Genomic DNA, 55,823 nt, shown 5'->3' with positions numbered 1-55,823 from the left:
TTCATATACTCTTGCTTGCTGTCCGGCACTTTGAACTGGAATGAATCCTAATCTTCCCGTATCCCATAATAATTCTCTTGCTTCATCACCACCATTAGGATGTTCATTTGCACTTTTCAATGCCTGTATTGCATATGAGTATTCTTCTGGCTTCATCGTTGCGATTCTTTTTGCAACTAAACTTCTTGAGGCATCATTTCCGTCTGAAATTTGACGAATATAATTTAGAACAATAAAATATCTGCGCAGTTGTGTTGGATCTTTTGGCGGTAGTTCATATGGCTCAAGGAATTCTTTTCCTACAACTTTCTCATACTTGTCACATTGTCTCTCCAGCGTTTCCATCATTGCTCTGTATTTTGGCTTTTCTAGTTTTGCGAAGCCATCTATTGCAGCAGCTTTTTGTTCGTTTGTTCCTTCAGCCCACAAAGAAAGTATGTCTTCGAGAATTAGTTTGCGATTTGCAACAATATCGTTAAGAGATTGTTGTCCTACCATATCTATAAGCGACCCTCGAGATTTGATTGGTATGCTGGTCTTAAATTTAAATCTACTATTATAACTCCTCTATCTGGTGGAAGTTTACTTCTCTCATATTCTCTTCGTTGTTCAGCCCATGGATCAACTGGGACATAAACCTCTGTGCGTGGTTGTCGATCGTCAATTTGTTCTCTTCTTCTTTCTTCTTCTCTTTTTCTCCAATCAATAATATACGCATCGAGCATTGTTTACACCTGTATAGAGTTTTCACACCTACTGTTTCTTTTTACCTTGTAGGAGGCTTTTTTATTTAATCCTTATGACAAAAATGATGCTTTTTCGAAAAATCTGTTTTATTTGGTCCTCTTTTGACGTATTTGTTGGCTTATATTTTATATAAACTTTAAAAAGAATGGGTTGTTTTCTTCTGTTTATGATAAGAGATTCCCAATCTATTGACGCTGTCGTTGACGATCCTTTTGAACATTATAGCTCTGCTCACGATGCTTTATATCGTCAACTCTTTTGCGCAACGAATTGGGTAGCGGTTCTTTCTGATCGTAACCCTTTCTCTGGCAACGTTCAACCACTCAATGCTAAAAGGACAGTCTTCTCTATTTCTTCTCCTCCTGGTTCGCTTGTTGTCAAATATCTTCCGCTCACTAAATTCGGGCATAGCGAACTTCATTACACTCGTGTTTTCTCAGGAGAACTTGGGCCACGATTACTCGATGTTTCTGTTCTTGAACGTGGTGTTGAGATGGTTATGGAACAAGCAGATATGCCTCTCTCAAAACTTCTTATTGAAGATTCGGATCACCTTCTCGCACTCGCGCGCGATCTTGCATTTCTCTGTTATGAACTTGAGCTTCGCGGTTTAGGGCATTATGATCTTAAAGCAGATAACGTTCTTTGTTATATGCAAAATAGAGATAGAGAAATTCTTCGCCTTGCTGATTTTGGTGTTACAATGCCCATTCGCAGATTTGAAGAACACCATCTTGGTCTTCCAATAGGCACACCAGGATATATTCCTCCTGAAGCATATCGAGATGATCCAGAGGAGTTGGATATTCTTTATACTTCTTCTGAAACGTCTCCCTGTTCTCGCGCAGACATTTTTGCGTATGGCGTTCTTCTCTCCCACTTGCTTCAAAGAAAAAATTTGGCAAGAGACATTGATCCCGATCAACTTAAAGAACGAATGCTTTCTGGCGCGTATAGAATGGATCTCCTGCATTTTCTCTTTAGTGACGCAACTCCGGAAATTTCTGAAATTATTTATTCCTGCACGCATCCTGACCCTCGCGCGCGTCCGGAGTCTTTTGGAGACATTCTCTGCATTTTAGGTGACCCTTAATGCCTGCATATGATCCTATAGCAGCAGTGGAACAATGGAGAAATATTTCTCTTGACCGTCAGGTTCGCTGGCTTCGTCATATTTCAGGGCTTGTTCAGAAAAGATATAATGGCGCTTCTCGTCCACTGAATGTGAAAGTTGAAGCAGATGGTATTTCTTATCCAACTGTTTATGCAATTAGCACCGCACGCCTCGATGTTGCTGTTCTTCCTTTTCCAGATACTCCTCCAAATACGTTTGTCGCAAAGTATGTTCCTCGCACACTTCTTGGAGAACGAGAAGTTGTGTTTAGCCAACGTTTTTCAGATTCCATAGGTCTTCGCCTTCACTCCGCATCTTCGTTAGATCGAACAGTGGAACTTGCGTTTGAACAAGCAGAAGGATCTCTTTCAGATATTATAGATGTTGATGAATTGAGTTTAGAATCTACAACAGCATTTGCCGCTGTCGCGTATCGCATCGCAGAAGTTCTTTACGCGTTTGAAAAAGCGCAGCTTGTGCATGGTGATGTGAAACCAAACAACATTTTTGTTGTTCAAAGAGATGGGGCATCAGCACTTCGCTTAGGTGATTTTGAGTGGGCAGTTTCTTACCCAGAGTACACGCGATTGATGAAAGATTCTAATGTTGCTTTTGGGACTTGTGGCTTTTATCCTCCTGAATTCTTTACAGACAAAAGAAAAACACTACAAAATCCAACAACTCATGATATGTTTTCTTATGGCATAACACTTTATGCGCTTCTCCTTGGATCATTTCCAGGAGAAAGGATATTTGATAATCACAAAAAAGATCCTGATCGAGCACAATGTCTTCACCTTGCATATTTAGTTAGTGATGTCTATCATCAAGAGATGTTGCACGTTCTTGGTGAACTTGAGGTTCTTGCTGATCTACGAGACGTCATTCTCCGTGCAGCGCATCCGCTCCCTCAAAAGAGGTATCAATCTTTTGCTGATGTCTTGAGAAAGTTAGAGAAATATATATAGCCCTCTTATAATCTTTACAATTCAAACAACGACTTCTGCACTGCTTTTTCATTCACAATAAATCCCTGCTTTGTCTGGAGTTTGTTTTCCATCTCGCTTTCATTCTCAAGCTTTGCCTGAATTTCTTTCGCGCGGTCAATCACTTCTTTAGGCATGCCCGCAAGCTTCGCGACATGAATCCCATAGCTTTTATCTGTGCCGCCCTGCACAAGTTTTCGCAGAAAAATAATGTTGTCTCGCTCTTCCTTAACTGCAATATTATAATTCTTTACTCCTTCATACTTTTCTAAATTCGTGAGCGCGTGATAGTGCGTCGCAAACATTGTTTTTGCTTCTATTTTATTGTTGATATATTCCGCGACACTCCACGCAATACTCACGCCATCAAATGTTGATGTTCCTCTACCAATTTCGTCCATGATAATCAATGATTTATTTGTCGCGTTGTTCAAAATAGAAGCGGTTTCGTTCATCTCGACCATAAACGTGCTCTGACCATGCGTGAGATCATCGTGCGCGCCTACTCTGCAGAAAATTCTGTCCACAATGCTTATTTTCGCTTCTGTCGCAGGAACAAAACTGCCCATCTGGCTTAGCAAGGTGATCAACGCAACCTGCCTCAACACTGTTGATTTTCCCGCCATGTTTGGTCCAGTAATAATCATTGTTCTATTTTCTTTTGTTATGACAATGTCATTGGGAATATACTGCTGCTCAATCTGTTCAATCACAGGATGCCTGCCTTCTTTTATTTCAATTGCGAATTCTTCTGTTATTTCTGGTTTGCAATAATTTTTCTGTCTCGCAGTTTCCGCGAAACTATGGAGCACATCTAGCATGCCAATGCTCTGCCCCGCATTTTGCAATTTTTCTGTCTGGCTTGTTATCTGCTTAACAAGCTCCTGAAATAATTCATATTCCAAAAGATTTATTTTTTCTTCCGCGCTGAGAATCTTCTCTTCCATGACTTTGAGTTCTTCTGTAATATATCGCTCTCCATTCGCTGTTGTTTGCTTGCGGGTATATTCTTTTGGAACCAAAGGAATATTTTTCGCGGTGATTTCAATAAAGTAACCAAATACTCTGTTAAATCCAATTTTCAGTGTTTTAATTCCTGTGCGCTCTTGCTCTTTTTGTTCCATTTGTCGAATGTACGTTTTCCCATTTTTGCAAATATCATGAAGTTCATCAAGCTCTTTGCTAAATCCATTCTTTATTATATTTCCTTCTCGTATTGAGACTGGCGCATCCTCTGCAATCGCAGTCTCACAGAGTTTGACTACATCTTGACATGTTTCAATGGAAGAAAGTTCTTTGAGCATACTGCTCTCCACCAATTGAAGGATGTTTTTTATCTGCGGAATCCACGCAAGCGAATTTTTCAGCGCAAGCACATCACGGCCGTTTCCGCAGCCGAGATTCAATCGCGAAACAATCCGTTCAATGTCATAGATTTTATCAAGATGCTCCGCAATCTCTTCTTTCATCACTATTTTTTTTCGGAGTTCATCCACCGCGTCAAGCCTGTTTTCTATCGCTTCTTTTTGGAGGAGGGGTTGCATGAGCCATTTCTTGAGCATTCTGCCGCCCATCGGTGTTCTTGTCTGATCAATGGCGCTGAGAAGCGTGTGTTTCGCGGACGCGTCATGAAGACTTCTCATCACTTCAAGATTATTGAGCGTTGTTTCATCGAGAAGCATATACTGTTCATTAGAGATATATTTTATTTTTTGTATCGAAGAAACATTGGATTTCTGTGTTTCTTTGAGGTGAAATAACAACGCTCCTGCCGCGCAGGTCGCTGCTCTCTTTTCTTCAATGCCAAAACCTTCCAACGAATGGGTCTTGAAATGCCGCGTGATTGTCGCGTAGGCATTGTTGTATTGAAAGAAAAAATCCTGGATATGATTAATGAATTTATTTTTCTTTTTGCACGCTTCAAGAAATGTTGGTGTAGGTGTTTGCTTTTTTTTGCTTTCTTCTATGACTATTTCACTTGGATTATAGCGGACAATTTCATTAAGAATTTCATTTATGGGAACTTCTGCGCAGAAAAACTCGCTTGTGGAAAGATCCGCAACCGCGATGCCTACTTTCTTTCCTCCTGCCGCGCTTGTTCCTTTTGTTCCACTTATTTTACTTTCATACGCTTCTGTTGTTTCAGCGGCAATTGCCATAATATAATTATTGCTTTTGTCTGTCAGAAGTGTTTGTTCTATAATTGTGCCTGGGGTGACAATTCGGACAACGCCGCGCTTGACGACTCCCTTTGCCTGCTTTGGATCTTCCAGCTGTTCACAGATCGCGACTTTAACATTCGCGCGGACAAGTTTTGCGAGATATTGCTCCAAAGCATGATACGGAATTCCCGCAAGCGGAATTGGATGCCCATCTTTTTCTTTTCCCCGTTTTGTGAGTGTGATTTCGAGAACCTGCGCCGCTTTGATCGCGTCTTCGTAGAATGTTTCATAAAAGTCGCCCATCCGGAATAAAATGAGGCAATCAGGGTAGAGTATTTTTGTTTCATGAAACTGCTTCATTGCAGGGGTTGTCATAGAAAAAAGAGGTTCTTATTTTCTTTAAATGGGTTGTGTTTGGCTCTGTTCTTCACAATACTTTTTTACGATGTAATGGAAACTCTCTATAATCACGTATCCTGGGTCTGTAAGTCCGAGGAAAATTGTATCCCCTTCATTTCTTCTTCCAATATCCATCTGTACAAACTCCCGAAGCACAGTTTCTGTAAATGGTATTTCTTCTCTTTCCGCTTCTTCTTTTATTCTTTGGTAAAAATTATTTTCTCTCCCTTTTTCTCTGTCCATCTTGTTTACCGCAAGCCCAAGAACTCGCTGTATCTGCATTAATGCTCCTTTTGGAATTGCGAGATACTTCGCTCTTTCAGAATATTTCTGAATGTTTGCCGCATTCCCATCATCTTCTATAATTATTCTTTTGTAGTACTCTCCTATCTCTTCTTCATAGCTTGCCGCTCTTTCTATATCTTCTCCATAAAGTTCTCCGCCAGTGTTTTCTTCTTCTAATGTTCGCATATATAATCGAGGCAATGTGCTCATAAGATTGCTAAGAATTTCCAACGCAGTACATACTTCTGCAGTTGTCGTTACTCTGTCTGTTGTAATTTCATGCAGTCGTGTTTCTAAAGAACGCTCTATTTCTTCTGCTCTTTCATCAACAATTTCTATTGTATAGCTATTGGTCATACGGTATCGTGCTTTTGTTACTACTCTCTTATAGTCTTATTTTATCTTGTAAATCCCCTCCTCTTAAAAATGTTGTGTCACATTTGACTCATTTTTGGCTTTCTCTTCTTTCTTTTCTTCTGAACAGCAATGTTTAAATAGGATAACCACTTTCACATTTCCTATTATCGTCGATACTGAGGTGTTTTTCATGAATAATTCCGTCAAAACTGTTTCATTGAAGCTTATTGCGCTCCTTCTCGCGCTTTTGGTCATGCCATTCGCGGCAGCAGATTCTGTTTCTTCTCTTCTTTCCTCTTACGAGAAATCGCAGGAAAAATTTCTTGATCTTAAAGACGAACTTAAAGAATGTCAGCTTCTTGATGATGGCTGCGAAGACATAGAAGATGAGCTTCTTGACGCGGCGCTTCCTTACGCGAAAGATACAATCAACCTTATGCTCGCGTATGTGTATTACGTCAATGACGCAACAAATGCTGACGCGCAGGAAGAACTTGAACAGGCGCTTGACGACCTCCAATACGCGGATTCAAAAGAAGAATATGATGATGTCCTTGCTGCGGTGAAAACAGCATGGAAATCTATTGCAGATGATCTCAAACAAAAAACTGTAGAGGATCTTTTCGCTGCAGTGGACGCGCTTGTGGACAAAGGAGAAATTATTGACGCGAAATTAGCATGCGGCATTGGAGAATTATCCACAAGCAGCACCGCGCTTGACGACGCATATACTACATTTTCTGCAGACATCGCAAAAGCAGATGAACAAATTGACGCGGCGGAAGATCTCTTAAATTCAGGTGGAGACCTTACTGATGTTGTTGCAACAATTAAAAGCGCGCAAGAAGCGTTGAAATCTTCGCAAACTTCTCTTACGACAGCGCGCGACGCGTTAACCGCGAAAGGGGGCACTCTTTGCGCGGAAGTTGTCATTGAAGATGACGACGCTGACGAAGATGATGACGCTGAGGAAACTGAAGATGAAGAAGTAGAGGAAGAACCTGAAGAAGAAGTTGAAGAAGAACAGGATCTTGATACGCTTCTCAACGATTATGACCTTGACAGTTATTATGAAGACGCGCAAGACGCGATTGAAACCCTTGTTGAATACATTGAGGAACAACAGGGTGATGATTATGATACTTCTAAAGCAGAAGTTGTTCTTGCACAAGCTGAAGCGTATCTTGAAGACGCTGAAGAACTTGTCCTGACGAAGAAAGGGGTTGGCGCAATTTCCAAACTTCTCAACGCGCAGCAAACCGCTCAACGCGGATTAAATAGTGAATATTATAAGGCTGGTTCTGGAAGTTCCTCCGGTGGATCCGCAACTGCAGATTATCAGGCATTTGTTGATTGCATGGAAAGCGCAAGCTATTCCTACCAGCGTACCGCATGTTACGATGATTATGGTATTGACGGCGATACCCAAACAGAAATCGCTGACTGCCTTGCTGCCGCAAACGCTGAAGATGAACGTCTTGATTGCTACTCTGAAGCTGAAGAAGAAGCCGCATTGCAGGAAGGCGATGACGAAGAAGCATTGCGCGATCGCTTGGAAACACTTGAAGATGATCTTGATGATCTTGAAGATGATGTGACTGCGCTTTACAACGAGCTTTCGCAGAGCGGAGAAAGTTCCACAAGCGATGATTATAAGGATGTTGATAGTGCAATAGACGATCTTCTTGATGAAGTGCAGGAAGCAAACCAAGGATACGCTGATGACATGGATGATATTGACACAAAGATTGACCTTGGCGATGAAAGCGAGGCAGATGATCTGCTTGATGATCTTGAAGACGAAGTCGCGGATTACATTGAAGATATGGAAGCAGAAATCGCTGATATTCAAGATGATATTGACGCATTATAGGTGAGACTATGAACTACAAACATGTATTCCTTATTTTTGTTTTGGTTGTTTTATTTTTGTCTGTTATCGGTTGCGCAGACAAAGAAGCAGCTGAAACAGAAGAAACAACTGATGAAACTGAAACAACAGAAGAATCCGCAACTGCATATGATCCTGAGGTCGTTGATCAGTTGACAGAAGATCTTGATGATATGAGCTGGTAGATCCATGAAAAAACTCCTCATCAATGGTTTGTTTATTTTGGTTTTTATCGCGCTCATTGTCGCGGTAGTGATGGGTCTTTCAAAACTTCGCGCAGTTGATACTTCTGACGCAGAAGTGGATAGCTTGCTTGAGGGACAAGAACAGGCTATTGCTGATGAGAAAGCTGTGCAAGAACAGGCTGCGGTAAAAGTGAGTGTTTCAAATACTTCCGCGAATAAGACGAATACGTCGAAGACTACGACGACAAAAACAACGACCCCTAAAACAAGTTCTTCGTCATCTAAGACAGATTCTTCTGCAAATGGCGATATTGATGATTTCTTGAATGAGTTAGGATAAATGTTCGAAATATTGACACTTCAACTATATCTTCTTTGGATGATGTTTTCCTCTCCACTCATGTATTTTTCCGCTCTTGATTTCTATGTCATCCGCTCTTCGCAATGTCGCGATCTGCTTTCTTGAAAGAATAGGAAAATGCTTTGTCGCATCAATCTTATCCACAATATAACCTATGTATTCTTCGTCTGTTATCCAGTTCTTTGCATTAAATTGTTTTAGGTTTATGGGGTTTGTGTATGAACGCAATGTTTTCTTTTTTGTTTCATTTTTGATATACTCATGAAAGTATGACATGACTAATTCTCGAATTGTTTTATAGACAGGCTCTCTATATCTTAAGACCGCATGATTTGTTTTTGAAATAGCGCCCCAATGTCCATGCTGCTTAAACACTGCTATGACATGATCTTCATCACTCTTTACCGCAGTGAGATCGACAATTAATGGAGGTTGTCCGTGAAATTGGAGGATTGCCGCTGCAAGACACGCCGCCTCTATGCAATGCGCGCGATTTTGTTTGAGTACTTCCCGCGGAGAAAAAAATGTATCTTCTCCTGACGCTTCAAAGTTAATGGGAATGGTGTCTATAAGATCTTGGATTTTTTGTGGTGTATCGTATTTTCTGAATAGATTTATTTCATCTTGATTTAAGCCGAACATGTTATCTCTTTATTTTGTACTTTATTTAATATTTTGTTTTTTTGGAGTGTATGACATGATCTTCTTTTACTAAACGAAAATCAGGAAAAAATAACAACAATAATGGCGGCCTACGGACAAAATTCTCTGAATTTTGTCCTACGCGACACCCCAAGGGGTCATCCCCCGTCGCGTCGGCGCCATTGTTGTTATTTTTTTACCGTATTAAAGCACATAGGCTCGAGCGTTTCATGCGAGAGCCTATGTGCTGAGACGCGAGCATTTGTCGAGCGTCTCATTTTCATTTTTGAATTCTATTCCCAAACGATAAACAATATAAACTCAGCAACTCTCACTGATATTATGGTTTCTGTAATTATTGGCGGGCAATTTGGCGATGAAGGCAAAGGCAAACTTGTCGATGTTTTCGCGAAAGACGCAGCGTACATTGTTCGCTATCAAGGAGGCGCAAACGCAGGACACACCCTCAACGTCAACGGCAAAGAAACAATTCTTCATTTAGTGCCATCCGGTATTCTCTATCCGCACACGAAAAATGTGATTGGCAATGGTGTTGTTGTTGATCTTCTCGCGCTCAAAGAAGAACTTGATGTTCTTCATGAAGCGGGAATTTCTGTTTCTGGCAGATTATTTCTCAGCGATCAGGCGCACATTCTTTTTCCGTGGCATCGCCTTCTTGATGGGCTTCATCATAAAGGACGCCTCGGAACAACAGGTCGTGGCATTGGTCCAGCGTACGCGGACAAAATTAACCGTGTTGGCATTCGCTTTGGCGATTTCTTGACTCCTCATCTCTTTGCGGAAAAATTCAACGCGCAATATGACGCAGCTGTGTATTCCCTACAACAACATTGCACTTCTGTTTATGATGTGCAGGAAATGCTTCGCGACATGAAGTATGCTGAGGTCGATATTACTCGTTATTTTTCTCTTGAACATTGGCTTGATAAACATCAGATTCTTGTGGAATATACCGCGATCTTGACTCCTTTATTGTCTTCGATTTGCAATACTCCTGTCCTTCTTCATAATGCGATTATTAGTCATGAAAAGGTTGTCTTGGAAGGCGCGCAGGGAACATTCCTCGATGTTGATCATGGGACGTATCCTTTTGTGACCTCTTCCAGTACGACAGCTGGTGGCGCTTGCACAGGTTCTGGTATTGCGCCCCGTTACATTGGCAATGTGTATGGTATCTTTAAGGCGTACACGACTCGTGTGGGAGAAGGACCATTTCCGACTGAATTGCAGGATGCTGTTGGAGAGAAACTTCGCGCAATTGGGCATGAATATGGCGCAACAACCAAACGACCGCGACGCTGTGGGTGGTTTGACGCAGTGCTTGCGAAACATTCTATTCTGGTGAATGGCATGACGGGGATTATTCTTACAAAGCTCGATGTGTTGAGCTCATTTGAGGAGATTAAGATTTGTGTTGGATATGAGTACAATGGGAAGCCGCTTGATGTATTTCCAAGTAATGCCGAGATTTTGTCTCGTGTGAAACCCGTGTATGTTTCTGTTCTTGGCTGGAATACAGATATTACTTCTTGCACTTCTATTGACCAGCTTCCTGACAACTGTCAAGCATACATTAAGAAACTAGAAGAAGCAATAGGAAACCCTATTTCAGTGATTTCTGTCGGACCTGAACGGGAACAGACGATTTTTGTTGAGTAATTATTCTTTCTCTTCTTTCTCAATATCCATTCCACATTCGTCGCAGTACGTTGCCTTTTCCTCGAGCTCATTGCCACAAAAGGAACATCCTACTTGTTGGGGGATTTGCATGCTGGTTTTATGGCAAGAAGAGTATTAATATTTTGTTGTTTTGGTGAGTATTTCTGTCTTTTCGTTGTTTTTCTTTCGTTTATACTTACTTGAAAGATAAATTGCTACTATAGCAGGTAGCAATCCAAATGGCTGAGAAAATTCTGCTTCACTTAAAGGTACTTTGGTGATGATAGAAAATGTTGCCCCTATAAGTAATTCTGCCATAAAATTGACTATTCCCGTCACAAAAAAGAACCATATGCATATCCTGTTTTTATCAAACTCTATTGCTTTCTTATCTATTCTTTTTAACGTTTCTTTTAGGACAAAATAATAAACAGTCAAATTTACTCCAATCACAAAGAAAGTATAACCTAACTCAATACCGCTACTATATTCTTTAAGATTGAATAATGCTATCATTATTGGTTCAATAAACCATAGTAAAAAAGAAATGATGGATGTGATGATTACAAAGTAAATGCTGTTCCTTATTGTGATTTTATTATGTATTTGTTTATCACTTTTTGATAAATCTATTTGTCCTTTTTTTCTTTTTTTGAATGGTCTAATTCTCAATACATACAATAATAGTATTACCAGAGAGCCGATTACAAGGATAAAGTTGAGTATAATTAATATAATTCCAATCAATCGAACATCCATATTCTCAAACCTTACACGTCGTACACTTCTTGAGCACGCGTTCCTGCGCGATCTGTTCTGCGACCATACGTGGCATCTTCTTCTCTTTCGCTGCGCGGGTTAAGACTTCTTCTGTATTCCGCACAATCTTTTCTTCGACGACTTTGAACATATATTTTTCATCTTTACCAATATGTTCTACCCACGAAGAAATAACGCCGCCCGCGTTCGCGACAAAGTCAGGCACGACAAGAATTCCTTTTTCGTGCAACATTTTCTCCGCGTTGACACTCATCGGAATATTACTTCCTTCAACAATCAATTTTGCTTTCACTTTTGAAACATCGCTGTCTTTAAGTAAATCTGGAATCGCCGCAGTCACGAGGACGTCGCAATCCACCGCAATCACTTCTTCAGCAGGATGCACTGTTCCTTCGCCATACAACGTGACTGTTTTTTTCTCAGCTTTTGTTTTCGCGAGTTTTTCAAAGTCAAATCCTTTTTGATTGACGATAAGTCCTTTTGAATCAGAAACCGCGACCACTTTGCCTCCTGCTTCTGTCACGAACTTTGCGACAAACCAGCCAACATTTCCAAATCCTTCAATCGCGACACGAATTCCTTTGACATCTTTTTTCATGTGCTTTAACGCGACAAGCATGGAATGGAAACACCCAAATCCTGTACTGCCGAGTTCATGCGGAATTCCGCCAATTGTTTTTGGTTTTCCCGTGCACGCTTTCATCGAGCCATTTGCTTTCGCGAAGACTTCCATTTCATGCTCTGCCATGTTCATGTCAGGTCCTGCGACATATAAAGATGGACAGACTGCTTTTAGCGCTTCGGAAAACGCAGCGACGAGTTCGTCTTTCTTTTCCTGTGATATTTTTCTGTCATCCGCGATAATGCCTGCTTTCGCGCCGCCAAAGGGGAGATCCGCAAGCGCGTTTTTCCAGGTCATTGCTCGCGCTAATCGTGATACTTCTGTAATAGAAACTGTTGGAGTCATACGAATGCCGCCTTTTCCAGGACCAAGCGCGGTGTTGTCGATGACGACAAATCCATGCACGCCTATTTTTGGATTATATACTTCAAGAATCTTTTCCGGACCAAAGTTATCGAATGTTACCATTGTTATCACTCCTTATTTCTTAATGCCAAAATGAAGAAGGCGCAGTTTTTATAGTTTGTGAATTGAAGAAAAAATACCCTCATTTTTTATATCTTCTTATTTTCAAGCTTTTTCTTTTCCGTTAAGTTCAAAAAATTGTTTTTGGAAACGACATTTTCTCCAGTTTCCTGCTCTAGTTCCTTTCTCGCGTTCTGTGCTATTTGCCCTCCTCTTTGCGCAGCTTGTTTATTCTCATAAAATCCTTGTGCATCTCTTGTTTTTGTTATATCTGTTGTCGCTTTCTCTCCAAACATAGTAAAAATGAGCTCCCAATCACTCATATGATCTCGTAAGTTTTGATTTTTCTTACTTATTCCTTTGAAATCTTTGTATTCTTGTACTGTCTTTCCAAACGTTGCTTTTGTAATCTCATTTGTTAAGATTGCAAAGTCTGTTTCTTCTGTTATACCCCTTCCTTTCCATTCTTCTGTCAGTTCTTGCCGTATTGCTATGCCTCTGAGTCTTTTATCAATCCAATCTTTGGGATATCCTTTGAGTTCGTAGTATTCTTTTACTCGGTCTTGTGCCAGTTCAGGGTTTTCTATCTCTTGAATTCGTTCATACCCTACTTGCGCTAACCACTGTTTGAAAGGTTCTGCTTTCTTTGATGGAATTGATTGAATGATACGGAATAATGTCCGTGTATTGGCACAATCTGTCTCTCGTAATTTTCCATCTTCAGCAGGAAGTTTCAACTGTACACAATTTGTGGACAGTTCAATTCCTTGTTCAGCTTCCCTTGTTTTAAGCATTGACCAATAGTTTCGTGGATTATTGCTTTCAGTAAGAGCTTCAACAACATCAACAACAGAAAAATACCATTCCTCATTATACCATATTCTTCTTATTTTTTTATCTTGAAATACTACTAAGTGTTTGTTTTCATCAGCCATAAAATAAGATTATTTTCCAACTTTATATACTTCACGCTGGCGTGTCTAGTGTGGGGAGTGGCACTGCTTTACTGAGAATAACCGCACGAGACACAAGTTTTGTCTTGTGGGGTTCTTTCTTTTCCAGAGGAATGATACTTCATTTCTTTTCTTCTACTGTTTCTTTCTTTGTACTGTTTTCCAAATATTGTACAAGCAATCGCAATCCAACTCCTGTTGAACCTTTTTGCACATAATCATTATCTCCATCTGCCCAGGATGTGCCGCCAATATCAAGATGCAGCCACTTGCTGTCTCCGATAAACTCCTTCAAGAACACCGCGCCAGCAATCGTGCCTGCCTCTCCTTTTGGTCCACCAATATTTTTGATATCCGCGACATCGCCTTTGATACTTTCACTGAAATCATCAAATAATGGAAGTTGCCAGCAGCGTTCAAATGTTTCATTTCCCGCAATGATCATGCGATCAACCATGTTTTGTTCATTGCCCATAATCGCGGTGACTGATTTTCCCAACGCGACAAACGCCGCGCCTGTCAACGTCGCGATGTCAATAATTTCTTCTGGTTTGAACTTTGTCGCAAAATGCAGCGCGTCAGATAGAATTAATCTTCCTTCCGCGTCTGTATTCATGATCTCTACTGTTTTTCCATTGGATGCTTTAACGACGTCTCCTGGCTTTACCGCTGTTCCAGACGGCATGTTTTCCACTGTTGGAACAATCGCAACGAGATTTATTGGTAATTTTAATTCTGCCGCAGTTTTAATGACATTAAGCATAATCGCGCCACCAGTCATGTCATGTTTCATTGTTTCAATGGAACCTGTTGGTTTGAGGTTTATTCCCCCTGAATCAAAAGTCACTCCTTTTCCGACCAATGCGATTGGCGCTTTTGCTTTTGACCCTCTATACTCTACGACAATTAACGCAGGTTTTTGGCTGCTTCCTTGGCTGACCGCAAGAATGCAATTCATGCCTTGTCTGCGCATATCCGCTTCATCAAGAATTGTGCATTTCATCCCACACTTTTTCGCGTACTTTCTCGCTGTTTCCGCGAGATACGTTGGCGTGACCAGATTTGACGGACCATTCGCAAGATCTTTGACTGCGTTTGCATGTTCTGCGATGATCGCAGCGCGCTCTATTGCTTTGGTGATTGCACTTGGATTTTCATCTGCGTCAAGATAAAAGAAAAGTTTTGTTGGTTTTTTGTTCTTTGCTTTTTCCTGTGTTTTGTATGTATCATAAAGATACGAACTTAAGACTGCTCCTTCTGTCAACGCAGCGTATGCTTGTTCAGGAGTGATGTTTTTCAGTCCATAACACGGACTCATAATCGTGAAATCTTTTTCTTTGTATTGCTGCAATCCTTTGACCATCTTTCCCGCGAGTTTTCTTAAGGATTCTAACGTTACTTTTTCAGGATCACCAAGACTTGCGAGAATGATTCGCTTTGCGTGAATTTTCCCTAATGTTAATGTGGTACATGTTTTGTTGTTGACGTGAAACTCATCATCATCGTGGACTATTTTTGTTAACGCGTCGTTGAAAAGGGTGTCCACTTTTGTGTATGCTTCTGTTTTGTTCGCGATATTTTTGAATAGCGGAATAACAAGTGTTCCTGTTTCTATATGCTCAACTGGTCCTGTTTTTATGCTGACATCCATGCTCTGCTCACCTGCTTCAGAAGTAAACCATTTCATGAGAAAATGACAATCTGTTCAACTATTTAAAGGTTGAGAAAATAAGATTTTTTTACAACTCTTCGATCCCTTTTCTCTCAGAAAATCCTGTTTCTAACGAATGCCAATGTTGGATACTTTTCTCTCCTATTTTCCAGCAGAGGAATATTTCTTTTCCTTCTTTTGTCTTGCTGTAAAAATCAACAAGCCCTTGTTCTATGTCTTTGACATAACAGCCATGCGAGATGATTGCATCGAGATGACTGTAAATAGTGAGGTAGAGTTTGTGATATTCCTTCGTGTAGCGGATGTTTTTTGCGTGCGACAGAAATTCATCATTGAATTCCAGTTCAATGCTTAGCAGGAGTCGTAGCGCGTCGAGCAATCGGTGCACTTCCAGAATATGCTCTTCAATTTGTGGAAGAAGAAGATTCGCCTGTTCTACGGAGAAGTACTTTTTTCCTGGAAGATGCAGGGTTGTTTGCAGCTCTTCGAGTTTTGGGATCATTGCATTCTTTAGGTGTTGCTTCTATTTATTGGTTGTTGTTTTTGTTATTCTCTTTCTTTGTTTATTTTATTATTGCTTGATCTGTTCTTATCTCTATAAAACCCCATTGCACTTCTGTGCAATGGGTCCCCCTGACATTTTTTGCTTTGCTGGTGCGCGTAATTTTTTTACTGCTCAGCTCCTCCTTGCCTTGCTGCTCCATGAATCGCCTTGCAGTCCTATTGAATCCCTATGCTATTATTAATTTTTTATAACGGATTGAGAATATAAACAATGAATCGAAAAATAACGAGAAGTTAAATGCTATTATAATATTTCTTCAACAATAACGCGTCCTGCTCAATATTTGGACTTTCGCAGATCAAAACACCTGTACAGTTAAATTCTTTGAGTGTTTTCAGCAGATCTTTATAATTCATATCTGATTCTTTTAGTGGAAGATGGTTTCTCTCTCCTTTTTCTGAATAATTAATGCCCGCAAGATGAATATGCATTTCCTTCAGCGCTGTTTTTCCCAACGTCTTTTCATAGAAACTCAGCATTTCATGGAACTCATCTTTTGTATTTAACTTTCCGCCAGTTCTCGCGTGCAAATGCGCGAAATCAATGCATGGAAGTACTTGGTCAAACTCTGCGCTGAGATTGCACAATTCTTTCAAATCTCCAAACTGCGTTGGCTTGCCTGTTGTTTCTGGCCGAACCCATATTTTTAGTCCCGCGTCTTTGACTTGCTGCATTACTTCTGTCATGTGTTTTTTCACTATGTTATACACTTTCTGCGGATCCTGCTTTTGATAAAACGCGGCATGAAACGTCACGCTATATCCTCCACACGCGTTCGCGACTGTCGCAGCGTTGAGAATTCGTTGAATGCTCGCAGGAATTTTTTCTTTTTCTAATGACGCGAGATTGATGAAATATTGTCCATGGCAAGTGAGCGCGACTTCACTTTCTTCCGCGACTTTTTTTATTTCTGGCGCTTTTTCAAGTTTAATATTGACTGATTGCACAAACTCTAACTCCATCGCGTCAAGACTGAGATTGTTGACTTGTTGTATTCCTGTTGCAGTTGATCTTCCTTTTTGCGGTGTGCTTAATGGAATACCGCTTGTCCCAAAGAGAAGTTTGTTGAAGGTCATTAAATTTTATATCTCCTTTTCGTTTATATACTTTTTTAGTTGAATCCAAAAACTACATAAATAACATTTCTCTAAAAAGAGTTTGCATGAAAAAAATACTTTTTACGTTGTTTCTTGTTTTCATTCTTTCTCTTCTTTCTTGCACTGAGCAGGATGATGCTCAACAAATTGAGCAGGGTCAAGATCCTTGTGGAGATGGCACTTGCGATGCTGCTGAACAAGAGGATGCAACACTCTGTCCGGAAGATTGTGTGGCTCTGTCTTCTGAAGATAAAGCAGACTTATGCACGCAAACAAGCCAGATTTTTCCACTAAACGAAGCGGAACAGCTTGCAAAAGATGGCACGCCTATTACTCTTTACGTTGCGACAAGTGATGATGGAATCACCTTTGAAGAACCCAAAGTGTTTATTGAAGGAGGCGGTGTTCCAAGCATTACTACTGGAGAAGATGGAACGCTTGTTGCTGTGTTTCAATGGTTTCCTGAAGTATATGATCCTCAAATATATAACAAAGTGGGTGTTCGAATTTCTCAAGACAATGGCACAACATGGTCAGAGCCGCAAATTATTTGCCTTACAAACTTTCCTGACGATCTTCAGGCACCTTACGACCCCACATTAACTACAACAGAAGATGGCATGTATCGTCTCTTTTTCACTACACATGTCCTTGGCTTGGATGTGCAGTTCTATTATGGTTCTGCGCTCTCTGAAGATGGCATACACTACACCTTTGAGGAAGGACAGCGATTTGTCTATGGAAATGAAAGTGTTGTTGGTAGTTCTGTTGTTCGCGTTGAAGATAAATGGTATATGCTTGCTCCTTTAGCAAAACAAAATGGCAAAGCAATGGACGCAGTCTCCACAGATGGACTTACTTTTGAAGCATCTTCCAGCAATAGAGACGAACATTTCGCGTGGGTTGGAAACATGGTCAATGTTGAAGGAACTATTTCCTTCTATGGTAATGGCTATTTCAGCAGCACAGAAGATGGAGAAGATTGGACTGCCTTACAGGCGCTTCCAATAAAAACAGGAGATCCCGGAATTACGTACACTTCTAGTGGGACTTATTTCATTATTTATCCTGAAGCGAATAATTAGATCCTTTTCTTTTCCAAAGGTATAAATATCTCTTTCTCTATGGAACCATACTGTGGCAAAGAACTATCTCTTTCATCGAAAAACAGAATCACTTCGTGAAATAAAAGAAGTCATCAAGCGGCTTCCTAAAAAAGATGAAGCGCTCTGGATTGATATTCACGAAAACAGAGATGACTTTCTCGCGATAAAAGATCTTTTCAAACTACATCCCCTTACTGTTGATGATTGTCTCAAAAAAGAAACACGGATTAAATTGGAAGTGTTTGACAATTACCTACTCCTTATTGTTTATGGTATCAATGTCAGCAAAGGCGGCATTCACATACAAGAAGTTGACTTTATTCTCGGCAAAAATTTTGTCATCACAAACCATCTGAACGACATTGAATCCATTATTCAGCTGCAAAATGATCCAAAAACACTTCAGAAATTGCTGAACAAGGGTCCAGAATTTATTGTGCAGTACATTATGGATAGGCTTGTTGAGTCTTTCTTTCCCGCGATTGAAAAGATTGACGAAGAAATTGATTCCATTGAAACAAAGATCTTTCATAAGGCAGACGCGAACACGCTCGCGCGGCTTTTTCGCTTTAAACAGCATGTCATGGATTTGAAACGACATACTGGAAATCATCGCGAAGTGGTGAGCTCTCTCGCAAAAAGAACTGTTCCTTTCCTTTCTCCTCGCTCTGAAGTTTATTTCCGCGATCTTTATGATAAAGTTATTCGAGTTTCCGAGTTTATTGAAACACAGCGCGAAATTGTCGCGAACATTGTTGAAACCCACACCATTGTGGTTTCCAACAAAATGAACGAAATTATCAAAGTCCTGACTATTATCACGACTATCGCGATGCCGATGACAGTTATAGGTACGTGGTATGGGATGAATTTTGAGTTTATGCCAGAACTGCATTGGAAATGGAGTTATCCTACAGCATGGGTCGTTATGATTGTTTTTACTATTGGCATGCTTTATTATTTCAGAAGGAAAGAATGGGTTTGATTGTTTTAGGTTTACAAAATGTAAAATTTTGAAAGAAGAAAAATAACTTCTAAACTCTTTCTTTGAATTTAGAATCCCTTTACTTCTGCTTCAGGAGTCGCTTCCTGTTTTCGCTTCTCAAACTTTACTGTTGATGGCGTGACCATAAGCAAATCATTGCTGAGCGCGCCAAGACCCCAGCGCATTTCTTCACATTTTTGCTTCAGCTTATTGCTCAGCATTTTGAGTCCAGTAAAGTCGCTGTTCTTTAGCATCGATATATCCAGAACAACAATGCTGTTGTTTCGAACCATATCAAGAATTATCTGATATTCCATGTCTGATTTGAGTTTGTGCACTTTTATTGTCAGCTGTCCATGCTTTCCTTCTTCAAGCTGCTTCATCTGCTGCTCACTCAGATCAACTGTGACATACTCATCTTCAAAATTCGATGCATTGGAGGCCTGACCATAAGAAGCTCCGTTATCCTCAACACCTGCAAGTCTGTCCAAAAATCGCGTCAACACTTTCTTCATAGGAAACACCTCTGACAATACTAAAGAATTTAGAAATTATAAAGTTATTGATCTCTGCTTGAAATTACTTGCTTGCAGGCTTTACAGAAGTTCGCTTGATGTCAATAGGAACAACTCCTTTTTCGAATTCAAGCTTCGCGATTTCTATAGGATTAAAACGGATAGCTTCAAGGTCTTTCTCAGAAAGATCAATGTTAAACGGAGCACCCATCGCAATCTGCAACGCGCGAGCACCAATGATTCGTGTCTTCTCAAATCGTGTGTATTTCATGATCTTCTCCTCCAAGGATACGCTTATAATTGTCTTATTGATTCAAAAAATTGCTGTTCATTTATATATTTTCTTGTATTAAACCGTGCCTTACTCTATATCCGCTTCGACACAGATATCTTTGCCTACTTGCGTGTAGTAGACATTGGTGAGCCTTATTTCCTTCTCCATCAACTTCTTTGTTGTTTCAAACACAGGCACCCCTGTTCCATATATCTTTGGCGCGATAAAAAAACAGATTCTATCTATGAATTTTTGTTCTAGACATGCGGCGTTTACTTCCGCGCCACCCTCTATAAGGACAGAGAGAATGCCTAATTCAGGAAGTTTTTTGAAGACTTCTTTGAGCGCGACATGAACCCCTTCTGTGACAATGAATCGTACTCCTTTTTTCTCCAACGCTTCCTGCTTTTTCTTATCTCTCGCTTTTGTTGTGGCAATAATTACACTTTTGTTTTGAAGGACTTTTGCTGTCAAATGGATTTTTAATTTGCTGTCTAAAATAACTGGAATTGGCTGCTTTTTGCAGGGAATTCTGCAGTTGAGCAGAGGGTCATCACTGAGAATTGTTCCAATTCCTGTCAATATAGCGTCATGATCTCTTCGCAACTCATGCGCTTTGTAGTGTGATTCAGGTGATGAGATTGTTGCTCTTGTCGCAGGCGCGGGCGCAATTTTTCCGTCTAAGGTCATCGCGGTCTTGAGTGTTGCGTATGGTCTTTTCTTCTTTTGTGTGTGAAAAAATTTTTTGTATAACGCCGCGCATTCTTTTCCTAAAATTCCTACATTTACTGTTATTCCCGCTTGGATTAACGCAGTTATTCCGTTTCCATTGACCAGTTCATTCTCGTCTCTGCAGCCAATGACGATTCGCTTGATTCCCGCGACAACTATCGCGTCAACACAAGGAGGTGTTTTTCCAAAATGACAGCAGGGTTCTAAGGTGACATACATTGTTGCGCCGTCGGGAAGAATTCTTTTTTGTTCCGCGCTTTTGAGCGCCTGAATTTCCGCGTGGGCTGCTCCAGCTTTTTCGTGAAAGCCTTCGCCAATAATCATATTGTTTTTGACAATAACGGCTCCCACCTGCGGATTTGGCGCAGGATACGCTTTTTGCGCGATCAGGAGTGCATGCTGCATGTAGAAAAGATCAGCTTCATGCTCATCGTGAAATTTGCTTTTGCTTTGTGGTAGTTGTTTTTCTTGCTTCTTCATTTTCTTCTTCTCTTTTGTATGTTTCAAATTCTTTGCTCATACATTATTTAATAAATGTCCCATCTTTTCTTTCTTTGTCGTGAGATATTCTTTGTTGTGCATTGTTGGTTCAATTTCTAAAGAGATTCTGTCCACCACATGAATTCCACTTTTGTTTAACGCTTGTATTTTTTCAGGATTATTGGTCAACAGTTTTATTGTTGTGATATTGAGATTTTTCAGAATTTCCACTGCACTTGTGTACTCTCGTTCGTCTGGTTTAAATCCAAGCAATTCATTCGCTTCAATAGTATCAAATCCTTTTTCCTGCAGATGATATGCTTGTAGTTTTGGAAGCAAGCCAATTCCTCTTCCTTCCTGACGCATGTACAGAATAATTCCAAGCCCTTCTTTCTCTATTCTTAGCATTGCCGCTTTGAGTTGGTCACCACAATCACAACGCTGTGATCCAAGAATGTCTCCTGTGAGACATTCTGAATGAATTCTGGTGAGAATATTTTGTTTGTTTGTTGGATCTCCTTTGAGAATAGCAAGATGCGTGATTCCTGTTTTTTCTTCTTCAAATGGAATTGCCGTGAAATCTCCATACTCGCTTGGAAGGTGGATTGCGTTATGGCGAATGAGCGAGTGTGTTGCTCTTTTTTCTTTGTTTTCCTCTTCTTTTTCTTCTTGGTTTATGTCACTTTTATTTTCTTCTCTTTTTTGTGTTCCTTGGTTTTCTTGTATATACGCAACAAGTTCTTCTATTGAAATGATTGGAAAATTATATTTTCTCGCGAATGTTTGGAGTTGTTCTTCCCGCATCATGCTTCCATCAGGATTCATCAATTCTGCGAGCACTGCGATTGGTTTTCTTTTTGCGAGCTTGCAGAGCTCTACTGCCGCTTCTGTATGTCCTTGTCTTTCAAGAATACTTTCTTTTGCTTGGAGTGGAAAGATGTGTCCTGGTCGCGTGAAATCTTCTGGCTTTGTTTTTGGATCACAAAGCGCTTGAATTGTTTGCGCTCGTTCTGCCGCGCTGACTCCTGTCTTTGTTTCTTTTGCGTCGATGGAGACAGTGAACGCGCATCCATGGCGTGCAGTGTTGTTTTCTACCATTAATGGGATCTTGAGTTTTTTTAGGATGTTTTTTTCGCAGGGGACGCAAATGATTCCAGATGTGTGTTGGAGCATAAACGCGATGTCTTGCTCTTTGATTGTTTCTGCAGGGTAGATCACATCTGCTTCGTTCTCGCGATCGTTTGCATCGGTGACGATTATAGGTTTCCCTGATTGGAAGGAAGTGATTGCTGTTTGTATTCTTTTTGTTTCAGTTTGATTCATATTTTCACATTCTTTCTATTGCTTTTGAATCGCTTCACTGCTTGATCATTATTCATCTCTTTTTTTAATACTTCCATAAAGGATGAATTGTGCAGTAGGACTTTACTGGCGCGTGTTTTTGTTGTTGAGCGATTACAGAGCAAATGAAACAGCGATCATATTTTATTCAACATTTGAATTAACTCAACAACCGCGTCAACGCCATGCTTCGCGTAACTTTCATAGCGTTCCATTGCTTGCTGCTTTGAGACGTTGTGTCCAATGATACTCAACGCAACAGGTTTTTCATATTCAAGTGTGAGATTGCTAATCTGCCGCGCCGCATTATCAGCGACATGCGCGTCATGGCTTGTTCCTCCACTGATCACTACACCAAGCGTCACAATTCCTTGGATGTTTTCTTTCTGCAGTAATTTCTTTACCGCAAGCGGCATATCAAACACACCTGGAACATGGATGATTTGCGCAATGTGGATGTTTTTTTCTTTCGCGCGTTTTTCCGCGACTTTGACCATCTCACGTGTTATCTCTTCATTAAAATCCGCGACGACAATTGCGATTGAAATGCGCGTCTTGTCTTCTGTATTTGGAATTATTGTGTTTTTGTTTGTGGTCATCGTACTCACTCCAAACTTCCGACATGCGATTTTCCTTGCCGTAATCCTTTTCCCGCGAATGGTGTTAATGTGGTTCTTCCTTTCAGTAATGCGATTGCGTTCTTTGCGTGCTTGTACGCGCGGTCATGCGCAAGCGCAACAAGCTTTTTTGGATCTGCTTCTTCATCCGCGTGCGCGAATACTTCAAGAATATGTTTATTGGTCATGAGCATTGCGTGTTGGATGCCAATGGATGCTTCATGTGCGCATTGTTTGTCAATAGGCATTGGTCCAGGCATACCGAGAGCGATTGCGATATCGCACTTATTGTTGGTGAGCAAAGATTTGCACGCGACAGGAAGATCTTTGATTCCAGGGACTGTGTAGCGGATAATTTCTATTTTCAATTCTTTGTCTTCTTTCTGCGCATCGTTGAATGCTTGCTCGACTGCCTTGTACATATCCATTTGCGCAAAGGTAGTGTCCGCGACTCCGATTCTCCAGATTATATTCATTTATTTCACCTATTGTTGTTATTTTCTCTTTAACTTACATTAATCTCCTTCCCATTCTCCAATTTCAATATTGATCGTAAATTTGCTGCCGCGATAATTTCTACTGTTTCGAGCGTGTGCGTTGTTCTGTCAGGAACAATCACCGCGCCCGCAACTTTTTTCGCGATAAGGATAGGATAACATTTGAGACCACCAAACGTTCGTTCTTTTGTTTGGAAACCACTGATGTAGAGCTGTTTCTTTGCCGCAAGAAATACTGCTGCTGTATTTTTGTCCACTGCAAGATTTAATGTTCCTGGATATGGCGTGAAATTTAATAAGCTTTGAAACTGCTGCTTGTACTGCTCCTGACTCATATAGAATTTTCCTTCTCCTAATCCGTCTTTGACTATTCCTGTCAAATTTGTTTGCTGACTCAGAATTTGTTGGAGCTCGCCATGCAATGTTCGTAATTTTCCTTTTCCTTTTTCTGTGAGGCTTAATGTTACTCCAATGGGTGTTGTTTGTTTCTTGATGCTTCCTTCTTCATCGAGCTCTTGCAATTTTCTTGAGACTGTTTGTTGCGAAATATCAAGCTCTGCCGCAAGTAGCACTGTTGATGATGTCAAGGTTCCATGCAGTCCTGCTTTGTTTGCGATGTAGAGGAGGATAGGGAGGTCTTTCATTCTTCTTTGGATCTTCTGACTACTTATAAATGTTACGCAACCTAGAAATGGGTAGGCTTATGAAAGGAGTTTTATGCCTTTTCTATACTCTTCTCTTGTTTGCGTTGACTGTATTCCTGCTTTTACCGCTTCATGCATCATTTCCGCTACAGTTATTCCCACTTCCTGCGCAGCCTTGTCTAATGAACAAAGACCTTTTCTATAATACTCCATGTATTTGTTTAATAATAATTGTTTTCTTCCAAGGAGAATTAATTCTTTCAATGCTTTTGTTTTGTCTACACGTTCTTCTTCTGCAGTTTTCTCTACCATTTTGATTATTTCTTTTTCAAGTCGTGCTCCTAAAAATTCAACTTCACTCATTTGAGATCCTCCTCCGCGTCTTCAATAAGATAGCTTTGAAACCACCCTTCTTTCTTGAGGATTTCTAAGCTCTCTTTTGCTTTTTCTTTTGTAATCTTCTTATTCTTATATAAACTTACAATGCATTCTATGCTTCCTACTAATGGCAACTCAAACACTTTTGCAACTTTTCTTCCTTGAAGGTTGTCTGTGACAATAATAATTTCTTTTTCCTTTAACCCAACCGCAATTATTGACGCTTCTCCTTTTCCCATGTTATAATCATTCATTATCTTTTCTGTTATCTCTTTTGGATGAAATACATTTCTTATTTTCTTCTCATTCAACAAGCGATCTAACAAAAGAGCGTCCGCAAAAAGCTTTTTTTTTCCCGCTAACACTTCTTCTGCCACAGCGGAAGTGATAGTTGCTTCATGTACTTCTGCCAATTTTTCAAGTACGGACGCCTTTGCGAGTAAGATAATACTACATGAATCAATCAGGAGTTTCTTCATTTAACGTTATTAAATACTGTTAAATATATAAATTTTGCTGTAAAAAATAGAAAAGATTAAATAATAATCTCTTCAGAAAGTAAAAGATGGCAAAGAAACAGGTTTCTTCAGTCTCTCCAGACAAATTTTTCATGACTCTTGTTATTATCGTCGCTATTCTCGGTATCTTTGTCATGATTGTTTATGATACTGATATTCTTTCCCTTCGAAAAGAAGATACACTTATCGGTCAGGCGTTAAGCGTTAAGAAAGGCACAACAGGAACTTCAGGTTCTCTCACCTTAGAAGAGCTTACTTCAACAGTTTCTTCTAACTCTTTAAAAACAGCATCTCAAATCAATAAGCTCGAAGAGCGCATTGTGGATTTGGAGTCTAAAGTAACATCTTTAGAAGGAACTATTGATGACTTAACAGAGGGTTCTTCCAGTTCAGGGAGTAGTTCGTCGGGAAATTCCGCTAAACCTGGCGAAGGCGCGTATTCATAACATTTTCTTTCGAAAACCCAAAGGTTTATATAGAAAAATGACTGGAAAGATGTAAGTCATTTTCAAAATGAGGTGTTATTATGGGAAAAGAGGATAAAACAAATACATATCTTTTAGCGTTAGTAGGAATTGTTGGCTTTGTCGCTGTTGTTGTTTTGATAATGAACGCAGCAGGTTCTTCCAGCGATTTAGCAGGAGAAGCGTATTCCGCGAAGACTGTGAGTCTTGGTTCTTCAGGATTGAAGTCGTGGAATGTTGAAGATTGCACTGCTTGTGATGATGGCAGTTTATACTGCGGTACTGGCGCAGTTGTTTGCCCGACACAAGAATGAATATTTTAAAAAAAGAGGTGTCATAATGGCTAAAGAACAAAAAACAAATTTGTATTTATTATCCATCGTTGCGATTGTCGCGATTGTAGGAATAGTCGTGTTGATTTTGAACAGCGGAGCAGGAAGCGTTTCGTTAAATAGTGATGATGCAGGGGATTTGACTGGGGAAGCGTATAAAAAGTGTAAAACTGCATGCAAAATAGATGAAACTTGCTTTGGGGGGAACTGTGTGCCCTATCAGAGCATGAAAGTAATCAATAATTAACAGAAGAGATAACTCTTCTTATTTTCTTCTTTCTATGTCCTTCTTTCATTTTTTTCATTTTCAGCAAAGCTTATATACTTATTTCTCATAAAAACTCTTCATGGATGTCATGGAATGTATAGCAAAAGTGGTTAATTTTCGAACATTTGAAACCACTTTTGCTGAATAGTGAAAGACATATTCTTTGTTTGAATATTTGTGTCTTTCACTATATTCACACTCGTCGTTCTATTAGGAAATAGAAAAACAATTAGTTCAGCATCCACATACATGCAGGAATAATCTTAATTTTCTTCCCTTCTCTTTCAAATTCGTCTTTTTGCTCAAAGGTAAATATAAATCCTTCTTTTAACCTAAATGCATGCAACGCATCTAATAATCCACGTATTTCTCGCTCCTTATTTGTGTCATTAATCGCATAGCAGACTTGTATTGCCATACTTATTTTTGACCCCTCCTTCACTATAAAATCACATTCTGTTTTATCCGAATAATAAAAGACATCTTCCCCTGTTCTTTTTAACGCAATAAACACCGCGTTCTCCATATTACGCCCTTTATTTGGCGTAAAATTTAACCCACACACATTATTGAATGCAGAATCTATCATATATATCTTTCTCGGAGACGCAAGCTGCTGTTTTACAGAGTAAGAAGATTTTAAAAGTTCAAAGAAAAGATAAGAATTGCTTAAATAAGAGATATATTCTTTTACTGTAATAGCGTTTGAAAGACCTAATGTTTTTTTCAAAGAGTTATAGGTGAACGGCGACGCCGCATTTGTTGCGAGAATATTCACAAGCTCTTTGAGGATTTTTTCCCTTTTTATAGCATATCGCGTTATAATATCTTTGTAAAGGATATTCTCATAGACAGTTCGTACATATTCTTTATCTTTGTTTTTAAGATATTCTGGAAGTCCTCCAGAGAGCATATATTCTTCAAAAAGACGAATGAGCTGAACCTTTTTTTCTGTATGATAAAAAGCACTCTTATCAACAGAGATATTCTTAAAATCTAAAAATTCATGAAATGAAAAAGGATACACTTCAAATGCCTTGTATCGACCGGTGAGCCTGGTGCCAAATTCTTTGCTCAACAACGACGCATTGGATCCAGTTATGATTACTTTTTTACCATCATCCTGTAACCGCCGTACAAAAGTCTCAAACTTCTCAACATTCTGTACTTCATCAAAAAAATATGTCTTGCAAGAACCATACATCTCTATAAGCACTTCATTGAGCATTTCAAAATCCTGTGCTCTAAAATCTAACAACCGCTCATCTTCAAAATTGACATAACACCAGTTTGCTTTACTTTCCATTATCTGCTTAAGCAACGTTGATTTTCCACACCTCCGCACTCCTGTTAAGATAATTATCCTTTCATCACTAAAATAAGGGAGTATTTTATCCAATAGCTCCCTCCGTATAGATCCTGGTTTAGGAGATGTTTCTTTTTTTTGTTTTGCAACAACCTGCCGTAATATCTCTTTGCTTATCATACTAACTAGCAGTTAGTACTATTATATAAATGTTATCATTGCTAGTTAGTATTCAAAGAAGACAAAAGTGATATGAAAAACTCCATCATAGTAAATATGCCATCACAAAGCTTATATACTTATTTCTCATAAAAACTCTTCATGGATGTCATGGAATGTATTCACACTCGTCGTTCTATTCGTAAATATCAGGATATTCCTGTCGAGTTTGAAAAAGTAGGACGAGTTGTTGAAGCGGGAATGGCTGCGCCAACCGCGGGAAACATTCAGGATTATCGTTTCATTATTGTGCAGGATAAAGGAAAACGCGCGCAAATCGCGGAAGCGTGTTTGCAGCAATACTGGATGGAAGCCGCGCCAACACACATCGTTATCTGCGTGGATATCAAACGATCAAAACAATTCTACGGTATTCGCGGTGAACGATTATATTCTGTCCAACACGCAGCAGCGGCCGCAATGAACATGCTTCTCGCCGCGCACCATTTTGGATTAGGCGCATGCTGGATCGGCGCGTTTGACGAAGAAGCGATGAAATCCATCTGCGGTGTTCCTGAATACGCGCGACCTGAAGTTATTATTACGCTGGGATATCCAGACGAAATTCCGCCACGGCCACCAAAATACATTCTTGAAACATTTTCCTACATTGAACGATACGGAAACAGAATCAGAACATTCCCGCTTGTTATCGCGGAACCATCCCCTGTTATCGAGAAACATGTTCGCGAAACAATCGCGGCTGTTGATGAAGGAACAAATAAGTTGCTCGCGAAAGGCGTTGAAAAAGGAAAATCACTCTGGGGAAAATTGACTGGGAAGAAAGAATAAGAGGTGCTCTTGTGGTAAAAACAGAACAAACAAATGTGTATTTGCTCGCAATTGTTGCGATTGTCGCAATTGTCGGAATCGTTGTTTTAATTTTGAATAGTGGCATAAATATGGTGTCAGGTGATATGACAGGACAAGGGTATATTAAATTGAACATGAAAAGTGTCGATATTACCGCAAAATCAACAACTTCGGGAAGCGTTGAATCTACAGACTCTTATATGCCTGATTGTACTGGTACTTGCCGTGACAGTAAGGGGAATCCTGTTTGTTGTGCGTAATCTTAAAAAAAGAGGTGTAAACAATGGATGAAAAAAAAGCAAGTATGTATATTGTCGCGATTGTTGGTGTTGTCGCGGCAGTGGGAATTTTAGTGTTGTTGATGGGTGCAGGGATCTCAGAAAATATGACTGGGCAAGCGTATATTAAACTCAAAGCAAAGGATGACGCCGCTGGTCTTGTTGAAACATCATCTGGACAGCAAGTATCAGGAACTGCAACTGTTGGGAAAGGAACAGAAACTCCAACCTGCGATAACCCTAATCGACCATTTTGTGCACTGTGCAATTGTTGTGTTACCACAGAAACCTGTGATGGTTATTAATATTAATTATTTTTTTATTTCTTCACAATTCCAGAATTAATTCTCATCCAGCCCTCTCTCAGTATACACTTTACCTACACTAATTCCCTCAAATTCGAAAGCTTTATATAGAAGTTTGATCATAAGTCCACTTAGTTATTTTGTGAGATCATTAGAAAAAAAGATTTGTCTTCATTTGACTTTTTGGCGAAAATCAAACGAAGCATTTTGCAATTATGAAAAATAATTGTTTGTTGGCGCAAACAATCAACGTGTTCTAAGAAAATTAATAGTTGAAGTACTATATAAACTTTTCGAAATAGTGTCAACTCCGCAATCGCGCTGACTTTTCGAAAGGTGTGGTTGCTGGTGCTTCAGCGAAAACAAAAAAAAGAGGAAAAGAGGGGTTGAACATGGACTTTTTGGTAAAAAACGCGTTGGAACAACAAATGCCCGCAAAAACTGTAGGCTTTGCAAATATTAAAGTAATTGGCTGCGGTGGCGCAGGCAATAATATGGTCAGCTGGCTGCACAAAAAGCAAGTCAAAGGCGCGGAAATTTTCGCGTGCAACACTGACGTACAACATCTTCAGATTACTTCTGCTGACAAAAAATTTCTGATCGGTAAAGACATCACTCGCGGTCTTGGCTGCGGCGGCTTTCCTCAGAAAGGAGCAGAATCCGCGAAAGAATCTATTCAAGAAATCAAAGAATGCCTCAACGGAGCAGACATGGTTTTTGTCTGCGCGGGAATGGGCGGTGGAACAGGAACAGGTTCAGCACCAATTGTCGGTAAGGTCGCAAAAGATCTTGGCGCGATTGTTATTGGAACAGTGACCATGCCATTTAAAATTGAACGCGCTCGTGTTGAAAAAGCAGAATTTGGTTTACAACAACTCCGCGAAGTTTCTGACACTGTTATTGTCATTGACAACAATAGACTCGTCCAGATCGCGGGAAACTTGCCAATTCAACAAGCGTTCGCTGTCGCGAATGAATTGATCGCAGTGATGATCAAAGGAATTGTTGAAACAATCTCAATACCATCCCTTGTCAACCTTGACTTTGCGGATGTCAAAGCAATCATGACCAATGGCGGCGTCGCTGTTATCGGTGTTGGCGCGTCTGACACAAACAACAGAGTTGAAGAAGCTGTTCGCGGCGCATTGAGCAACCCATTGCTTGAAGTAAGCTACGAAGGAGCGACAGGCGCGTTAATCCACGTGCATGGCGGTCCAGACTTGACATTAGAAGAAGTCAATCAAGTTGGTGAGCTTGTCACAGAAAGCATGGATGAAAACGCAAACTGCATCTGGGGAACACGAATCACTGATGACATGAAAGGAAAAGTTACTGTCATGACGATCATGACCGGAGTTAAATCACCTTGGGTTCTTGGGAAATCTTCGCAACGCGCGAAAGAAACGCCGCGAGAACACCCTGTGTTTAACGACGAACTCGGCATAGAAATTGTGCATTAAGCACCAGAAGTCCAAATCACACCCCTGTGTGATACATTCTGGCCTTCATGTTCCTACACCCCCAACTAACAATTCATGAAGGCCTCCCCTTTGGGGATTGGGTTTGTTTTTTCTCGTTTTTTTACCATCTCTTTGGTTTTTTATAATCAGTTTCTTTTTACAATTCAATAATACCCCATTGCCGCGGCAATGGGTCCCCCTGACAGTTGGCTTTTGCTTGTCGATTCTTACTAGGAGTAGGGGCGTTTACACGCACTAGAAGAACCTTGTTTGTCTACGCAATCTATTATTATTTTTACTTTTCTCTATTATCTCCCTAAACAAAGAATATCCAGATTTTCGTCACAATCTTTTAAAATGAAGTTCTGTTTTTCTCTGAATATGATTACTGTTAACTATGAAGGTTTAGATTTTAATAGAACTGTTCGTGCTGTACAGTTGTGTAACTCACGAACGAATGTTAAAGGGTTAGATGCGTTAGTTCTTGATACATCTGTTCTTTTACGAGAAGAACTTGCTCCTGCCTTAGAACTTTTTGAACAAAGTGGTATTCCTTTATTTACTATTCAAGGTGTTGTTGAGGAAGTTGAACATACTCTCGCTTATACCGTTCTTTCGAAAGGTCCTTCTCGCTTTATTTCATCGGTCTATGTTTCTCTTCAAGAACACGGACATGTTTTGGATGTAAAAACAACAGGGACTCCTCTTTCTTCTGAATCCGCGCTTCTTCGTGAACTTTCTAAAGGAATTGGGAAGGGTGTTGTTGAAACGCTTGTTGATCACCATTTTGATATTTTGTTTGCAGGATTACACGCTGCTTTAAAACTACCAAATGTAAAAAATAGACCAGGAACATCTCAGATAATAACACAGCATATCATCGATGGTCGGCCACAAAGTGAATATTCTTCTCCAGCATTTATAGCTGCACAACAATGTGTTAAAGATCTGAAACTGGAATTTATGTCTTCTTATGATACTGCTGTTCTTAATCTTCGCTATGTTGGTTCTCTTGATATGCCACGTTTTAGAACAACACTTCGTGGACGCGTTTTGTCAGAGAAAGGGAGAATTGTTGATTCATATTTACGCAGTATTTGTCCTTGGTTTTTAGGAAAGGTTCGCGAGGGCTATACAAAAGAACAAATTAAACAAAAATTTCACAAAGAATATAAGGGTCATAATGCTACTGATCGAAAGCTTGTTCTTGCTTCATATGGTCTTCTTCCTGCAATGGGATACGCCCCTTCGCGTGTCGGTATTTTTTCCGTTGATCGAGATATTGCTGATTTAATTTATTTACGACAGTCTATTACTTTAAATACAGCTTCTTCAAGAGGATAATAAAATGACTCTCCACATCATCGGCATTGGTTTAGATTCTGAAAAAGACATCACCATCAAAGGAATGGAATTGGTGCAGAAAGCAGACATTGTGTACTTAGAGTGCTATACTTCTCGTTTGAACTGCAGCTTTCATGATCTTGCGAAATTTTACAACAAGCAAATTCATCTTGCGCACAGAGAACTTGTTGAAGGAGATGAGAATGAAATCTTACAGAACGCTCGCATTGGCGATGTCGCGTTTCTCGTTGTTGGAGATCCCTTCTCCGCGACAACACATTTGGATTTAATGATGCGCGCGAAACAAGAAGGTATCAAAGTAACAATCACCAACAACGCATCTATTCTCACTGCTGTTGGAATTACGGGGTTACAGCTGTATAAATTTGGAAAAACAACCTCAGTGCCTTATCCTGAAGAAAACTTTCAACCAGAAACCGCGTATGATGTTATTTCTCAGAACAAAAAAAACGGATTGCACACCCTTGTGTTGCTCGATATTAAATGGGATCAACAGAAATTTATGACGATCAATGAAGCGTTACAGATTCTTTTGACCATTGAAGAGAAAAGACATGAAACTATTTTTACAAAAGAAACTCTCTGTGTTGGTGTTGCTCGCGCTGGTTCAGAAACCGCGACAGTGAAAGCAGGAACTTGCCAAGAACTTCTTTCAGCTGATTTTGGCGCGCAAATGCATTGTTTGATTGTGCCAGGGAATTTACACTTTATGGAAGAAGACGCGCTCAAGATGTGGAAATGAATTTTAACGTTCTCAATAAAAAGAATTCAATAATTCCTCGCAAAAAGAACTTCAATCGTCGCGTCTTTGCCCGAATAGAAACATTTTTTCCCTTTTGGAACAGGACTGTCTAATGGAATGCATCTGCTCGTGACACCGGATGTTTTTTCTTTTATTTCTAATTCCGCTTGTTCGTCTTCATGGAAATACACTTTAACCCATTTTTTGTTTTTGATTGCTTTGACAAACTCATCCCAGTTTGTCGCGTGGCCGGTATTCTCTTTCAGATGCTTTTCTGCTTTTGTAAACAATTCCGCTTGCATGTTTTCTAACGCTTTTGGAATTTCTTTCTTGATATCAGTGAGTTGAACAATCTCTTTCTTTCCTGTATGTCTATGCGCGACAATGCAGTGCTTTTTTTCCAAATCTTTTGGCCCTATTTCAATTCGGAGTGGAACTCCTTTCATTTCCCACTCATTGAATTTCCAACCAGGAGAATATTCTGTTCTGTCATCTAGTTTGACTTTGATCCCTTCTTTTTCTAAATCATGAACAATCTTTTCTGCTGCTTTCAACACTTTTTCTTTGCTGTCTTCGAAAAGAATTGGAACAATGACTACTTGTGTTGCCGTGATCTTTGGGGGAAGCACCAATCCTTTATCATCGCTGTGCATCATCACTATCGCGCCGATTAAGCGTGTAGAAATTCCCCATGATCCTTGCCATGGCAATTCGTCTTTCATTTCTTTATTCTTGAAACTGATGTTGAACGCTTTCGCAAACCCTTGTCCTAAATTATGCGATGTTCCGCATTGGAGCGCTTTGCCATCTGGCATGAGTGTTTCAATAGTATAGGTTGTCTTTGCGCCCGCGAATTTTTCTTTCTCTGTTTTTCTTCCTGTCACAACAGGGATTGCGAGGAGTTCTTCGCAAAGTTTTTTGTATTCATTGAGATACTCTTTTGCTTCTTTATCGCATTCCTGTTCTGTTTCATAGACACAATGGCCTTCTTGCCATAGGAATTCTCTCGATCTCAAAAAGAGTTTGCAGTCTTGCACTTCCCATCTACAGATATTACACCATTGGTTTATTTTTAATGGAAGATCCCTCCAGCTTCTGATCCAGTGTGAAAATGTATCGTACATAATTGTTTCAGATGTTGGTCGGATCGCGTACCGTTGTTTGTCTTCTCCTCTCGCTTCTACCCACGCGACTTCTGCTTTGAATCCTTTCGCGTGCGTCGCTTCCCGCTGAAAAAAGGATTCTGGAATGAACATTGGGAAGTACGCGTTTTTGACGCCGTACTTTGCCATCACGGGATTGAAATAATCTTGGATCGCCTGCCAGATCGCGTAGGCTCCTGGTCTAATGACCATGCATCCTTTTATTGGCGCATGTTCCGCCATTTCGCTTTTGAGAAGGACTTGTTCATACCATTCTGGCATATTTTCTTCTTTTTTGACAGTGATGCCTTTGTTGTTTTGTTCAGGTTTGGACATGAGTAAGAATAAATGTAAGGTTGTTTATATAGATTTTGTAACAGTTCTGTTCATCTTTTGTAATAGTTTGTTCTCTTCGTTCACAAACTATATAAACCTTCGAAAAAGCTTGTATCCTGAAAAACATGGTTGTGGGTATCTTTCTTAAACAACAAGCAGAAAATGAACGTCTTCTCCAGGAAGCGAGAAAAGTCATGAATCAGCAGTCCGCGCTTCTTGAAAAAAAGTTGGAAGTAAAAGAGCAAACTGCAAAAGAAGACCAAGCAAAAGAAATCCAAGCTAAAAAAGAAGACAAACCGCAACATAATTCTCTTCAGCACGATCCTACTGTTTCTGTTCCGTTATTATCTTTACTCGTTGATGCACTGAAAAAAGAAAAGAAAGAGGGTACTCAAGGAAAGGATGGGGAAGAGACCCTCGAAACTATTACTGGTGATTCTGAAACAGAAACAAAAAAAGAAAGCAAGGACGCGATTGTCGCTCTTGCGGATCGCATCAAACGTTTATACGCAAACGAGATGATGCAACAGGCATACACCGCAGCACAAGGAAATTATACAGGGCTTGCACGGTATCAAAATGAAGCTGGCGTGCAGGTATCAAATGTCTATAAAGCAACGTATCAACAAGATGATTATGGCGCTGCGCAGAAAAACGAAGAACTTGAGAAGAAGCGAAGTGAAAGCAGTACCTACTCAAAACTCGCAGGTGGCGATAAACCAATGGCATTTATCATGACTGATCCTCGTGGACGATTGCATAGCACATGGGAAATTGTTCGTGTTCTGAATGAGACCGCAGATGGGAAAATTGAACGAAATGATGGTTTGCATTATCAGGGATTGTCGTAGTTCTCTTTTTATTGCCACACCACATACTTTCTGTTTTTTTTATTTCATTTTTAAAAAATAAACAAAAATATTTGGGGATTCTCAAGGACTGTCAGGCGATTATTTTACTATAAATGTGCGTGTTGCAGAAAACAACATGGCCAGACGGAGCGAACCACGTTCCTATGCCTGAACGAAGTGAAGGCTAGGGTTGTGGTTTGTGAAGTAGGGCGTGCGAACTTGTGAGCACGACCGTCTGTGCCAGTGTTGTTGTTTTCTGCGCTATATTTTATTTCTTCTAAAACTAAAGATACAATTATAAATCTCTAAAGAAAACTTTCATTCATGAAACCGGAAATACTCACTCTCTTGAAATCCATCGACTCCTACGCGCAAAAAAATCATGACAAATGCTGGTGTGTTCCTTTTGACGAAGGACAATTTCTTCATCTTCTCGTTTCTATCGCAAAACCAAAATTCATTCTGGAAATAGGTACTTCGATTGGTTTTTCGACAATTTGGCTTGCAACTGCCGCTGCGGAATATGGGGGCAAAGTAAAGACTATTGAAATTCACGCAGAACGCGCAAAAATCGCGCAAGAGCATTTTACACAAGCAAAACTGAATAACATAACGCTTCTTCAAGGAGACGCAGCCGCGCTTCTCAAAGATATGAAAGCGCCTTTTGATTTTGTTTTCTTAGATGGCGGAAAAGAACATTATCTTGAACAACTTCAGATTCTAGAAAAGAATGGATGTGTTACTAAAGGAACAATTATTGTTGCTGATAACGCGGTTGTCAAAGAACATAAAAAAAATGATAAAATTCTTGCATACTTAGAACATGTTCGGCATTCTGGGAAATATAAGAGCAGTTATCTTCCCTTTGAGAATGGCGTTGAAGTGAGTTATCGAGAATAAGATTCTAAACCAAAGAATTATATACTTCAAGCGGCAAAAACAGCATATTATGACGAAAGCGCAGAAAGATGTTCTTTTGATGACCTTTGTCGGATTTGTCGCAATACTTGGACTTCTGGTGCTCTTTCTTCATGGCAATGACCTGTCGCTTACAGGCGTTTCTCTTGATGATGAGTCCTTAATTGGGCAGGCTGTCAAAGCAATGACTGTGTGCGGGCCATCACAAAAAGCAACCTGTCAACAGATGCAAAATCGCTGTTCAACGATGAAAGGAGCTTGGTCGGGGGATTGCAACAGTTGTAAAATCGCGTGCACTATTCCAAAGAAGAAATGAGCGTAAATAATTAAACATTTAAAGCGGGCAAAATTGCTTTTTCTCATGGCATATACTCCTGAAGAACGAGAAGCACTTTTACGGTTTGTTACTTCTGTTGACGCCCCTATTTACGCTGTCAAAGATATTCCTCCTGAAATGTTTGGCGCGTTGGGAAGTTATTTCAGCAGAAACCCTAAAGACTTTCGTGATCATATTCTTGATTTTATTAAAGGAACATTAACAGAAGATCCAGAACTCCCAGAAGAAGTTCGGATCAAACAACGAGAAGAAAATCTGAAAGTGTTTTTGAACTCTGACTATAAAACATCGAGTCAGGTCTTGAAATCAGGCATGGAGAAATCTCGTGATTTTTTCAGTCGATGGTATGGCAAATACGGACATAAAAGCATCGCAAACGTTGTTTGGCAGGGCTATGTTGGCATTGGTCAAAGCCAGCTTGTCGCGCGGCAGCTTGCGTTTGATCAACTCGCTTTTTTTATTGAAATGTCCACTCGCTATGTTGATTTCAACAGCTGCCAATGGTACAAAGATCCGGACATCATGAATTCTGCGTTTAGCCAGTTGTATTGCGAAACCATTGAGATGCTGATTAAGACATATAATTATTTTATTGAGCATGGAAAATTGCATTACAAACGAAAATTTCCTTTTGATACATGGAAACAGAAACAATCTGATAGCGATAAACAAAAAAGCGACGCGTTTTTGGCGCGAAAATATGACCGCGAAATCGCTGCAAAAGCGTTTGATCTTGCGCGTTATTGTTTACCACAAGCAATGCCGACGAATTTCGCGTGGATTCTTGACGCGCGCTCTACTGAGTTTGACATTGCCGCATGGAAAGAACATCCGCTTGCTGAAATAAGGAATGCCGCAGCGATGATTGAAAGCGCTGGTGGGCAGACACTTCCTTCTCTGTTGAAACATACAGATAATAATCCATACTATGGAGATAAATATTATCGTTACCATGGTTCTTTTTCCGCTGACGCGCATACGCTTCCTGGCAAAAAACAATTGAAGCTGCTCTATCATCATCCTGGCGCGCTGGAACTTGTGCTTGCACACGTTCTTTCGAATACAAACTCTATCGCGTTTACTGACGCCCAAAAATTATTGCAGCATAAAACAATGCAAGAGAAAATGGAGATGCTCAAGCGACTTGTCGCAAAACGAACGAGGTATGATGAATGGGTTGACGCGGCATTCCAAATGGTGAATGTTTGTGTTGAATGGACATCAGACGTTGGCGCTATTCGCGATCTTCGCAGACACCAGAAAAACCAACGCTGCGAAATGAATTACACGCTTGATATGGGTTATTCTATTCCGCACGATGTTTTGGAAATGGGGCCAGACGCGTTGCAGGTGTTCAAGGACGCGATGGAACGAACCCATGACGCGGAAAAGAAAATCAGAAAGAAATTTCCTTATCAAGCGCAGTACATTATTCCGATGGCTTGCTTGACGACTTTGCGCATGAACATGGATCTTGATCAAGTGCAGTACATGATTTATACGCGATCCACTCCAGAAGGACATGAATCGTATCGATGGGATGTGTTTCATCTTTGTGAAGAGATTGCGAAAGTCTATCCTTGGATTCTTGGCTATGAAACATATCCTGTTGGAAAGAATATACTTGACGTATACAAGGACGCGCCTTTCAAGGATATTATTCGGATGCGAACTGAGGAGACGACGCTGCATCAATAAGAACACATCCTCTTTTTTTCAAGAGGGTAATTATGTCATTTCCATATTTCTTCAAATTTATATTCTACTCTTTCGTTTGCAAGAAATTGTGTTATTTCTTTGAGCGCAAGAGCAGGAACAATAAAAACTCTTGGTGATAAAATCTTTCCATTCTGTTTTTGGACTACTCCTTGGTCAATGTATTCTTTTTCTATTCTTCCAAACAGTTTTCTGAGAACACGAGCCCTCTTTTTTGGTTCTTTACTTGGAACAAAAGAAAAAAGAAGATATTTTTTCATTCCACTGCCCGTACTTTGACCAAAAATAATAAGTCCTTCTCGCTCAATGCTTTCCTTTAAGTCCCATTCATCAAGAGAACCTACTTTTACTCTCAGTGGATTAGTAATGCCTTTCAATTCCCATTTTTTTCCTTCTATTGCATATAGTTTTTTCAAAGCACTCTCACTTACTCTTTTTATAGCTGCCTCATCCATTTTCTTTATATCAATAAAAATATCTATGTCACTGTCTTTATCAAAATCCCCGCGCGCAACTGAACCAAAAAGATAGATTGCACTTATTTTATCTTCTATCTTTTCTCTAAAGAGGTAGCTAACATACACATAGCAAAGTGCAATGAGATCTTGTCTACTCAATATCCTCACCTAATTCCTTTAACTCTTTGATCATGCGTTCCTTTAATTGCATAAATGTTTTGAGAACGAGCTCTATTTGCTCAGTTTTTGAATTTCCATAGATAAGATTATCCCTATTTTCTTCTATGCGGTAGATAAGATCATAAATATCTTTCTTGGAAGGAAAATCAACGTCAAGTTTTCTCTCAATAAGCGGCTTTATTTTTTGTTCTGCTTTTGGACGCTCGAACCAATTATGCTTAACGGTCTTTCCAGTTGTAATTATATTCTTTTTATGAAGATACAGTTCAAGCAGTTCAGTAGAACATGCACTCGTATGAAAACCTATTGTAGCGGGTCTTTTTTCTATACCTTTGTCTATTGCTTCATTAATTTCTTCTATATGTTCTTTTATGTGCTTTTTATGTAATGCGATACTTGCCATTTGGTATTATTTATACCAATACTATTTAAATTTTTCGGTACAAAATAAACCAAAAATTGGTATAAAATAAACCAGAATACGAGAAAATTTTTATACTATTGATGAAATCAAAGAGTGGTTGAAACATGGAGAAATTAAAGACTTCAAAAGATAAAGAACGATATCAATTTGTTATTGATGAGATTCAAAAGTTTGAAAAACTCATTAAAGGACATAAGAAATTATTAGCTGCAATCGGAAATTTGTGATTCTCATTCTTCGCGCCGCCAAAATGTCGTTTGTCAAGAACCACCGATCACCGCTCCCTTCGGTCGCTATAGATCGGTGGCATGATCTCGGTGGTTCTTGAGCATGTTACGAATATAGCACCTTCAAAAAACGAAGGTGGACTTGTCCACTGGTTACTAAACCAGTGGTATATTCGAAACATATTAATAATTTGTAAATTATTAATTCCAATAATTGCACTGCAATTATTGTTAACCCAACGCGTTATGCGCACCCTTTGCGCATTGGCGTGGTTAAACGAAACCCGTCGTTTAGAAAATAAAAATTCCAATCGCCCCAAGGGGCGGGGTATTAAGAGAGACGAGTGTTGGGATTTTTAATGTTGGAAATACCCCTAATGATAAAAAAGCGGTAACCCAACCGTTGCAAGCAACGGGGTATTTCCAACAAATAACGCCCGGCAAAAGGGAAAATTGAACGAAACATCGGAATTTAACGAAGTTTATTTTTCAGAGCGGAGGAATTTTGAGGCAACCCACAAAATTCCGACCTCGAAAAATAAATTTGGGAGAGCAGGGGAAAACGCTTGGCGTTTTAGGCGAAGCCGACCGTGCGAACCGTTAAATTCCTGTTAGTTTCTTTTCCCATACGTAGTGTGGGAAAATTTCGTCCGAAAAGTTGGCGAGCGAGCGTTAAAAAATCTTCAAGGCAGGGGGTCTTTGTATCTATTGTTAAATAGTAAATTACCGAAAGATTTAAAAAGATTGACTTATTACTCGTTTGTGTGGTGAATCGAATGAACGGAAGTACAGTAAACTTAGAACACTTAGCGTATGATGGAGCAAATTTTGCTCATAGTGAAAGAGAACCAACAAGTATGAGTCCATTAATTAAAGGTCCAAGACCATTTTTTTATCAATGGACAAAAGATGAGGGAATGGAAATTCTAGTTTTTGAAGATCCGACAAAACCTGATACAGCTAAACTTTTTAGATATAATAAGAAACAAATTTACGGTGGAGTTGATTTGGAAAATGACACGCCAGCAGTTGTTGGAGATCAAGTAGTTGAAGTTCTCAAAGAATATGCAAGTAGATAAAATCTAAAGACACCCTGCCAATTAATTTTAATCTTTTTCTCTTAATATTAGCTCGCTCGCCAATTGAAACTAACATCGGCATTAACCGAAGTCGGCGAAGCCGATTTGGACGAAGAAACCTGCAAGGTTTCGGAGTCGGTTAATGCCTGTTATATTCTCCCGATAGGGATTGATTTTTAGTGCAACGATGCCGAAGGCAAAAAATCAAAGTCGTCGTGTCTATTGTTTTTTATGGGGGTTTCCGCCGCCGTTTTTTGCTTCTTTTTTCTAAAAAAAGAAGATAGGGGGATTTCCGTTATTTTGCTTCTTTTTCAAAAAGAAGGTTTTCACTGGACAAGTGTGCGTAAGATTTATAAATATATGAGTTTATATGAAATCATATGGGGAGAAAAACTATTGCTTTAAGTGTTGATGAAGATATCTATGATAAATACAAAGAATATTGTAAAAAGAACTTTGTCGTCTTATCACGAAAAATTGAAGATTTTATGAAAAAAGATTTAGAAAATGGTGATAAGGAAAATGACTAATTCAAATCGTTTAGAATTAGAGAGCAAATATGCAAATTTAATAGAGGTAAATCAAGCACTAAATCGCCAACTGGTTAGTTTTCAAGCAAATAAGAGAATTCCTATTTACAATTGGTTTAGCTTCAAGGAAGGATTCTCATCAGATATGATTAAACTTTTTATCAAAGAATCACAAATCAAAGGGGGGAAAATTTTTGATCCGTTTGCTGGTTCTTGTACCACATTATTGAGTGCTAAAGAAAATGGTTTTGATTCAGTTGGAATTGAAATTATGCCTGTGGGGGACTTTATCTTAAAATCAAAACTCCTATTAGAAAATTATGATGTTGACAAGCTTTCAAAGGATATAAAAGAATTGAGAAAAATAGATTTTGAAAAATACCCCACTAATCCAGAAAACTCATTTAAGCACGTTAGAATAACTGAAAAAGCATTTCCAAAAAATACTGAAAGGAAATTAAATGGATTCTTGAATTACCTCCAAACTCTAAAAGATGCTCAGCTAAAACAGATTCTAAGTTTCGCTTGTTTTAGTATATTAGAGAAAATAAGTTATACAAGAAAAGATGGCCAATATCTAAGATGGGACTATCGAGCAAAAAAAGGAAAAACAAGCTTTGATAAGGGTAAGATTCTCGGTTTTGAGGAAGCATTATTTGCTCAACTCAATCAAATTCTGAGCGATCTAAGAAATATGAAAACTTTCAATACAAAAAATAGAAGTAATGCAGAGATTAAATTGCACTCTGGCTCGTGTCTTGAAGTATTGCCAAAAATAAATAATGATTCTTTTAGTTTAGTTATCTCTTCGCCACCATATTGCAATAGGTATGATTATACAAGGACTTATGCTTTAGAATTAGTTTATCTTGGACTTGGTGAAGATGGTATTAGAAATTTAAGGCAAAGTTTGTTATCTGCAACAGTTGAAAATAAAGACAAGATTGATTTTTTAAAGAATATCTACGAGCAGAATAACAGGGGATTAGATTTTGTAAAGGCAGAAAAGGTATTTAATAAAAACAAAGCATTGCAGGAAGTTTTAGAAATTCTTGAAAAACATAAAGAAGAAAAAAAACTCAATAATCCCGGTATATATAGAATGGTAAAAAATTATTTTTACGAGCACGCATTTGTTATTATGGAAATGGCCAGAGCATTGAAAAAAGGTGGGAAAATATATTATGTAAATGATAATGTAAGATATGCTGGCGAGGTCATCCCTGTTGATTTAATCTTATCTGAATTTGCCAAAGAGTTTGGTCTAAAAGTTGGCAAGATATATAAACTCCAGAACGGTAAAGGTAATAGCAGTCAGCAAATGGGTAAACATGGAAGACAGGAAGTAAGAAAATGTGTTTATGTTTGGGAGAAATAAAATGGCAACAGATGAAAGAAAACAATTATTGATTGAAGCACACAGGATTAATTACCGGCTTCGATCAACATTCTTTTATAGAAAGCTTAACGAGTATAATACTTATGAATTTCCAGAAACAATTCAAAAACTTATACCGATCTCAAAGGATTATGACTGGGCAAAATACAATGAATGGGGAATAACAAAAGAAGCTTTTGAGCAGATTAATAAATCAGGTTTAAGTTTGATTCAGGTTTTTGCTCATCCTCGATTATTGAGAGAGCATCCTCTTTTAATAGCCTATTATAGAAATGTTGCGGCATTGTCTCAAAAATCGGTAAGTTATCTTAGTGGAGTGCACCCGATAAGATTTGAGAATGGCGATAAGAATGATTTGACAGAAACTCAGGCTGTTCAGTTGTCCAAATTATTCAACGAGCACATTTCTTTGATAATTGAGAGTGCGCTTGAAGGTTTTAACAACGACCATATTAAAGGGCTGTTGTTTGCTTCGACTGGTGCTCAAATAGATGGTTCATGGAGAAATGCCATAGGCGATGAAGCAGAAAAAGTAGTGCAAAAATTACTAATAAAAGAAGCGATTGATAGGTCGCAACTTACAGCTTTTCTGCTTAGAGACAATCATTCAGGAGTTGAACGATTTGATGATGGAAAGATAAAAGAACAATTGGATAGAGTCAGAGAGTTTAAGGGTTTTACTTTGAAAAACAAGCGTTCTGTTCTATTTTCCAGCGAGCCAGATGTTTCAATATTGGATAAGGATGGTTCTACAATAGCAGTTATCGAGGTTAAGGGAGGTACTGATCCTGCTGGAGCTTTGGAGCGTTATGGTGCGGCCAAAAAGTCATTTGAGGAAGCATTAAGACATAATGCAAAGGTTATTACAATTTTTGTAGCAAGCTGTATAACTTCTGAGGTAGAAGGCAGGGTAAAGAGCGATAAAACTATTCAACACTATTACAATTTGACAGCGATTTTAACACATGAAGATAAGAGGGAAAAATTCTTAGACTATATTTTTAAGAAATTGTTGAGATGCTAAATGAGTAACCCGCTTGAAAATCTTTTAGATGTAAAAGGCATAATTGGAACAATTGTACTTGTTTTTGTAGTGATTGTTCTTCTTTTAGTTATCAGTGAACTGAAAGAAAGCCCATTAGGACAAAATGAACAAGCCAAAGAAACACTTGAAAGTGCAGAAAATTCAATAAGCATTTTGACAAATGGTTATTTTCTTGCAGGCAGTATTGCAGGAATTATTGGTTTAATTGCTTTCTTTGTATGGTTATTCAAAAAATTTGAAAGTGGTGGCGGAGTAATATAATTTTTCACGAAGTGAGACAAAATGTCCGCAGGACTTAGGAAATCCCCCCATTAAATTTCTTTTTCATAAAAAAAGGCTAAATGTCCGATAGGACTAAAGGCGGAAACCCCCTCGTAATAAATCTACACGACGATTGAATATAACGTCAGGGATATACGAAGTTTTTCTGTAGCGTAGCGGAAGAAAAATTTGGGTGAGGGGCGAGCCGAGCCCCGAACCGTATATCCCTTGTTAAACGACCCGAGTGGAGCGTAGCGGAACGAGAGCGCAGCGTGGCACGCAGCGAAGCGGAGTGAGTAGAATTTTCACTTTTATCAATAATTGCGAAGCAACAATATTTAAGAGTCGGTAACCTTAATATTTCCATCTTACAGCTATAATAATTAGACCTAAAACAAACACTGTTAAACCTAAGAAACCAGTAATATCTCCGTTAAGATATGGAATAGGTGAATATGCGAGTAATGCTGTTATTATCATGGTAATTACGCATAACCTTACACCGTTTTTTCTTGTTAACAGTTTAGAGGAATTTTTCATTGTAGGTCCGCAAGCTATTACGATTACTACGCCAAGAACAAAAATCATTGCACCAAGAATATCAATATCAATTTCCCATAAACTATAGGTTAGGAAGTTAAGTAGAAAGATTGCTATCCCAATTGCACATAGTATAATTCCATTTTTTCTTGTAAGCCATTTCATAATGTTATTTAAATTAACAGATTTAATAAAGGTTTGTTTTTTCAAGGTTACCAATTTTTTCTTTAAAGTGAAAATTCTATTTCGTTTAACACCTATTAGATGAACTTTTCACAAGAAAAGTTTATCTAATTGAGTAAATACTTTACATTTTGTAAACAAAAAAGCAGTTGGGTTTAAATATCATGAAAACAAAAACAGCACTATGCTCGACCAACACTACACCCAACAACTCACAGACAAACTCACCCTGAAAGGATACAGCCCTAAAACTATCAAAGTCTACTCCTACTTCATCAGTCAATTCTTCAAAACAGTCAATAAAACACCAGAATCTATCACCAAAACAGACATCGAAAACTATCTTCTCACGTTGATAAACAAAAACTATTACACCGCTACTGTTCGCCTCAATGGTGCTGCACTTCTCTTCTTCTTTCAACACGTCCTCAAACGAGAATTAGACTTAACAAACATCATAATACCAAAAAGAGAACAAAAATTGCCAAAAGTCCTGTCAAAACCACAAGTCATGGCAATGATCGAACAAACAACCAATAAAAAACACAAACTCCTTTTGCTGTTCTTATATTCTGGTGGATTACGAATCAGCGAATGTCTCGCGTTACAATGGAAAGACATTGATTTAGACAACAACATCATTCGCGTCAATCAGGGAAAAGGAAAAAAAGATAGAATCACGTTGTTGGCGGAAACAACAAAAAAAGAACTCTTCCAATTTGTGTTAGACAAACAAAATAATTCCACATACATTTTCACCGGAAGAAATGGAAAACTCACCATAAAGAGCGCACAACTTATTGTCGCTCAGGCAGCACAAAAAGCGAAAATCCTCATGAACGTCACCCCGCACATGCTTCGCCACAGCTTTGCGACGCATTTGCTCGATCAAGGAACTGATATTCGCTACATTCAAGACCTTCTCGGACATAGCAGTTTACGGACAACACAAATCTACACGCATGTTTCAAAAAGAAATATAGCTGGAATAAAAAGTCCAATCGATTATTAGAACACATCCTGATTCTTTACAAACTCAACATATCCTTTCGCAAGCACAGGTTTTCCCTGTTCTACAACAAATCTAAATGGCAATGAAATCTCTTCTCCTTCTTCAATGGGAATAACGAGTTCTTCAATAAATTCAAACTCTGAAAATTTCTTTCCATCCATGATCTTTTTTGCGACGTACACTGCGGTATTGGTGCTCATCTGCTCTTCGCCAAGATTTCTGCGCTCCGCGTCCATCTTTTCGCTGAGCTCTTTCTTTGTTCTTTGCTGCGGTGGCCAGTCGCCAAGAATGCCGCCAAACACTAAATAATCAAATGTTTGCTTATCCTTTGATTCCAATGTCTTTGACGCAGCAGGATCGAGAATGCAGACTTTTTTTAGATGAAGCTCTTTGACAGATTTTTCTTCTACGTTTCCAAGCAGTTCTAACTTCTTTTTGTCTTCTGCTTTTTTGATGTTGGTAAAGATCAGCTGTTCTTTTCCAACAATTTCAGAAATGTGCGTGTATTCTACCATGCACCATTCGTAAATTTCTGGATCCAGATGTTCGATGATGTACTTCATTGTTTTCCCTTTATATTATCCACGGAATTAGCGCTTTTACTTTTTTCTTGTATTCCACATATTCGTCTCCAAAATGCGCAATGAGTGTTTGTTCTTCGACATGAATGCGATACAATAATGCTGGAAACACCAGAAGAAGTCCAGTTACGAGTCCAAGAAAACTGTTTGTGATGAGAATAAATCCGACAAATGAAATAATCCCCGCAGTGTAAATTGGATGACGGACATACTTGTAGATTCCTGTGGTGATGAGTTTGTGTTCTTTTTGCAGCGCGACAAAAACACTGAATTGCTTATGTAACAGTATTCTTGAGGTCAATCTCAGCGCATATCCCGCGATAAATAAAATAACTCCTGCATAATACCATTTTTTTGCTTCATACAATGTCCAGTGGAGCACATAAAAATCATAAAGCGAGGCGCTGAGAAAGAGAACAGCAGTAACGACAATTATCCAGAATGATCCTTTATCGAGGGGGTGCTTTTCCATTTTATACCTTCAGAAACTCTTTTGTTTTTGCTGCGGCGTACAATCCTGCTTGATGAATTGCTTCATGTGTTGAACCCGCGATGTGTGGGGTGATAATAAGATTGTCATGCGTTTTTGCGTATCTTATGAGAAAGCTTGTCTGTTTGAGTGGTTCTTCAGGGAAAACGTCTAACGCCGTCCCCGCGATCTTTTTTTGTTCCAACGCTTCAACAAGGTCTTTTTCCACAACGACTTCTCCTCGTGAGCAGTTGAGTAGAATCGCGTTTGGTTTGAGCAGCGCAAGTTTTTCTTTGTTCATCATACCTTTTGTTTCTGGGGTGAGCAGAACGTGCAGCGTGATGACATCCGCTTCTTTCAATAACGTATTCATGTCTTTTTGTGTTGCATGATGCTGTACGAAATCTTCTGGCTTCAGATATGGATCGTAGGCGAGAATTTCCATGCCAAACGCTCGTGCTCGTGCTGCGATGTCTCGTCCAATTCTGCCAAAGCCGACAACACCAAGCTTTTTTCCAGAAATTTCTGTGCCCATGTACGCTGGCCGATTCCATTCTCCTCTGAGTAATGACGCGTGCGCTGCTGGAATTTTTCTGATGAGTGTGAGAAGAAGCGCAAGGGTGTGTTCCGCTGTCGCAATCGTGTTTGCGCCCTGCAACGCAATGACTTCAATTCCTTTCTTTTTCGCGTATTCGATGTCAATGTGGTCTGTTCCTGTTGTTGCTGTCGCGATGACTTTGAGATTTGTCGCTGCGTCTAAGAGATGCTTGTCTACTGTTGTATCGACGCGGATTGCGAGAATATGATATTCTGCGATGTGTTTGAGGAGGTCTTCAGAAGAATATTGTTTGACGGTCACTTCACTGAACTGTTGAAATGCTTGCACTGCTTCTTTGTTAAAGTACGCAGGAGCTGTTATGAGTGTTTTGAGTTTCATTTGATTCGCCAATTTAGTTTATAATCGCTTAACAAACACAAAATCACTCTTCATATATTTTTTATATTTTAATAAAAAATAGATTGCGTAGACAGACAAGGTCTTGCGGAGTGATTAATGGATGCGCTGGTGCGTGTTAGAGTGTATGTGACAATAAATGAGCCTGCGAGGCTTCTCACATAAGGAAATGCTTTCCTTATCAACCTCTGTGCGCTTCGCTTACGCTCAGCAGCACAGTTCTGTCTTATTCTTTTATAACAATAAATGAGCCTGCGAGGATTTGAACCCCGGTCAGCCGGTCCGAAGCCGGCCGCACTATCCAAGCTATGCTACAGGCCCAATACTATTTGTTTGATCTCTACGCTCCTTTTAATATTTTGTTGTCGCTGATCAAAAAGAGCTAAACTAAATACAATAGGATCACTTGAAAACTATCTCTTACCCGTTCTGACCCTACAAAAGTATTATTCATAGAATAAAGAGCTTTTCCATGACCTCTTGATTCTTGTTTTTTGCCAGTCATAATGGTAATTTCTTCTGGAGAGAGATTACTTAGAATTGTTCCGTTTCCTTTATCCTCAACAATAGTGAGAATTCCTCTCTCACCACCATACATACGAACCTTAACAGGACCATTCTCACCGTATAATGAACCATGCTCAATTGCATTGACCACTGCTTCTTCTACAATTGCTTCATATTTTGGTGCTTTCTCTTTCTCTGCAAAATACGCAAAAATGAATTCACTGATCCTCGTCTCATTATACGCATTAAAATATTCTTCAGAAAGATCTTTCATCGCATCTCTATTTCCTTCTCTTACTTTTGCGCGTCTTTCATTAATATTACGTAGTGCTTCTGGAAGTACTGCATTTCGATCAAACTCCCACTCAAAATCCCAATAAAAAGAATTGCCTTTGTATGTAAATCTTCCTTCTTCAAAATTTGGTGCTTCTAGAAGGTCTCTTATTGCATTATCAAGCGTATCTATTTGTATTAGTGAACCAATTCTTTCTCGAGCAATAGTGCTTTTCAACGATTCTACAACTACCATGCAGTGGTTAATTAGAGTCTGTTTTTAAATATTTGCTCAGAAAATCAAATGAAAGAAAACAAAACTAAAAAATAAAAGTAAAAAAGAAAAATAAAATAGCTTATTCTGTAGCTTCTTCAGCAGCGACACATGCTCCTGCGGAACATTTGTCTGATGGGCAGTCATACGTTTCTCTTCCATGGCTTCCATCTTCTTCACAGTAGCTTTCATATAATCGTCCAGGGTAATTTTCATTTTCACTGCATCGGTCAAAGTCTGTGACGCCTCGTGCATCAACTATGTTTCCCGCAAGTTCATAATTTTTACCGCCATCACTGTCTGTACAGCCTGCTTGTGACGCGCCTTCATACGCAGCTTCTGTTGTTTCTTCAGCTACTACTTCTTCTGTTGTAGTTTCCTCTGTTGTTTCTGTTTCGGTCGCTTCTTCTTCAGCAGCTGCTTCCTCAGCGCTTTCAGTTGCTTCTTCGACAACTGCTTCATCTCCAGTCTCTTCAACAGCAGGCTGTTCTGCGACAACTTCTGCTGGCGCTGTTTCTTCTGTTGTTTCTCCTTCAGCAGTTTCTGTTGTTTCACTGCCACAGCCCGCGATAACAAGCGCGGCAACCAATATACCTAACACAAATAATAATTTTTTCATACTCAATCCCTCCTGTTTTCAATATCGATAGTATAGTATTTTACTCTATCACAGAATTGTCACTTCTTCGATCTTTATAAAATTTTAGAAATCATTCTATTCCTGAAGTGTTTCTTCAGCTCTATTTTGAGAATCTCCCTCTGTACCATCTCTTTTTGTCAGCACTATTTCTATTGTCGAGACTCTGATATTTTTCCCTTCTTCATTTTCAAAGCCTTCACTGCCAATGTTAATTGCCTTGACATCAATTTGGTCTGTGAGAAAACGTTTTGTCGCGACTTCAGAAACATCCACTGCTCGGGATATGAATTTTCCTCGTGCTTTGACAATCACTTCAGAAGCTTCCTTTGTGGTGAACTGCATCACGATACTGGTTACATAATTCATAAACGGCTTGTTGCCTATAAAAATAGAGTTATCACCTGTCATCTACGCCACCTCTTTTTTTAACAGTCAATGTTGAAAAATGAAAGGAATCAAAAAAATAGTCTTCTATTTACTCTGTGCTTTTTTGCATGATTCGTGTTACATATCCCGCAACAGTGTTTCTGATTTTTTTGGATTTTGTGTCCAAATATTTTGAAACAAGTTCCTTATTTTCCGCAAAACTTTTCTTGAACGCGGTCGGATACGCTTTCACTAACTGGTTTGTCGCTCTTTTAATCGGCATTGTTTTAATTCTACCCATGTCATCACTCCTCATATAATGTATTTGTTTCCATCAAAAAACAAAAACACCTTTATAATTGTTTCTATTTATTATCTTATTTGTTTCTTGGAAGGTACAAAAGAAGGAATTTGGATAGTTTTTTTTAGATATAACAAAAACAACAACAACAATGGCACAGACGGTCAACTTTTTGGCTTTTCGACTAATCGCTGTGCCAAAAAGCTTGTCCTACTTCACAAAATTTGCGACGCAAATTTTGCTCCGTCTATATGGGAAGAAATCTGTTTTGATTAAAATGCTTCATTATCCTGTTACTTCTTCCCATAATACGTAAACTCCCTTTGTTGTTTTATTGTTGAAGGAGTTCACGATGACCATGTTGTTGTTTTTGTTTCTAAGAAGACACACAAGGTCTCACAAGAATTGTTCGACCTTGTGTGCAGAGACGCGAGCGTTAGTCGAGTGTCTTCTTTTCTTCTATTTATTTTATGATCTAAAAATATTTAAACAAAAGAATTATGATCTTGATATTATGTTCTTCAACAATATCCTCTTCGACATCCTTATCTTCATTCTTGCAGCGATTCCTTTGTATTTTGCTGTTGACTTCCTTGGCGGCAAAACATCATTCCTCAACGTTGTTTTAGTAAATTTGGTCACTGGTGTGTTGTATTCTGTTTTACGTTCATGGTCTTTCTTTGGCGGAATACTCGCATTTATCCTCATGCTCTGGATTTATCACGAAGTTTTCCGACTGAAATGGTTTAAAGCATTCCTCGCGTGGCTCTTGCAGTTTGTTTTTATGGCGTTGTTTTATTTGCTGTTGTTTTTCATCGGATTACTGTTTGGCATTACTTTCTTCATGAGCATGATGCCCTGGAGAATGTTCTGAACAGTTTTGAGCAACATTAATATAGAACTTCCTTCTTTTATTCTCTATGGCTGCAAAAAATACGACCAACCAAAAACCTATTCGCATCACTATCTCTGGCGAAGCTGGCTCTGGCAAAAGCACTGTCGCGGACATTATCGCGAACAAACTAAAACTGAAACGACATTCTACAGGAGATTACATGCGCACGATGGCTGCTGCACGCGGCGTGACGATTATTGAACTCAACAAAATTGGCGAAACAGATCCTTCTATAGATAAGGAACTCGACGACTGGCAGAAGAAATTAGAGAAAAAAAAAGACGAAGGATTTGTTCTTGACTCTCGTCTGGGGTTTCATTTTATTCCTTCCAGCATTAAGGTTTTCTTGTCCGCGGACATTAAAGTTCGCGCTGAACGAATCTATAATGATCAACGGCTCGTTGAAGATAATCCTTCTCTCAAAAAAACCATTGAAAATATCAAAAAACGTCAGACTTTGGAGCGAGAGCGCTATAAAGAAAAATATGGGATAGATTATCTTGACTTTAAGAAATATGATCTTGTTCTTGACACAACTAAGATGAGCCCTTCTGAAGTTGCGGAGAAGGTTATTGCGTTTGTGAAAAAGTAAAAATTTCCACAACATTTAAAAACATCCTCCAAATAACTTCTCTTATTCTTTACTTCTTCGACGGAACTCATCGTGAGGTAGTTTGACGAAGTATGAGAGCTTAAATTATAGCGAGGGATTATGATGACCATCAAAGAAAAAGATTTTGTTGAAATTGAATATACTGGAAAAATCACAGACAGCAATATTGTTTTCGATACCACAAGCCAAAGCGACGCAAAAGCAGCTGGCATTTTCAATCCAAAGACAGAATACAAACCAATGATTATTTGCATTGGGCAAGGTCATGTTCTCAAAGGCATTGACAAATTCCTCGTGGGCAAAGAACTTGGAAAAGAATACACTGTTGATCTTATTCCAGAAGAAGGGTTTGGCAAAAAACGAGCAGACCTCCTTCAACTTATCGCGACACAGAAATTCAAGAAGCATGGTGTCAATCCTGTTCCAGGATTACAAGTGAACATCGATAATACTATCGGACTTATCAAGACAGTTACTGGTGGACGAACGCTTGTTGATTTCAACCATCCTTGCGCAGGAAAAAATCTAAAATATACTGTCAAAGTTACCAAAGCAGTTACAGACACTAAGCAAAAAGTCCAAGCAATGGCGACTATGCTTTTGGGAGCGCAATTGATTACTACTGTTGATGTCAAAGACAACAACGCATCAATTACGCTGATGTTCAAGCTTCCAGATGAACTCGCAGCAAAAATGACTGAAAAAATCAAGGAATGCGTTCCTGAACTCGCGGAAATTCACTACCTCGAAAAGAAACAAGATCAAGCGAAAAAAGAATAAAAACAGTCCAAAACAAAGAAAATATTTTATAGTCCAAAGGTGCAAAAAAAGAGAGTTGCTCAAAAATGAGCAAAAACCTTTGCCTTTGGCAAAAAAAGAGGGATAACAATGGACGGGATAACAGAAACTACAGCATTTCAGATTACATCAACGGAGAGCGTGGCGCAGCAACCTGCGCAACAACCAGCAGCACAGCCTGCACAACAACAACCACAGCCAGTTGCTCCACAGACACAAAAACCCGCTGCGTCTGTTATTCCACACGTGCAATCAACGTACAACCCAAAAACATTGGGAACACCAAAATCACCCTCATCACAAGAAATCATGAACATTGACGCTGAACTTGAGGAGCTCCTCACAAGACAACGCGCAACCATTAAAGTTATTGGCTGCGGCGGTGGCGGCAATAACACGATCAACAGAGTCACTGAGGTTGGTATTGAAGGCGCGGAAACTATCGCGATCAACACAGACGCGCAAGACCTCCTCTACACAACCGCTGACAAAAAGATCCTCATCGGCAAGGAACTTACCAAAGGCCTTGGCGCAGGATCCATGCCTCGCGTCGGCGAAGAAGCCGCAGTTGAAAGCGAGCATGAAATCAAAGAAAAACTTACTGGCGCTGATATGGTGTTCATCACTTGCGGTTTGGGCGGTGGAACAGGAACTGGTTCAGCTCCTGTTGTCGCGGAAATCGCGAAAAAATTAGGCGCCCTCACTGTTGGCATTGTCACGATGCCTTTCGCAATGGAAGGAAAACGACGATATGAAAACGCGTTACTCGGGCTTGAAAAACTTGAAGAAAATGTGGATACATTAATCGTTATTCCCAACGAAAAGTTACTTGAGCTTGCTCCTGACTTGCCGTTGCACACCGCGTTCAAAGTTGCTGACGAAATTTTGACCAACGCGGTCAAAGGGATCGCAGAACTTGTTACCAAAGCAGGACTGGTCAACCTTGACTTTGCGGACATCCGCACGGTCATGGGCAACGGCGGTGTCGCGCTTATTGGTGTCGGCGAAAGTGACAGCGATAATAGAGCTGTTGAAGCTGTCGAAAAAGCAATTCACAATCCTTTGCTTGACGTGGACATCTCTGGCGCAAATGGAGCATTGATCAATGTTTCCGGTGGTCCAGACATGACGCTGGAAGAGGCACGAAAGATTGTTGAGACGGTCTCTGAAAAGCTCGATCCAGACGCTCGCATTATCTGGGGCGCGCAAATTTCAGAGGATCTGAAAAATATCATTCGAACTATGTTGATTGTGACCGGCGTCAAGTCTTCGCAGATTTTTGGGAAGACACACAAAGCAGCAGAAAAAGGCCGCAAAGAAATGGAAAATGATTTGGGCATTGAGTTTGTCCATTAAGGTATTATCATAACTGTATGAGGTTTGAACAATGGAAGAAAATCAAGATGGCGTTGGAACACAAACGCACACAAGCACAGGTTGGACGCATAAAATAAAAATGTGGATTTTAGAGTACAAGCGTGTACTTACTGTCACAAAAAAACCAACAAAAGAAGAATATCTTACTGTTGTCAAAATCTCTGGCTTAGGAATCCTGCTTATCGGACTCCTTGGTTTCGCAGTGCAAATGATTGAATTAATGTTTTTCAAATGATGGTGAAAAATTAAATATTTAGGTGAAATACTATGAGTAAAATGGAAGTTATGGAAAATAAAGATGTTGTTGTTGAAAAAAATGATGCTCCTGAAGCAGCAAAACCAGAAGCAAGCGTGCACATTTTCGCACTTCGAACCACTGCGAACAGAGAAGACCAAGTTATGGACTTCATCGCGAACAATGTAACTAAAAAAGGAATGCATGTGTATTCTATTGTTCGTCCTCACGGGATGCGCGGCTACATTTTTATGGAAGCCGCTTCGCGCTCTGACGCGGAACAGGCGTGCTTTAACGTTCCGTACGCGCGAGGCATTTTGCCAAGTGAAATTCAATACAAAGAAATTGAACACATGCTTGAATCTGTCAAACAAGTCATCAATATTGAGAAAGGCGACATTGTTGAACTGATTAGCGGTCCATTCAAACGTGAAAAAGCAAAAATTACGCGAATCGACAAAACAAAAGAAGAATGTGTTGTTGAATTGCTTGAAGCAGCTGTTCCAATTCCAATCACTGTCAAATTGGACGCTGTTAAGGTTATTAGACGAGACACAGAAGACCAGAGCGGTGGCGCAGAGAAAGCACGCGCTGAAGCGATGGATGATGATGAAGGATTTTAGTTTTTGATTTTTTTCTTTTCTTTTTTTCTTGTTCCTGGTGTGAAAAAATGACAAAAAATGAATGGACAACAGAAAGAATAAAGAAACTTTGTTTGCAGGGATTAGTTATTGCTAATAGTACTATTAAGAACCTTGCTGATGCAGGAAAAGAAGAAGTGGATAATGGTGACGCGGTCAATACTGCCACTTCTGCGGATGTCGCGGTTTCTCATGCACTTGTTGATCATTTCAGAAACGCACAAATTCCAGCGGTCATGTACACGGAGGAGTTAGGAAGACAGAATTTTTCTTCATCTCCAAAATTTCTTATAGGTCTCGATGACATTGATGGCACAGAAAATTGGCGGCGAAGTGAAAGTGTGATGCCTTATACTACAATTATTTTTGTCTATGATAATCCACAACCTCTTTTTAGAAATGCGCTTGTTGCAGTGATGCAAGAACATACATCTGGACATGTATGGCTTGCTGTTCGCGGAGAAGGATGTTATTTTAAGAAAAGAGAGTGGTCAGATTTTCAACGCTGTTTTACTTCAGGAGAAATAGCATTGACGCGAAAAACAGGTGTTCGTTTGGATCTTTATGCTATGCGAGACCAACCCGCAGTTATTGCAGCACTCGTTGAAGCGGCGTGGGTAAAAGACGCGGGTTCTTCTGGATATCATTTTGCGGCAGTTAGTAATGGGTGTATTGATGCTTTTGTCAACAGCGGTGGCAAGGGACATGAATTTGGCGCAGGATATTTACTCATACAAGAAGCAGGTGGTTTTGTTGTTGATAGTAAAGGACAATCATATGCTGCAAGATCATTTGATTTTGATGGAAAATATGATTATGTTTGCGCGGCAACAGAACAATTAGGACGTGCAATTCTTAGCAAAATAAAGTAGTTTCTTATTCGAATAACATTAGCAAAAGTAATAAATATTTGTGTGACATATACAATTCTATGAACATAAAAAATATACTCTATAAACCAAAACAATTTAAACTCTGCACTATTACAATTTCTTATGAAGCTTCCCACATTTATTGAAACGATGAAACCAGAACTTCGGTATGGTCTTATTATTGGTTTAGGGGTTTCTCTCTGGGTGCTTGTTGAATTTCTTCTCGGCTTTCACACAACGAGAAAGGATATTGGAGAATTTACTGGTTATCTTTCTGTCATCATCCCTATTCTTGGTTTGTATTCTGGCTTGTTCGCAAAACGAATGGAGAATTTGTCCATCACCTATTGGCAACTTGTCAAAGCAGGCATGATGATGGTTCTTCTTAGCGCGCTCATTATTTCATTGTTTATGGGTTTGTACAACAGTGTTATTCATCCCGAATGGGTTGAAGAAGGGATCGCGTTTGAAAGAGAACGATTGGTGGAAATGAACGCAACGACTGAAGAAATAACTGCGGCAGAAGAAGTTATGGCTGTTGTTTTTAGCACAGAAATGCAGATGATCATCTCTTTTATCGGTGTTGTGTTTGAAGGATTTTTCCTCACTTTATTGATTGCTTGGTTTGTTCAGAAGAAGTAAACCTTAAGAAAATCCGCTAGAAATCCCATAAGTTCAGCTGCGTAGCAGCTGGACGTCCTTTAGGTATGGGATGAATAGCGGTAAGTTTTTCTAGAGAAATATTTCTCTGTTTTTTGGTGGTAAAGTGATGCGCCTCACCGGAGG

At 39.4% G+C, this 55,823-nt stretch carries 68 protein-coding genes and 1 tRNA gene (1 of these 69 running past the window's edge); 35 read left to right on the top strand and 34 right to left on the bottom strand.

The window, feature by feature from the left end; all coding sequences use genetic code 11:
* Positions 1–498, bottom strand: partial view of a hypothetical protein gene (locus HZC31_05825; GenBank protein ID MBI5002882.1) — the 5' portion only. 93 nt of this gene lie to the left of the window's left edge; only the first 498 of its 591 coding nucleotides appear in the window; it begins with the start codon at positions 496–498; the stop codon falls past the left edge of the window.
* Between the two features lie 2 nt (positions 499–500).
* Positions 501–725 (bottom strand): hypothetical protein, encoded by a 225-nt coding sequence (locus HZC31_05820; protein ID MBI5002881.1) that lies wholly within the window; start codon positions 723–725, stop codon positions 501–503.
* 188 nt (positions 726–913) lie between these two features.
* Between HZC31_05820 and HZC31_05815 the strand changes: the two genes are divergently transcribed.
* Positions 914–1,840 carry a protein kinase gene (locus HZC31_05815; protein MBI5002880.1) on the top strand — a complete coding sequence of 309 codons (927 nt, stop codon included), beginning with the start codon at positions 914–916 and terminating at the stop codon, positions 1,838–1,840.
* Positions 1,840–2,829 (top strand): protein kinase, encoded by a 990-nt coding sequence (locus HZC31_05810; protein MBI5002879.1) that lies wholly within the window; start codon positions 1,840–1,842, stop codon positions 2,827–2,829. Before HZC31_05815 ends, HZC31_05810 begins: the two co-directional genes overlap by 1 nt.
* Positions 2,830–2,843: 14 nt before the next feature.
* Here the strand turns inward: HZC31_05810 and mutS are convergent, their stop codons facing one another.
* Both mutS and HZC31_05800 read right to left on the bottom strand, forming a co-directional pair.
* Positions 2,844–5,384, bottom strand: coding sequence for a DNA mismatch repair protein MutS (gene mutS / locus HZC31_05805; GenBank protein MBI5002878.1), 2,541 nt, complete (start codon positions 5,382–5,384; stop codon positions 2,844–2,846).
* Between the two features lie 24 nt (positions 5,385–5,408).
* Positions 5,409–6,050 carry a hypothetical protein gene (locus tag HZC31_05800; protein MBI5002877.1) on the bottom strand — a complete coding sequence of 214 codons (642 nt, stop codon included), beginning with the start codon at positions 6,048–6,050 and terminating at the stop codon, positions 5,409–5,411.
* A 190-nt stretch (positions 6,051–6,240) separates the two neighbouring features.
* Between HZC31_05800 and HZC31_05795 the strand changes: the two genes are divergently transcribed.
* The 3 genes from HZC31_05795 to HZC31_05785 are packed head-to-tail and all read left to right on the top strand — an operon-like array spanning position 6,241 to position 8,466.
* Positions 6,241–7,923, top strand: coding sequence for a hypothetical protein (locus HZC31_05795; GenBank protein MBI5002876.1), 1,683 nt, complete (start codon positions 6,241–6,243; stop codon positions 7,921–7,923).
* Between the two features lie 8 nt (positions 7,924–7,931).
* Positions 7,932–8,126, top strand: a complete 195-nt coding sequence (locus HZC31_05790) for a hypothetical protein (GenBank protein MBI5002875.1) — start codon at positions 7,932–7,934, stop codon at positions 8,124–8,126.
* A 4-nt stretch (positions 8,127–8,130) separates the two neighbouring features.
* Entirely contained in the window at positions 8,131–8,466 is a 336-nt protein-coding gene (locus HZC31_05785) for a hypothetical protein (protein ID MBI5002874.1), read from the top strand.
* A gap of 24 nt (positions 8,467–8,490) precedes the next feature.
* Here the strand turns inward: HZC31_05785 and HZC31_05780 are convergent, their stop codons facing one another.
* A complete protein-coding gene (locus HZC31_05780; protein MBI5002873.1) occupies positions 8,491–9,129 on the bottom strand; it encodes a hypothetical protein in 639 nt (212 codons plus the stop codon).
* Between the two features lie 339 nt (positions 9,130–9,468).
* Between HZC31_05780 and HZC31_05775 the strand changes: the two genes are divergently transcribed.
* Positions 9,469–10,809 carry an adenylosuccinate synthase gene (locus HZC31_05775; GenBank protein MBI5002872.1) on the top strand — a complete coding sequence of 447 codons (1,341 nt, stop codon included), beginning with the start codon at positions 9,469–9,471 and terminating at the stop codon, positions 10,807–10,809.
* Here HZC31_05775 and HZC31_05770 read toward each other — a convergent pair whose 3' ends face one another.
* From HZC31_05770 to HZC31_05740, 7 genes are all read right to left on the bottom strand, one after another.
* Positions 10,810–10,920: a zinc-ribbon domain-containing protein gene (locus HZC31_05770; protein ID MBI5002871.1), complete on the bottom strand. Its 111-nt coding sequence runs from the start codon at positions 10,918–10,920 to the stop codon at positions 10,810–10,812.
* Positions 10,921–10,944: 24 nt separating this feature from the next.
* Positions 10,945–11,568 (bottom strand): hypothetical protein, encoded by a 624-nt coding sequence (locus HZC31_05765; protein MBI5002870.1) that lies wholly within the window; start codon positions 11,566–11,568, stop codon positions 10,945–10,947.
* 4 nt (positions 11,569–11,572) lie between these two features.
* Positions 11,573–12,679 carry a Glu/Leu/Phe/Val dehydrogenase gene (locus HZC31_05760; GenBank protein ID MBI5002869.1) on the bottom strand — a complete coding sequence of 369 codons (1,107 nt, stop codon included), beginning with the start codon at positions 12,677–12,679 and terminating at the stop codon, positions 11,573–11,575.
* 86 nt (positions 12,680–12,765) lie between these two features.
* Entirely contained in the window at positions 12,766–13,611 is an 846-nt protein-coding gene (locus tag HZC31_05755; GenBank protein ID MBI5002868.1) for a phage antirepressor protein, read from the bottom strand.
* Between the two features lie 139 nt (positions 13,612–13,750).
* The gene (locus tag HZC31_05750; protein MBI5002867.1) at positions 13,751–15,316 is read right to left on the bottom strand and encodes a leucyl aminopeptidase; all 1,566 of its coding nucleotides are present in this window, start codon (positions 15,314–15,316) and stop codon (positions 13,751–13,753) included.
* A gap of 52 nt (positions 15,317–15,368) precedes the next feature.
* Positions 15,369–15,803, bottom strand: coding sequence for a DUF2203 domain-containing protein (locus tag HZC31_05745; GenBank protein MBI5002866.1), 435 nt, complete (start codon positions 15,801–15,803; stop codon positions 15,369–15,371).
* A 296-nt stretch (positions 15,804–16,099) separates the two neighbouring features.
* On the bottom strand, positions 16,100–16,942 hold the full coding sequence (locus HZC31_05740) for a TIM barrel protein (protein MBI5002865.1): 843 nt from the start codon (positions 16,940–16,942) through the stop codon (positions 16,100–16,102).
* A gap of 86 nt (positions 16,943–17,028) precedes the next feature.
* Between HZC31_05740 and HZC31_05735 the strand changes: the two genes are divergently transcribed.
* Both HZC31_05735 and corA read left to right on the top strand, forming a co-directional pair.
* A complete protein-coding gene (locus HZC31_05735) occupies positions 17,029–18,048 on the top strand; it encodes an exo-alpha-sialidase (GenBank protein MBI5002864.1) in 1,020 nt (339 codons plus the stop codon).
* A 52-nt stretch (positions 18,049–18,100) separates the two neighbouring features.
* Positions 18,101–19,054 carry a magnesium/cobalt transporter CorA gene (gene corA / locus HZC31_05730; GenBank protein MBI5002863.1) on the top strand — a complete coding sequence of 318 codons (954 nt, stop codon included), beginning with the start codon at positions 18,101–18,103 and terminating at the stop codon, positions 19,052–19,054.
* 68 nt (positions 19,055–19,122) lie between these two features.
* Here the strand turns inward: corA and sepF are convergent, their stop codons facing one another.
* The 9 genes from sepF to HZC31_05685 form a co-directional block, all read right to left on the bottom strand.
* Positions 19,123–19,569, bottom strand: coding sequence for a cell division protein SepF (gene sepF, locus HZC31_05725; protein MBI5002862.1), 447 nt, complete (start codon positions 19,567–19,569; stop codon positions 19,123–19,125).
* Positions 19,570–19,633: 64 nt separating this feature from the next.
* Positions 19,634–19,840 (bottom strand): DNA-directed RNA polymerase subunit K, encoded by a 207-nt coding sequence (locus HZC31_05720; GenBank protein ID MBI5002861.1) that lies wholly within the window; start codon positions 19,838–19,840, stop codon positions 19,634–19,636.
* Positions 19,841–19,930: 90 nt separating this feature from the next.
* Complete coding sequence (ribD, locus tag HZC31_05715; GenBank protein MBI5002860.1) at positions 19,931–21,055, bottom strand: bifunctional diaminohydroxyphosphoribosylaminopyrimidine deaminase/5-amino-6-(5-phosphoribosylamino)uracil reductase RibD; 1,125 nt, start codon at positions 21,053–21,055, stop codon at positions 19,931–19,933.
* Positions 21,056–21,091: 36 nt separating this feature from the next.
* A complete protein-coding gene (gene ribA / locus HZC31_05710; protein MBI5002859.1) occupies positions 21,092–22,378 on the bottom strand; it encodes a GTP cyclohydrolase II in 1,287 nt (428 codons plus the stop codon).
* Between the two features lie 155 nt (positions 22,379–22,533).
* Entirely contained in the window at positions 22,534–22,995 is a 462-nt protein-coding gene (ribH, locus tag HZC31_05705) for a 6,7-dimethyl-8-ribityllumazine synthase (GenBank protein ID MBI5002858.1), read from the bottom strand.
* 5 nt (positions 22,996–23,000) lie between these two features.
* The gene (locus tag HZC31_05700) at positions 23,001–23,489 is read right to left on the bottom strand and encodes a riboflavin synthase (protein ID MBI5002857.1); all 489 of its coding nucleotides are present in this window, start codon (positions 23,487–23,489) and stop codon (positions 23,001–23,003) included.
* Between the two features lie 29 nt (positions 23,490–23,518).
* Entirely contained in the window at positions 23,519–24,154 is a 636-nt protein-coding gene (locus HZC31_05695; protein ID MBI5002856.1) for a DUF120 domain-containing protein, read from the bottom strand.
* 57 nt (positions 24,155–24,211) lie between these two features.
* Positions 24,212–24,517, bottom strand: a complete 306-nt coding sequence (locus HZC31_05690; protein MBI5002855.1) for a hypothetical protein — start codon at positions 24,515–24,517, stop codon at positions 24,212–24,214.
* On the bottom strand, positions 24,514–25,011 hold the full coding sequence (locus HZC31_05685) for a hypothetical protein (GenBank protein MBI5002854.1): 498 nt from the start codon (positions 25,009–25,011) through the stop codon (positions 24,514–24,516). Before HZC31_05685 ends, HZC31_05690 begins: the two co-directional genes overlap by 4 nt.
* 86 nt (positions 25,012–25,097) lie before the next feature.
* Between HZC31_05685 and HZC31_05680 the strand changes: the two genes are divergently transcribed.
* The 3 genes from HZC31_05680 (at position 25,098) to HZC31_05670 (ending at position 26,093) form a co-directional block, all read left to right on the top strand.
* Entirely contained in the window at positions 25,098–25,496 is a 399-nt protein-coding gene (locus HZC31_05680) for a hypothetical protein (GenBank protein MBI5002853.1), read from the top strand.
* Between the two features lie 80 nt (positions 25,497–25,576).
* Complete coding sequence (locus HZC31_05675) at positions 25,577–25,828, top strand: hypothetical protein (GenBank protein ID MBI5002852.1); 252 nt, start codon at positions 25,577–25,579, stop codon at positions 25,826–25,828.
* A gap of 25 nt (positions 25,829–25,853) precedes the next feature.
* Positions 25,854–26,093: a hypothetical protein gene (locus HZC31_05670; protein ID MBI5002851.1), complete on the top strand. Its 240-nt coding sequence runs from the start codon at positions 25,854–25,856 to the stop codon at positions 26,091–26,093.
* Positions 26,094–26,343: 250 nt separating this feature from the next.
* On the opposite strand, the gene HZC31_05665 is transcribed toward HZC31_05670, so the two are convergent.
* Positions 26,344–27,600 (bottom strand): ATP-binding protein, encoded by a 1,257-nt coding sequence (locus HZC31_05665; GenBank protein MBI5002850.1) that lies wholly within the window; start codon positions 27,598–27,600, stop codon positions 26,344–26,346.
* 141 nt (positions 27,601–27,741) lie between these two features.
* Here HZC31_05665 and HZC31_05660 point away from each other — a divergent pair, with 141 nt between their 5' ends.
* The 6 genes from HZC31_05660 (at position 27,742) to dph5 (ending at position 32,602) form a co-directional block, all read left to right on the top strand.
* Positions 27,742–28,431 carry a nitroreductase family protein gene (locus HZC31_05660; protein MBI5002849.1) on the top strand — a complete coding sequence of 230 codons (690 nt, stop codon included), beginning with the start codon at positions 27,742–27,744 and terminating at the stop codon, positions 28,429–28,431.
* Positions 28,432–28,442: 11 nt separating this feature from the next.
* Entirely contained in the window at positions 28,443–28,712 is a 270-nt protein-coding gene (locus tag HZC31_05655; protein ID MBI5002848.1) for a hypothetical protein, read from the top strand.
* Positions 28,713–28,735: 23 nt separating this feature from the next.
* Positions 28,736–29,035, top strand: coding sequence for a hypothetical protein (locus HZC31_05650; GenBank protein MBI5002847.1), 300 nt, complete (start codon positions 28,736–28,738; stop codon positions 29,033–29,035).
* A 392-nt stretch (positions 29,036–29,427) separates the two neighbouring features.
* Complete coding sequence (gene ftsZ / locus HZC31_05645; protein MBI5002846.1) at positions 29,428–30,495, top strand: cell division protein FtsZ; 1,068 nt, start codon at positions 29,428–29,430, stop codon at positions 30,493–30,495.
* 381 nt (positions 30,496–30,876) lie between these two features.
* On the top strand, positions 30,877–31,839 hold the full coding sequence (locus tag HZC31_05640; protein ID MBI5002845.1) for a hypothetical protein: 963 nt from the start codon (positions 30,877–30,879) through the stop codon (positions 31,837–31,839).
* 4 nt (positions 31,840–31,843) lie between these two features.
* Positions 31,844–32,602 carry a diphthine synthase gene (gene dph5, locus HZC31_05635; GenBank protein ID MBI5002844.1) on the top strand — a complete coding sequence of 253 codons (759 nt, stop codon included), beginning with the start codon at positions 31,844–31,846 and terminating at the stop codon, positions 32,600–32,602.
* Between the two features lie 26 nt (positions 32,603–32,628).
* On the opposite strand, the gene HZC31_05630 is transcribed toward dph5, so the two are convergent.
* A complete protein-coding gene (locus HZC31_05630; protein MBI5002843.1) occupies positions 32,629–34,080 on the bottom strand; it encodes a proline--tRNA ligase in 1,452 nt (483 codons plus the stop codon).
* Positions 34,081–34,205: 125 nt separating this feature from the next.
* Between HZC31_05630 and HZC31_05625 the strand changes: the two genes are divergently transcribed.
* From HZC31_05625 to HZC31_05610, 4 genes are all read left to right on the top strand, one after another.
* Entirely contained in the window at positions 34,206–34,931 is a 726-nt protein-coding gene (locus tag HZC31_05625; protein MBI5002842.1) for a hypothetical protein, read from the top strand.
* Between the two features lie 324 nt (positions 34,932–35,255).
* A complete protein-coding gene (locus HZC31_05620; protein MBI5002841.1) occupies positions 35,256–35,831 on the top strand; it encodes a class I SAM-dependent methyltransferase in 576 nt (191 codons plus the stop codon).
* Positions 35,832–35,880: 49 nt separating this feature from the next.
* Positions 35,881–36,165 carry a hypothetical protein gene (locus HZC31_05615; protein ID MBI5002840.1) on the top strand — a complete coding sequence of 95 codons (285 nt, stop codon included), beginning with the start codon at positions 35,881–35,883 and terminating at the stop codon, positions 36,163–36,165.
* A 45-nt stretch (positions 36,166–36,210) separates the two neighbouring features.
* Positions 36,211–37,884 (top strand): FAD-dependent thymidylate synthase, encoded by a 1,674-nt coding sequence (locus HZC31_05610; protein ID MBI5002839.1) that lies wholly within the window; start codon positions 36,211–36,213, stop codon positions 37,882–37,884.
* Positions 37,885–37,919: 35 nt separating this feature from the next.
* Here the strand turns inward: HZC31_05610 and HZC31_05605 are convergent, their stop codons facing one another.
* Together HZC31_05605 and HZC31_05600 are read right to left on the bottom strand one after the other, a co-directional pair.
* The gene (locus HZC31_05605; GenBank protein ID MBI5002838.1) at positions 37,920–38,519 is read right to left on the bottom strand and encodes a nucleotidyltransferase domain-containing protein; all 600 of its coding nucleotides are present in this window, start codon (positions 38,517–38,519) and stop codon (positions 37,920–37,922) included.
* A complete protein-coding gene (locus HZC31_05600; GenBank protein ID MBI5002837.1) occupies positions 38,512–38,943 on the bottom strand; it encodes a hypothetical protein in 432 nt (143 codons plus the stop codon). Before HZC31_05600 ends, HZC31_05605 begins: the two co-directional genes overlap by 8 nt.
* A gap of 1,024 nt (positions 38,944–39,967) precedes the next feature.
* On the opposite strand from HZC31_05600, the gene HZC31_05595 reads away from it, so the two are divergent.
* The 5 genes from HZC31_05595 (at position 39,968) to HZC31_05575 (ending at position 43,505) form a co-directional block, all read left to right on the top strand.
* The gene (locus HZC31_05595) at positions 39,968–40,270 is read left to right on the top strand and encodes a hypothetical protein (protein ID MBI5002836.1); all 303 of its coding nucleotides are present in this window, start codon (positions 39,968–39,970) and stop codon (positions 40,268–40,270) included.
* A 380-nt stretch (positions 40,271–40,650) separates the two neighbouring features.
* Positions 40,651–40,800, top strand: a complete 150-nt coding sequence (locus HZC31_05590) for a hypothetical protein (protein MBI5002835.1) — start codon at positions 40,651–40,653, stop codon at positions 40,798–40,800.
* On the top strand, positions 40,793–42,178 hold the full coding sequence (locus HZC31_05585; GenBank protein MBI5002834.1) for a hypothetical protein: 1,386 nt from the start codon (positions 40,793–40,795) through the stop codon (positions 42,176–42,178). Before HZC31_05590 ends, HZC31_05585 begins: the two co-directional genes overlap by 8 nt.
* Position 42,179: 1 nt before the next feature.
* A complete protein-coding gene (locus HZC31_05580; GenBank protein MBI5002833.1) occupies positions 42,180–43,223 on the top strand; it encodes an XcyI family restriction endonuclease in 1,044 nt (347 codons plus the stop codon).
* On the top strand, positions 43,224–43,505 hold the full coding sequence (locus tag HZC31_05575; protein ID MBI5002832.1) for a hypothetical protein: 282 nt from the start codon (positions 43,224–43,226) through the stop codon (positions 43,503–43,505). It abuts the gene before it with no gap.
* A gap of 354 nt (positions 43,506–43,859) precedes the next feature.
* On the opposite strand, the gene HZC31_05570 is transcribed toward HZC31_05575, so the two are convergent.
* Positions 43,860–44,210 carry a hypothetical protein gene (locus HZC31_05570; GenBank protein MBI5002831.1) on the bottom strand — a complete coding sequence of 117 codons (351 nt, stop codon included), beginning with the start codon at positions 44,208–44,210 and terminating at the stop codon, positions 43,860–43,862.
* Between the two features lie 202 nt (positions 44,211–44,412).
* On the opposite strand from HZC31_05570, the gene HZC31_05565 reads away from it, so the two are divergent.
* Complete coding sequence (locus tag HZC31_05565; GenBank protein ID MBI5002830.1) at positions 44,413–45,240, top strand: tyrosine-type recombinase/integrase; 828 nt, start codon at positions 44,413–44,415, stop codon at positions 45,238–45,240.
* Here HZC31_05565 and HZC31_05560 read toward each other — a convergent pair.
* The 8 genes from HZC31_05560 to HZC31_05525 all read right to left on the bottom strand — a co-directional run bounded on the left by HZC31_05560 (position 45,237) and on the right by HZC31_05525 (position 49,606).
* Positions 45,237–45,803, bottom strand: a complete 567-nt coding sequence (locus tag HZC31_05560) for a hypothetical protein (GenBank protein ID MBI5002829.1) — start codon at positions 45,801–45,803, stop codon at positions 45,237–45,239. The genes HZC31_05565 and HZC31_05560 overlap by 4 nt on opposite strands.
* Before the next feature lie 10 nt (positions 45,804–45,813).
* Positions 45,814–46,293 carry an isoprenylcysteine carboxylmethyltransferase family protein gene (locus HZC31_05555; GenBank protein ID MBI5002828.1) on the bottom strand — a complete coding sequence of 160 codons (480 nt, stop codon included), beginning with the start codon at positions 46,291–46,293 and terminating at the stop codon, positions 45,814–45,816.
* Position 46,294: 1 nt separating this feature from the next.
* Complete coding sequence (locus HZC31_05550) at positions 46,295–47,227, bottom strand: hydroxyacid dehydrogenase (protein ID MBI5002827.1); 933 nt, start codon at positions 47,225–47,227, stop codon at positions 46,295–46,297.
* 265 nt (positions 47,228–47,492) lie between these two features.
* A tRNA-Arg gene (locus HZC31_05545) sits at positions 47,493–47,566 on the bottom strand.
* Positions 47,567–47,627: 61 nt separating this feature from the next.
* Positions 47,628–48,281: an ATP-binding protein gene (locus tag HZC31_05540; protein MBI5002826.1), complete on the bottom strand. Its 654-nt coding sequence runs from the start codon at positions 48,279–48,281 to the stop codon at positions 47,628–47,630.
* 100 nt (positions 48,282–48,381) lie between these two features.
* Positions 48,382–48,918, bottom strand: coding sequence for a hypothetical protein (locus HZC31_05535; GenBank protein MBI5002825.1), 537 nt, complete (start codon positions 48,916–48,918; stop codon positions 48,382–48,384).
* A 96-nt stretch (positions 48,919–49,014) separates the two neighbouring features.
* On the bottom strand, positions 49,015–49,347 hold the full coding sequence (albA, locus tag HZC31_05530; GenBank protein MBI5002824.1) for a DNA-binding protein Alba: 333 nt from the start codon (positions 49,345–49,347) through the stop codon (positions 49,015–49,017).
* Between the two features lie 67 nt (positions 49,348–49,414).
* On the bottom strand, positions 49,415–49,606 hold the full coding sequence (locus HZC31_05525) for a 30S ribosomal protein S17e (protein MBI5002823.1): 192 nt from the start codon (positions 49,604–49,606) through the stop codon (positions 49,415–49,417).
* A gap of 514 nt (positions 49,607–50,120) precedes the next feature.
* Here HZC31_05525 and HZC31_05520 point away from each other — a divergent pair.
* From HZC31_05520 to HZC31_05485, 8 genes are all read left to right on the top strand, one after another.
* Complete coding sequence (locus HZC31_05520; protein MBI5002822.1) at positions 50,121–50,480, top strand: hypothetical protein; 360 nt, start codon at positions 50,121–50,123, stop codon at positions 50,478–50,480.
* A 46-nt stretch (positions 50,481–50,526) separates the two neighbouring features.
* Positions 50,527–51,093: a (d)CMP kinase gene (locus HZC31_05515; protein MBI5002821.1), complete on the top strand. Its 567-nt coding sequence runs from the start codon at positions 50,527–50,529 to the stop codon at positions 51,091–51,093.
* Between the two features lie 123 nt (positions 51,094–51,216).
* Positions 51,217–51,894: a peptidylprolyl isomerase gene (locus tag HZC31_05510; protein MBI5002820.1), complete on the top strand. Its 678-nt coding sequence runs from the start codon at positions 51,217–51,219 to the stop codon at positions 51,892–51,894.
* 327 nt (positions 51,895–52,221) lie between these two features.
* Positions 52,222–53,268 (top strand): cell division protein FtsZ, encoded by a 1,047-nt coding sequence (gene ftsZ, locus HZC31_05505; GenBank protein ID MBI5002819.1) that lies wholly within the window; start codon positions 52,222–52,224, stop codon positions 53,266–53,268.
* A gap of 31 nt (positions 53,269–53,299) precedes the next feature.
* Complete coding sequence (locus HZC31_05500; GenBank protein ID MBI5002818.1) at positions 53,300–53,524, top strand: protein translocase SEC61 complex subunit gamma; 225 nt, start codon at positions 53,300–53,302, stop codon at positions 53,522–53,524.
* A gap of 32 nt (positions 53,525–53,556) precedes the next feature.
* Positions 53,557–54,147 carry a transcription elongation factor Spt5 gene (locus tag HZC31_05495; GenBank protein ID MBI5002817.1) on the top strand — a complete coding sequence of 197 codons (591 nt, stop codon included), beginning with the start codon at positions 53,557–53,559 and terminating at the stop codon, positions 54,145–54,147.
* A gap of 47 nt (positions 54,148–54,194) precedes the next feature.
* Positions 54,195–55,037, top strand: coding sequence for a hypothetical protein (locus tag HZC31_05490; protein ID MBI5002816.1), 843 nt, complete (start codon positions 54,195–54,197; stop codon positions 55,035–55,037).
* A gap of 123 nt (positions 55,038–55,160) precedes the next feature.
* Entirely contained in the window at positions 55,161–55,679 is a 519-nt protein-coding gene (locus tag HZC31_05485; GenBank protein ID MBI5002815.1) for a DUF4199 domain-containing protein, read from the top strand.
* Positions 55,680–55,823 lie beyond the last annotated feature (144 nt).

This window comes from Candidatus Woesearchaeota archaeon, from assembly GCA_016214075.1.
Classification (GTDB): domain Archaea; phylum Nanobdellota; class Nanobdellia; order Woesearchaeales; family DSVV01; genus JACRPI01.
The sequence above is the reverse complement of the archived record's forward strand: the minus strand, read 5'-3'. Positions and strand labels throughout refer to the sequence as shown.

Bases quoted from the DNA above. Each gene is read 5' to 3' on its own strand.
- HZC31_05780 (MBI5002873.1), bottom strand. From the start codon at position 9,129: ATGTTCGGCTTAAATCAAGATGAAATAAATCTATTCAGAAAATACGAT.
- HZC31_05590 (MBI5002835.1), top strand. From the start codon at position 40,651: ATGGGGAGAAAAACTATTGCTTTAAGTGTTGATGAAGATATCTATGAT.
- HZC31_05550 (MBI5002827.1), bottom strand. From the start codon at position 47,227: ATGAAACTCAAAACACTCATAACAGCTCCTGCGTACTTTAACAAAGAA.
- HZC31_05600 (MBI5002837.1), bottom strand. From the start codon at position 38,943: ATGGCAAGTATCGCATTACATAAAAAGCACATAAAAGAACATATAGAA.
- HZC31_05740 (MBI5002865.1), bottom strand. From the start codon at position 16,942: ATGACCTTCAACAAACTTCTCTTTGGGACAAGCGGTATTCCATTAAGC.
- HZC31_05630 (MBI5002843.1), bottom strand. From the start codon at position 34,080: ATGTCCAAACCTGAACAAAACAACAAAGGCATCACTGTCAAAAAAGAA.
- HZC31_05680 (MBI5002853.1), top strand. From the start codon at position 25,098: ATGGCAAAGAAACAGGTTTCTTCAGTCTCTCCAGACAAATTTTTCATG.
- ribH (MBI5002858.1), bottom strand. From the start codon at position 22,995: ATGACCACAAACAAAAACACAATAATTCCAAATACAGAAGACAAGACG.
- HZC31_05570 (MBI5002831.1), bottom strand. From the start codon at position 44,210: ATGAAATGGCTTACAAGAAAAAATGGAATTATACTATGTGCAATTGGG.
- HZC31_05755 (MBI5002868.1), bottom strand. From the start codon at position 13,611: ATGGCTGATGAAAACAAACACTTAGTAGTATTTCAAGATAAAAAAATA.
- HZC31_05690 (MBI5002855.1), bottom strand. From the start codon at position 24,517: ATGAGTGAAGTTGAATTTTTAGGAGCACGACTTGAAAAAGAAATAATC.
- HZC31_05735 (MBI5002864.1), top strand. From the start codon at position 17,029: ATGAAAAAAATACTTTTTACGTTGTTTCTTGTTTTCATTCTTTCTCTT.
- HZC31_05610 (MBI5002839.1), top strand. From the start codon at position 36,211: ATGGCATATACTCCTGAAGAACGAGAAGCACTTTTACGGTTTGTTACT.
- HZC31_05660 (MBI5002849.1), top strand. From the start codon at position 27,742: ATGGATGTCATGGAATGTATTCACACTCGTCGTTCTATTCGTAAATAT.
- HZC31_05565 (MBI5002830.1), top strand. From the start codon at position 44,413: ATGCTCGACCAACACTACACCCAACAACTCACAGACAAACTCACCCTG.
- HZC31_05615 (MBI5002840.1), top strand. From the start codon at position 35,881: ATGACGAAAGCGCAGAAAGATGTTCTTTTGATGACCTTTGTCGGATTT.
- HZC31_05765 (MBI5002870.1), bottom strand. From the start codon at position 11,568: ATGGATGTTCGATTGATTGGAATTATATTAATTATACTCAACTTTATC.
- HZC31_05820 (MBI5002881.1), bottom strand. From the start codon at position 725: ATGCTCGATGCGTATATTATTGATTGGAGAAAAAGAGAAGAAGAAAGA.
- HZC31_05575 (MBI5002832.1), top strand. From the start codon at position 43,224: ATGAGTAACCCGCTTGAAAATCTTTTAGATGTAAAAGGCATAATTGGA.
- HZC31_05520 (MBI5002822.1), top strand. From the start codon at position 50,121: ATGTTCTTCAACAATATCCTCTTCGACATCCTTATCTTCATTCTTGCA.
- HZC31_05700 (MBI5002857.1), bottom strand. From the start codon at position 23,489: ATGAATATAATCTGGAGAATCGGAGTCGCGGACACTACCTTTGCGCAA.
- HZC31_05760 (MBI5002869.1), bottom strand. From the start codon at position 12,679: ATGGTAACATTCGATAACTTTGGTCCGGAAAAGATTCTTGAAGTATAT.
- ftsZ (MBI5002819.1), top strand. From the start codon at position 52,222: ATGAACATTGACGCTGAACTTGAGGAGCTCCTCACAAGACAACGCGCA.
- HZC31_05515 (MBI5002821.1), top strand. From the start codon at position 50,527: ATGGCTGCAAAAAATACGACCAACCAAAAACCTATTCGCATCACTATC.
- sepF (MBI5002862.1), bottom strand. From the start codon at position 19,569: ATGAAGAAAGTGTTGACGCGATTTTTGGACAGACTTGCAGGTGTTGAG.
- HZC31_05585 (MBI5002834.1), top strand. From the start codon at position 40,793: ATGACTAATTCAAATCGTTTAGAATTAGAGAGCAAATATGCAAATTTA.
- HZC31_05640 (MBI5002845.1), top strand. From the start codon at position 30,877: ATGATTACTGTTAACTATGAAGGTTTAGATTTTAATAGAACTGTTCGT.
- HZC31_05510 (MBI5002820.1), top strand. From the start codon at position 51,217: ATGACCATCAAAGAAAAAGATTTTGTTGAAATTGAATATACTGGAAAA.
- HZC31_05665 (MBI5002850.1), bottom strand. From the start codon at position 27,600: ATGATAAGCAAAGAGATATTACGGCAGGTTGTTGCAAAACAAAAAAAA.
- HZC31_05490 (MBI5002816.1), top strand. From the start codon at position 54,195: ATGACAAAAAATGAATGGACAACAGAAAGAATAAAGAAACTTTGTTTG.
- mutS (MBI5002878.1), bottom strand. From the start codon at position 5,384: ATGACAACCCCTGCAATGAAGCAGTTTCATGAAACAAAAATACTCTAC.
- HZC31_05625 (MBI5002842.1), top strand. From the start codon at position 34,206: ATGGTTGTGGGTATCTTTCTTAAACAACAAGCAGAAAATGAACGTCTT.
- HZC31_05495 (MBI5002817.1), top strand. From the start codon at position 53,557: ATGAGTAAAATGGAAGTTATGGAAAATAAAGATGTTGTTGTTGAAAAA.
- HZC31_05795 (MBI5002876.1), top strand. From the start codon at position 6,241: ATGAATAATTCCGTCAAAACTGTTTCATTGAAGCTTATTGCGCTCCTT.
- HZC31_05675 (MBI5002852.1), top strand. From the start codon at position 25,577: ATGGGAAAAGAGGATAAAACAAATACATATCTTTTAGCGTTAGTAGGA.
- HZC31_05650 (MBI5002847.1), top strand. From the start codon at position 28,736: ATGGATGAAAAAAAAGCAAGTATGTATATTGTCGCGATTGTTGGTGTT.
- HZC31_05770 (MBI5002871.1), bottom strand. From the start codon at position 10,920: ATGCAAATCCCCCAACAAGTAGGATGTTCCTTTTGTGGCAATGAGCTC.
- HZC31_05720 (MBI5002861.1), bottom strand. From the start codon at position 19,840: ATGAAATACACACGATTTGAGAAGACACGAATCATTGGTGCTCGCGCG.
- HZC31_05540 (MBI5002826.1), bottom strand. From the start codon at position 48,281: ATGGTAGTTGTAGAATCGTTGAAAAGCACTATTGCTCGAGAAAGAATT.
- HZC31_05485 (MBI5002815.1), top strand. From the start codon at position 55,161: ATGAAGCTTCCCACATTTATTGAAACGATGAAACCAGAACTTCGGTAT.
- HZC31_05535 (MBI5002825.1), bottom strand. From the start codon at position 48,918: ATGAAAAAATTATTATTTGTGTTAGGTATATTGGTTGCCGCGCTTGTT.
- HZC31_05695 (MBI5002856.1), bottom strand. From the start codon at position 24,154: ATGAAAGACCTCCCTATCCTCCTCTACATCGCAAACAAAGCAGGACTG.
- HZC31_05595 (MBI5002836.1), top strand. From the start codon at position 39,968: ATGAACGGAAGTACAGTAAACTTAGAACACTTAGCGTATGATGGAGCA.
- HZC31_05800 (MBI5002877.1), bottom strand. From the start codon at position 6,050: ATGACCAATAGCTATACAATAGAAATTGTTGATGAAAGAGCAGAAGAA.
- HZC31_05815 (MBI5002880.1), top strand. From the start codon at position 914: ATGATAAGAGATTCCCAATCTATTGACGCTGTCGTTGACGATCCTTTT.
- HZC31_05620 (MBI5002841.1), top strand. From the start codon at position 35,256: ATGAAACCGGAAATACTCACTCTCTTGAAATCCATCGACTCCTACGCG.
- albA (MBI5002824.1), bottom strand. From the start codon at position 49,347: ATGACAGGTGATAACTCTATTTTTATAGGCAACAAGCCGTTTATGAAT.
- ftsZ (MBI5002846.1), top strand. From the start codon at position 29,428: ATGGACTTTTTGGTAAAAAACGCGTTGGAACAACAAATGCCCGCAAAA.
- HZC31_05745 (MBI5002866.1), bottom strand. From the start codon at position 15,803: ATGATCCCAAAACTCGAAGAGCTGCAAACAACCCTGCATCTTCCAGGA.
- HZC31_05555 (MBI5002828.1), bottom strand. From the start codon at position 46,293: ATGGAAAAGCACCCCCTCGATAAAGGATCATTCTGGATAATTGTCGTT.
- HZC31_05785 (MBI5002874.1), top strand. From the start codon at position 8,131: ATGAAAAAACTCCTCATCAATGGTTTGTTTATTTTGGTTTTTATCGCG.
- HZC31_05500 (MBI5002818.1), top strand. From the start codon at position 53,300: ATGGAAGAAAATCAAGATGGCGTTGGAACACAAACGCACACAAGCACA.
- HZC31_05670 (MBI5002851.1), top strand. From the start codon at position 25,854: ATGGCTAAAGAACAAAAAACAAATTTGTATTTATTATCCATCGTTGCG.
- HZC31_05810 (MBI5002879.1), top strand. From the start codon at position 1,840: ATGCCTGCATATGATCCTATAGCAGCAGTGGAACAATGGAGAAATATT.
- HZC31_05525 (MBI5002823.1), bottom strand. From the start codon at position 49,606: ATGGGTAGAATTAAAACAATGCCGATTAAAAGAGCGACAAACCAGTTA.
- HZC31_05685 (MBI5002854.1), bottom strand. From the start codon at position 25,011: ATGAAGAAACTCCTGATTGATTCATGTAGTATTATCTTACTCGCAAAG.
- dph5 (MBI5002844.1), top strand. From the start codon at position 31,844: ATGACTCTCCACATCATCGGCATTGGTTTAGATTCTGAAAAAGACATC.
- HZC31_05580 (MBI5002833.1), top strand. From the start codon at position 42,180: ATGGCAACAGATGAAAGAAAACAATTATTGATTGAAGCACACAGGATT.
- ribD (MBI5002860.1), bottom strand. From the start codon at position 21,055: ATGAAGAAGCAAGAAAAACAACTACCACAAAGCAAAAGCAAATTTCAC.
- HZC31_05790 (MBI5002875.1), top strand. From the start codon at position 7,932: ATGAACTACAAACATGTATTCCTTATTTTTGTTTTGGTTGTTTTATTT.
- HZC31_05560 (MBI5002829.1), bottom strand. From the start codon at position 45,803: ATGAAGTACATCATCGAACATCTGGATCCAGAAATTTACGAATGGTGC.
- ribA (MBI5002859.1), bottom strand. From the start codon at position 22,378: ATGAATCAAACTGAAACAAAAAGAATACAAACAGCAATCACTTCCTTC.
- HZC31_05750 (MBI5002867.1), bottom strand. From the start codon at position 15,316: ATGAAATGGTTTACTTCTGAAGCAGGTGAGCAGAGCATGGATGTCAGC.